A 56,713-nucleotide genomic window follows, 5' to 3' on the forward strand; every position below is an offset into this window, starting at 1 on the left:
CGTACCGACACTCACCCAGCACGGGCTGCCGAAGGCCTTGCACAACTGGATTGCCGCTGAACCCACACCACTGGCGCCTGCGTGCAGCAGCACTTTTTCACCCGGCTTGAGCCCCGCCAACTGAAAAAGATTGAGCCAGGCCGTTGCGTACACCTCGGGGATAGCCGCCGCTTCGTGCAGTGATACACCGTCAGGAACAGGCAATGCATGGCGACCATCAACCACCACTTCCTCAGCCATGCCGCCGCCGGCGAGCAATGCACAAACCCGGTCTCCCACTTGCCAGTCACTGCCTGCGCCGACTTCGGTGATCACTCCAGAGCACTCCAGCCCAAGCGCGACGCTGGCTCCAGGTGGTGGCGGATACAGCCCGGCACGCTGCAGCAAATCAGCTCGATTGAGCCCCGCAGCCGCCACTTTTATGCGAATTTCACCCACATCGCATGATGGGGATGTGATGTCTAACCACTCAGTGCTGCCTTCAACGCCTTGCAATGCCTTCACGCTGCCTCCATAGTGCAATTGAACCGAGCCCGGCACGACTGTCGGGCTTTTGCATTGCGCCGTTGGAACTCGGCGCCCTTAAAGATGGCCTAATATGCTTTATCAACAGCCCCTACGTCGAATCAGCATGAAGCGTTCATTTATCAGCGCCACCCTCGCCCTTGCCCTCGGATTGAGTGCATTGCCTTTGGCAGCAAAGACCACCAGCGATCACAGCTGGGACTATTTGACGCCTGATCGCGAACAAGTCATTGCCAGCCTCAACGTAGTGGAGCTGCTCAAGCGCCACCACTACAGCAAGCCTCCGCTTGATGATGCCCGTTCGGAAATCATCTATGAGGGCTACTTGAAGATGCTCGATCCTCAGCGCAGTTATTTCACTGCCGCCGATATCGCCGAGTTCGACAAGTGGAAAGACCAGTTCGATGACTTTCTCAAAAGCGGCAACCTTGAGCCCGGCTTTGTCATGTACAAACGCCATCTCGATCGCTTGAAAAGCCGTCTCAACGCTGCCTTGACCATGCTTGAGAAAGGCGTCGACAAGATCGACTACAGCGTCGATGAAACGCTCACTCTCGATCGAGAGAAATCACCCTGGGTCAAAGACGAAGCAGCGCTTCAAGATCTTTGGCGGCGCCAGGTCAAGGACGAAGTACTGCGCCAGAAGATTGCAGGAAAAGACACCAAGACCATCCAGGAAACCCTGGTCAAGCGCTACAAGCGTCAGTTGCTTCGCCTCGATCAAACCCGCAGCGAAGATATCTTCCAGACCTACATCAATGCCTTTGCGATGTCATACGATCCGCACACCTCTTATCTGTCACCGGATAACGCGGAAAACTTCGACATCAACATGAGCTTGTCGCTCGAAGGCATTGGCGCAGTTCTGCAAAGCGACAACGACAATGTCAAAGTCGTGCGCCTGGTTCCAGCTGGCCCGGCGGAAAAGAGCAAGCAAATTAAGCCTGCTGACAAAATCATTGGCGTCGCCCAGGGCGATGACGAAATGGTTGATGTCATCGGCTGGCGTCTGGACGAAGTGGTCAAGCTGATTCGTGGCCCCAAAGGCTCGAAGGTTCGCCTTGAGGTGATTCCAGCAAGCAATGCACCCAACGACCAAACAAGCAAGATCGTCACTATTACCCGCGAAGCGGTGAAGCTTGAAGATCAAGCGGTGCAAAAAAAGATTCTCAAGCTCAAGCACGACGGTCGTGACTACAAGCTCGGGGTCATTGAAATTCCGGCCTTCTATCTGGATTTCAAAGCATTCCGTGCTGGCGACCCGAACTACAAGAGCACCACGCGTGACGTTAAGCGCGTGCTGACAGAGCTGAACAAAGAAAAAGTAGATGGCGTGGTCATCGACCTGCGCAACAACGGCGGCGGCTCTCTGCAAGAAGCCACCGAGCTGACTGGCCTGTTTATCGACCAAGGCCCAACAGTCTTGGTGCGCAACAGCGATGGCCGGGTTGATGTGCTTAACGATGAAAATCCAGGAATCTTCTACAAAGGCCCAATGGTGCTGCTGGTCAACCGCCTGTCCGCCTCGGCATCGGAGATTTTTGCAGGGGCCATGCAGGACTATCATCGTGCTCTGATCATCGGTGGCCAGACCTTCGGCAAAGGCACGGTGCAAACCATCCAGCCGCTGAACCACGGCGAGCTAAAGCTGACCCTGGCCAAGTTCTACCGGGTTTCGGGGCAAAGCACCCAAAATCAGGGCGTACTGCCTGATATCGCCTATCCCGATGTGATGGACACCAAGGAAATTGGCGAAAGCGCACTGCCAGAAGCCATGCCTTGGGACACCATCAGCCCGGCTATCAAGCCCGAGCGTGACCCGTTCAAACCTTACCTGGTGCGCCTCAAGGAGCACTATGAAGCGCGTACAGCGAACAACCCGGACTTCACCTTCTCTCGTGAACGCTTGGCGCTTGCGCAAAAGCTGATGAAAGAAACCAAAGTCAGCCTCAATGAAGTTACGCGCCGGGCACAGCACAAGCAGATCGAGGGTGAGCAATTGGCCATCGAAAACAAGCTGCGCAAGGCTAAAGGCGAAGAGCCGCTAACCAAGCTCAAGGAAGTCGATGAAGACAGCGTTGCGGTCGAGGACAAGAAAACCAAGCCCGAAGATGATGCCTTCCTCAGCGAAGCCGGGCAGATCCTGCTCGACTACCTGAACCTGACTTCAGCGCTGGTTAAAAAGTGATGCACACCAGCTCAAGCTCGGAACCGGGCTTGAGCTGGCTCGCGCTTGAGGTTGAGCCGAGCTGTCATTAAAGAGTCACTAATTTGTCGCAAAATCAAGGGCTGATATCACTATCAGCCCTTTGTTTTTTCTGACACCGAGACTCTAAATGACCGTCACCGAGCAGTTGAGCACGCTGGACCACATCCTCGCTCACGGCGACTTGCATAGCCTCTTTCAGCCTATCGTCTCGTTATCTGAGCGACGCATCGTCGGTTATGAGGCCCTGACTCGTGGCCCCTCCAACAGTGCCCTGCACTCGCCGATCAACTTGTTCAGCGTGGCGCGTCAAGCTGGCCGCCTCAGTGAACTGGAAATGGCTTGCCGCAAAAGCGCCTGCCAGCACTTCAGTCAACAAAAGCTCGAGGGCAAGCTGTTCCTCAACGTTTCCCCCGACTCGTTGCTCGAAGCCAACCACCGCCCTGGTCGCACACTGCAGTTGCTGCAAGCCTTTGGCATATCGCCCAACAATGTGGTGATAGAACTCACCGAACAAACCCCTACCGAAGACTTTGCCCTGCTCGATAACGCCTTGCATCACTATCGCGCCATGGGCTTCTCAATTGCGCTGGATGACCTTGGCGCGGGCTATTCAAGTCTGCGACTGTGGTCCGAGTTAAGACCCGACTATGTGAAGATTGACCGCCACTTCATCGATGGCATACATCTCGACTCGGTCAAGCGTGAGTTTGTCGGCTCCATCCTCAAGATGGCCCAAGCATCACGCGCCACCGTGATTGCCGAAGGTATCGAGCTTGAGGAGGAACTGGCAGTACTTTCCGAAATGGGTGTCGACCTGCTCCAAGGTTATCTACTGTGTCGACCACAAGAACAACCGCCGCGTGACGCACGCATATTGCTGCCGCAATTGCACAGCTCACCGGCCACGCTCAGCGAAGATGACAGCGACCTCTGCGCCCTGCTTAACGAACAACCTGCGGTGACTATCGATACCTCTACATCCGCGGTACTCGAAGCTTTTCGCCTGCAAGCCAACCTTAACTCCCTCGCGGTTCTTGATGAACACAAGCAGCCCGTTGGCATTGTCCATCGCCACGCGTTTGCCGATGCCCTGCTCAAACCCTTTGCCGCCGAATTGTTTGCCCGCAAGCCCATCAGCCGGTTGATGAGCACCGATTTTCTCAGTGTTGAAGTGAGCCAATCCTTGCAAAAGGTCAGCCGCCTGCTGACCAGCCGTGCACGGCAGCGTATTGAAGAAGACTTCATCATTACCCTCAACGGCCGCTACCAAGGGCTTGGCCGGGTGATCGATGTGCTCAAGCTGATTACCGAATTGAAAATCCAGCAAGCCAAGCATGCCAACCCGCTAACCATGCTACCCGGCAACGTCCCTATTCAGCAGTGCCTCACACGCCTGCTGCAACAAGCCAGACCTGCTGTGGTGTGCTATGTGGATATTGATAACTTCAAACCTTTCAACGACCTGTACGGTTACGCCAAGGGCGACGAAGTGCTGCTGTATCTCGCGCAATGCCTAAGTGAATGCGTCGACCCAACCCGCGATTTTGTTGGGCATATTGGCGGTGATGACTTTCTTTTGGTATTGAGTTCAGAGCAGTGGCGCAAACAACTGAGCAGGGTGTTTGAAACCTTCCAGAATCAGTGCCGGCGCTTTTACCGCGAAGAAGATCTGAATGCCGGTTGCTTCGTCTCCCATGACCGCCACGGCACGCGCCAGGAGTTTGCCTTGCTCTCGATCTCCATAGGCATAGTCCAGGTGACACCGCAATACGCTGCCGACCTGGATGCAAGTCAGTTGGCAGCCCTGGCCTCAGAAGCCAAGCATCACGCCAAGGCCATTCCCGGCTATAGCTTTCATGTGATTGAGGCACAAAAAATATCGGCCTGAGGCGCAGGCAACCGATGGTGCTGCGACACAGGCCCGGCTTGCGCTAAGATTGTCCTGCCGACTAGCATGATCGGCGGCACCAGAAATACTCTCTACCAAGGCCGGTAACTTGCGCACATCTTTTATCAGCGCATTAATGCGCAAAATCGCACGCCCCATCACAGATCCTTATCGACGTTACCGCAATGCCCGACTGATTCACTCAGCGCGTATTTCGGTGGGCCTGCTCGCATCGATTCTGTTAACCACGGGTTTCAATCTGCCCCACGGTGAGTGGGCCTCAGTGACCATGCTGGTGGTCATTGGCGGCCTCCAGCACCATGGCAATATCCGCAGAAAGGCTGCCGAACGGGCCGTCGGCACACTGATTGGCGCAGGCCTTGGCTTGCTCTTGGTGATCCAGCATAACTACATGGAGCTAGCCGGACTCACCTATGTCTTGATGTCCATTTGCTGCGGCTTCTTTGCCTATCATGCAATTGGCAAAGGCGGCTATACAGCCCTGCTGGCAGCAATCACTTTGTTTGTGGTCGCAGGCCACGGCGAAAACCCGGTCAGCGATGGTATCTGGCGCGGGGTCAATATTCTCATCGGCATCGCCTTGGCCCTGATATTCTCATTCGCCCTGCCGCTGTATGCCTTCTACTCGTGGCGCTATAACTTATCGGGCGCCCTGCGCGATTGCGCCACTATTCATCGGCGCATCATCACCGGCTTGCCAGTGACCGACGATGAGCACCAAAAGCTGATCAGCCGCTTGAACAAACGCATGGTTGAACAACGCTCGCTGATGCCATCTGCATCAAAGGAGATGCATGTCTCCATGACGCGCCTGGATGCAATCCAGCGCAGCCTGCGCATGTGCATCAGTACCCTGGAAATTCTCGCTCATACGCGCCCTGAGGCTGGCGACAGCAAAGGTTTGGAGTTACTGCAGTCGACCTTGGCGCCTGAAAACAAGCGCATCCGGGTGTTGTTGCTCGGCATGGCACGTGCCCTGCGTCTGGGCTCGGCAAAAATGCTAAATGAAGCTGATCACAAGCCCGAAAAGATGCTCGCACTGGAAGCTGCCGCCGCATCGGGCATGGGCGGTTATGTGCTGCTGACATTTGAGTTGTCCGCCACCCTAGAAACCTTGCGCCAACAACTTGCGAACAGTTCCAAGCGCTGGAAAGCTCACTAACAAAGCCAGCGATCATGCCCTCAAGCTCGGAGTCGCTACATCAGCGCACTCAACGGGCAATTAGCGGCTATAGGCCCAACGATTCTGCGCGCATCGCAAAGTGCTCTGCTTGCACCGGGTCTGCGGCTAGACCCGGTGCCCCATCACGGTAGAGTTCAGACAAGCGCTGGGCTGCAAGCGGATGGCCTGCGGCCGCAGCCAAGGCCCACCAATGGGCCGTCTGGCTGGCATCCGGAGCTTGGCGAGTATCGCCCTTTAGGCTCAGCAGCCCCATTTGATAGGCCGCCTTGGCATCGCCTGCCGTCGCAGCCAATCGCAACAGACGCACGCCCTCTTCCCGTGCGCCCAAGCCCTGGCCGCGAAACAACAGGATGTGCCCATAGAAACTTTGCGCCTGCACGTCACCCAAGTTGGCCATCCGTGCAAACTGACCTTCGAGCCATTGCCAGCCGCGCGGCTGCTTGACCAACCATGGCCAGTGGAACAAGCGGCGGGCTAGCCAGTAACTTAACCGAGCACGCAGTTTATGCAGCATTTAATGCTCCGGCGGGTAATCAAACTCAAAGACCCGTGCCACTTCAGCGGCATGCCATGAAGCTGCCGCCACACCATCGGTCGGCCCACTGAAACGGCCAAGACGTGTAACGCAGTCAAAGTAACCGGTACGCGGAAGGCGGCTGGCACCTTGGCTGATCACCAGTGAACTGCGTAGCGGGCGATCCGCTTGTGCATCCAAGGCCGCCAGGTGCTCAAGTGCAGCAGTCAGGGTTTGCATTGCGGGCGCAGGCAGTGCCAAACGCTCGATCAATGCACGGTAGGTCAGGAGGTGACGCTGCCGTCGGGCATCGTCGAGAGCAGTCAATAACGCATCATAGTGTTGACGAGTAATTCGAACACTCAAGAGTTCGCCTCCCAACCCTCAATGCCAAGGTTCCAGGCCAAGGCGCGCTGAATCGCCGCATCAGGCTCACGCTCGCCGCTTTCGATCATTTTCAGGTAATGGGGACTGATGCCAACGGCGCGCGCCAGGGTGTCAATGTCCATGCCCTTGGCTTCGCGCAGACTGCTTAGCTGGCTCAGTGCGGAAACATCATTGGATACAGGTTCAGCAACAACCTGAAGACTCCCGGCAGCTTGCAACAACGCCTGATAATGCGCCCATGGAATCACCGCATATTCAGGCTCACCGTCACGCGAGATAACTTGCACACTCATGTTCAACTCTCCACCCTGCTACTTCTACTAACGCAAAGCCGACGCTCACGAAAAGTGCAGTGTTTGATAAATATTTGCATCCGCTTATCAACATCTTAGCAGCCCGTACAACTAATAAGCGTGAACGGAGGCCTGCTTGGCGTCATTGAACAACTTTGCGGGTCGACAATTTAGCCGGGGGACTGGTTTTCCGGGCGCAATGAGCTCAGGGTTTGAGCTCTTCCATCTCCAGCGGTGGCGTCTCAGGCAAGTGCTCAATGCGCTTGAGCTTTTCCGCAGGCTGTTGCGACTGCCATAGACGAAACATGCGCAACTCGTCCGACCATTTGCGCAGAACCCAGGCGAGCACGGCTATGTCGTCGACAAAACCGATGCCGAGGATCCAATCGGGTAACGCATCGAGGGGTGTTACGAAGTATAACAACGCCCCCACGAACGCCAGTAACGCTTCGCTACTTACCGCGCGGTACTCGCCACGCCACCAAGCGATGCACAGGCTTTGCAACAGTGTTAGGTCTTGTTTCAAACCGCTCAGCGCCGGGCCTTTCTTGGCGATCTTGCGGGTTGTTGCTGCCAACAAAGCTGGCAACCTACCATTGCTCAAAAAATTTTGCGCAAGCTTCAGATAACGGGAAAAATTTCGAGGTTCTTTCATCGTGCCTCCCTCGCCAGCCCGCGTCTTTCAAGGGCTGGCATGGGTTATCCACCAAAGCTGTGGATAACCTTGTGAACAAATACTGGATTAGCTTACCAAACGCCCGGCTCATGCGGCTTCTCTACAGATCGGGCATTTTTTGCCCAGCAAATAAAACCTTTATTTATCAATAAGTTATATAAATCAAAAGGTTTTTTAAGGCAGGCTGAAATCAGTAAAAATGAAGGCCTCAGCAAATGTGCATAACCGTAACATTCACTAGCCGTTCTCTTCACATTAAGACCGAATAGTCGTTTTTTGGTTCTATTTATGACCCGCACAAACGACAACGCCCCGTCGAAACGGGGCGTTGTTGAAGCCAGAATAGCTTACTCGGCTTTTTGTGCGTCTTCAGCCGATGCTTCAGGAGCGGCGGCCTCAGCTTTCGGATCCTTGATGCCAATCAACTCCAGATCGAAAACCAACACAGAGTTGGCTGGGATCGCAGGGCTTGGGCTTTGCGCGCCGTAGGCCAGGTCGCTAGGGATGTACAGTTTGATCTTCTCGCCAACGTGCATCAGTTGCAGGCCTTCAACCCAACCTGGGATCACACCGTTAACGGGCAAATCAATCGGGCTACCACGCTCAATCGAGCTGTCAAAGACAGTGCCGTCAGTCAGCTTGCCTTCGTAGTGAACAGTAACGATATCGGTTGGCTTAGGTTGCGCACCGTCAGCCTTCTTGACGATTTCGTACTGCAAACCGGAATCAGTGGTCACGACGCCGTCGCGCTTGCCGTTCTCTTCCAGGAATTTCTTGCCCGCTGCTTTCGATTCATCGCTCAGCTTGGCCAGGCGCTCTTCAGAACGTTTTTGCAGGGAAGCAAAGGCTTCAACCAGCTCTTCGTCTTTCAGGCGCTGCTCTTTCTTACCAATTGCATCTTCAATGCCTTGGGCAACTGCTTTCGAATCAAGGTCGTCCATGCCTTCTTGAGCCAGGCTTCTGCCCATGTTCAGGCCGATACCGTAAGAGGCTTTCTGCGCTGGGGTTTTCAGTTCCACGCTGTTGGTTTGAGAATCACAACCAGCGAGCACCAGCCCAACCAGGGCTACCGCAGCTGCTAAACGATGCTGTTTCATGCTTATTCCTTGTTCGGTGCACGCCCGTAGGGCATTCGAGTGAAAGCGCGAGCTTAGCAGGCCGCAACGATCACTGGCTACCAGCTTAGGATTAAGAAAATGCTTATAAGTTCAGCTATTTAGGTCAAACTTCGACGAAAACAATTGATTTGCAGAGAAAGGGATAAATCTAGGGGATATGATGCAAGAGGGGGAGATGCTTGAAGCGGGGAAAAAATGGCGCAGCGGACGGGACTCGAACCCGCGACCCCCGGCGTGACAGGCCGGTATTCTAACCAACTGAACTACCGCTGCGCGTAACTTCAAAAAGCGAGTTTGGTGGGTGATGACGGGATCGAACCGCCGACCCTCTGCTTGTAAGGCAGATGCTCTCCCAGCTGAGCTAATCACCCTTCACTCTCGAAGTGGGGCGCATTCTAGAGAGCCAATCGCACCTTGGCAACCCCCTTTGAGAAATAAATTTTATTTATCCAGCAAAGGCTTAGATAAAGTCTGAAAAACTACCCTGGCAGGCACTCCTGCGTTAAAACGTTGCCCAAGCGATGGCTTAACTGCCTAATTTTTAAATTTGCACTATCGCCACTTACCCGCTTTCCAGGCGATTCCTTCACTCAGGGTTGGCCTGGGACGATTAGGCGGGAATAATGGCGGCTTTGCGTTAATGGAGAGTCACCCTGCTATGTGGTTTCGTAACCTGCTGGTTTATCGCCTCACCCAAGATGTGCCCTTTGATGCAGATGCGCTGGAAGCCGCACTTGCTGCCAAACCGGCGCGCCCATGCGCTAGTCAGGAACTGACCACTTACGGTTTTGTCGCCCCCTTCGGCAAAGGTGCTGACGCCCCCCTGGTTCACAGTAGCCAAGGATTCCTGCTGATTGCCGCACGCAAGGAAGAGCGCATTCTGCCGGGTAGCGTGGTGCGTGACGCAGTCAAAGAAAAGGTCGATGAGATCGAAGCTGAGCAAATGCGCAAGGTCTACAAGAAGGAGCGCGACCAAATCAAGGACGAAATCGTCCAGGCCTTCCTGCCCCGCGCCTTTATTCGCAAATCTGCAACCTTTGCCGCCATTGCCCCGGCCCAAGGCTTGATCCTGGTTGATGCATCCAGCCCGAAGCGTGCCGAAGACCTGCTTTCGACCCTGCGTGAAGCCATTGGCTCACTGCCGGTACGCCCGCTGACGGTGAAGATCGCTCCGACTGCAACCATGACCGAATGGGTGAAGACCCAGAAAAGCGCCGACGACTTCTACGTGCTTGATGAGTGCGAACTGCGTGACACCCATGAAGATGGCGGCGTGGTACGGGTCAAGCGTCAGGACCTGACCAGCGATGAAATCCAGCTGCACATGGAGTCAGGCAAGCAAGTCACCCAACTGTCCTTGGCATGGCAAGAGAAACTGTCGTTCGTGCTTGATGACAAGCTGACCGTAAAGCGCCTGCGTTTTGAAGACCTGCTGCAAGAACAAGCAGAGCAGGACGGTGGTGATGACAACCTTGGCCAACTCGACGCCAGCTTCACCCTGATGATGCTGACCTTCGTTGAGTTCCTGCCAGCGCTGTTTGAAGCCCTCGGCGGCGAAGACACCCCACAAGGTCTCTAAAGCCGGTACGTTCCAGGGTGCGCTCAAGTGGCTCGCCCTGGCGCTCGCAACACCGCAACACTGTACATGCAAGTCCCTAATGAATAAGAGCGGCGCATGCCTTGCGCATCGGCCACCACCTCTGCCTTTTAATGGATCAACAACATGCGTGCATTGATTAGCCTAAGCCGTTTTGTCGGCAATACCTTTGCCTTGTGGGTGCTGTTATTTGCGGTTTTGGCTTTTTTCCTGCCAAGCGTTTTTCTACCGCTCACCGCTTGGATCGTGCCGCTGCTTGGCTTGATCATGTTCGGCATGGGCCTGACCCTCAAGACCGAAGATTTCCGTGAAGTCGCCCAACGCCCAGGCCGGGTTTTCGCCGGGGTTATCGCTCAATTCGTGATCATGCCGTGCCTGGCATGGTTACTTTGCAAGCTGCTGAATTTGCCGGCCGAAATTGCCGTCGGAGTGATTCTGGTTGGCTGCTGCCCAGGTGGCACGGCGTCAAATGTCATGACCTGGTTCGCCCGCGGCGATGTTGCGCTGTCGGTGGCGATCACCTCGGTTACGACCCTGCTCGCCCCACTGGTAACACCCGCGTTGATATGGCTGCTTGCTTCGCAATGGCTGCCGGTGTCCTTTATGGCGATGTTTATCTCGATCCTGAAAATGGTCCTGCTGCCAATCATTCTCGGCCTGGTCGTCCAGCGCCTGCTAGGCGAGCGGGTAAAACTGGCGGTCGATGTATTGCCGCTGATCTCGGTGGTCAGCATCGTTGCCATTGTCGCGGCGGTTGTTGCCGCCAGCCAGGCCAAGATTGCTGAGTCTGGCCTGCTGATCATGGCGGTGGTGATTCTGCATAACGGTATCGGTTTGGCACTCGGTTACTTCGCAGGACGGATAATGGGCATGCCCCTGGCGCAACGTAAAACCATGTCTATTGAAGTCGGCATGCAAAATTCCGGACTGGGTGCTGCATTGGCCAGCGCGCATTTCTCACCCTTGGCCGCCGTACCCAGCGCTCTATTCAGCGTTTGGCACAATCTGTCGGGCCCACTGGTCGCCAGTATTTATCGACGCATGAAAGATGACGCGCCTGAGAAAAGCCAATAAATCAGAAATATTTGGATATTGCGGCGACTTGCCTCGCCGCAGGACTCGGTTAAACTAGGCCCGTTTTGAGGACGACCTCAGACTGCATATCCATCTAGCGGGGACGACCCCAACGACGCAAATTAATCGTCTGGAGGTCTGTATGTCCTGGATCATTCTGTTTTTCGCCGGCTTATTCGAAGTTGGCTGGGCTGTCGGTCTTAAATACACCGACGGCTTTACCCGCCCCCTCCCTACCGCGCTGACCATTGGTGCCATGGCAATAAGCTTGGTGCTGCTCGGCATCGCCATGAAAGACCTGCCACTGGGCACCGCTTATGCGATCTGGACCGGTATTGGCGCCGTTGGCACCGTGATTGCCGGAATCATCCTGTTCGGCGAATCGATGGCGCCGATGCGCATACTCAGCGTGGTCTTGATTGTTAGCGGGCTGCTGGGGTTGAAACTCAGCCACTAACCCAATAGCGCTCTGCCAGCGCCGCCTATCAGCGCGCTGGCAGACAGCTCATCAACTCAACGAATATCGCCACGCAGCCCAGCCACCTGCTCCTGCAAGTAAGCGCGATTGGCCTCTTGTGCAGCAATCGGCGAGCCCGCCACCAAGCAAATACGTGACCACAGGCGCTTTAAAAAGCCCTTGTTCGGGTCGCGACTGAAGAAGCTGCCCCACAACCCCTGCAATGCAATCGGAATCACCGGCACCGGGGTTTGCTCAAGAATGCGATCAACACCACCCTTGAATTCATTAATCTCACCGTCAGTGGTCAACTTGCCCTCGGGGAAGATGCACACCACTTCACCCTTGCGCAGGTACTCGGCGATTTGCTTAAACGCAGCATCGTAGACCAGCAGGTCTTCATTGCGCCCGGCAATCGGCACCGTACCCGCCGTGCGGAAGATAAAGTTAAGCACCGGCAGGTTATAGATTTTGTAGTACATCACGAAGCGTACCGGCCGCCGGATCGCGCCGCCAATCAGCAAGGCATCAACAAACGAAACATGATTGCAGACCAACAGTGCCGCGCCTTCATCAGGTATCACTTGCAGATTTTTGTGCTCAACGCGGTACATCGAATGGCTCAGCAGCCAGATCATAAAGCGCATGCTGAACTCGGGCACAATCTTGAAGATGTAGCTGTTGACGGCAATGTTCATCAGCGAAATAACCAGGAACAACTGCGGAATCGACAGCTTGGCCAGGGTCAGAAAGGCAATCGAAATGATCGCTGAGATCACCATAAACAACGCATTAAGGATGTTGTTGGCCGCAATCACCCGCGCCCGCTCACTCTCGACGCTACGCGACTGAATCAATGCGTACAAAGGCACAATGTAGAAACCACCAAACAGGCCAATGCCCATGATCGACGCCATGATCGCCCACGCCTGGCCATGACTCAGGACACCGAGCCAGTCATGGGGCTGAGCGGCTTGCGGAAAGTCACCGGACACCCACCAGAGCAGAATGCCAAACAGGGTCAGGCCGATGGAGCCAAACGGCACCAGGCCGATCTCGACCTTTTCTCCCGACATCTTTTCGCAGAGCATCGAGCCCAGACCAATACCCAGCGAGAACACCGTGAGAATCAGGGTTACCACGCTCTCGTCGCCATACAGCCAGTCTTTGGCGTACGCCGGGATTTGCGTCAGGTACACCGCGCCGAGAAACCAGAACCAGGAGTTACCCAACAAGGAGCGTGAAACGGCTGGCGTTTGGCCCAAGCCAATTTTCATGGTGGTCCAGGACTGGCGGAAGATATTCCAGTCCATCTTCAGGTCAGGCAAGGCCGCAGGCCCGGAGGGAATCTTGCAACTGGTCAGGTAACCCAGCACCGCAACGCTCACCACCGCTCCGGCGACAATATTCGCGTAGCTGCTACTCGCCATGATCACACCTGCGCCGATGGTGCCAGCCAGGATCGCCAGAAAGGTGCCCATCTCAACCAGTGCGTTGCCGCCTATCAGCTCACGCTCTTGCAAGTGCTGGGGCAAGATTGAATATTTGACCGGGCCAAACAGCGCCGATTGAGTGCCCATGGCAAACAGCACCAACAGCATCAGCGGCAGACTCCCCAACAAAACCCCAGCAGCACCGGCGAGCATGATGATGATTTCAGCGAACTTGATCTTGCGAATCAGCCAGTCCTTATCGAACTTCTCACCGAATTGCCCGCCCAGCGCGGAGAACAGAAAGAACGGCAGGATAAATAGCAACGCACAGAGATTGACCAATAAATCACGGTCGGCGTCGACGGTGAGCTTGAACAGAATGGCTAGGATCAGTGATTGCTTGAAAATGTTGTCGTTAAAAGCGCCGAGCAACTGGGTCAAGAAAAACGGCAAGAACCGCTTGGTGCCGAGTAACGCAAACTGCGATTGTTGGGTCATCTTCCATGTACCTGTGGCGGATTCGTTATGCATTTGACTGCAACCCATCCATCGAAAGCCACACCCAAAGCAGTTTTTTGCAGAGGATTAACGAAAAAAGCGCCCTCGGGCACTCTTTCATTAAGCCCCCACCCGGTGGAAGACGCATCGCCCTTCCACCAACATTGACGTCGACTTCATACCTTATGGTGGACAAGCTTCGCGTTGTCACACCCTACTTCCGGGAGAATCATGGGTTTCCACTAGATCGGCAACTGCCCCATTGCCCAGCGCAGCAGGAAAAACACCAGCAAGCCACCGCCGATTGTCGCCAGTAAATGCCGGGTGAACGCCGCAATCGCAATGGTAATCAGGCCCGCCACCAGGTAGGCGTTATCCAGCGCCAGCTGCCAATTCTGGCCATCGGGCAGCAGCATGCCGGGCACCACGATCGCCGTCAGCACTGCAGTCGGCACGTAATGCAGCCCTTGGCGCACCAGCGGCGGAAAGCTCAGGTTTGGCAAGGCGAACAAACTATAGCGAATGCCGAAGGTAATGACCGTCATACCGAAGATCAGCAACCAATTGTCCATCATGCTAGCTCCTCTACAGGCAGTTCACCGCGCCGTTCCAAAACCACGCCGACAAGGATCCCGCTGAATGCCGCCGCCATAAGCCCCAGCTTGTAAGGCAACTCATGACAGGCCAGGGCTACGGCAGCGGCAACCAGGGCTGCTGCGACTTGCGGGCGATTGCGCAGCATCGGCACAACAATGCCGATAAAGGTTGCGAGCATGGCAAAATCCAACCCCCACTCGGCCAGATTTGGCACCGACTGACCAAAAACCAAGCCAATGACTGTGCACAGCAACCAGTTGCTGTACATCGCCAGTGCAGCGCCGAGGAAATACCAGTGCTTGTTCAGCGACTCGTCACCGAGCGCATAGCGGTGCTGCACCACAGCGAAGGCTTCATCTGTCAGCCAGAACGCCAGACTCATGCGCCAGCGCGTGGGCAGGTGTCGCACAAACGGCTGCAAACTGGCGCTGTACAAAGCATGGCGCAGGTTGACCACAAAGGTGGTCAGCAATAGAACGGTGATACCGACACCGCTGCTGAGCAGACTGATCGCAATAAACTGCGCGGAACCGGCGAAAACAAAAACCGACATGGCCAGTGTTTGCCATGGGCTCAGCCCAGCCGCAACCGCCAGGCTGCCATAGATGATGCCAAATGGCATGGCGCCCAACAGCATGGGCAGCATGTCACGGACACCTTGAGAAAATTCCTGCACGCGGGTCATAACGCATCTCCTTGACCCGCAAGCCTATCGCAACCTGCGCCTGGCAGCTTGAACGATATTGCTCAACTGCGCGCCTGCGCCGAAATCGCTATTGCAGGCTTGGCAGACCCGAGCTGGCTGCCCGGTAAGCACCAGGAGATACGCCGAATACCTGTTTGAACTGACGGCTCAAATGACTCTGGTCAGCAAAGCCAAGCTGCATCGCCACGTGCAACGGCATGCAGCCCTGCTTGAGCAAGGCACGGGCTTGGCTCAAACGCCGCTGCTTCAACCAGGCGTGGGGAGGCAAGCCAGTTGCCCGGCGAAATACCCGAGCGAAATGAAACGGTGATAGGTTCACCGCCATCGCCAATGCTTCGAGCGAAGGCGGCGCGGCCATTTGACTGCTGAGTAACTCCTTGGCCAGCTCCACCGCTCGGGTTTCACGCCCGGGAGCGCGAGGCTCGGCGATCTTGGCGTAACGCTGAAACAGCAGCAAGACCGCTTCGCGCCATACAACTTGCTGCTGCAAGGCATCGGCGCCGCCTTCCAGCAGAAGATGCAGCTGGGTAAATGCACTGTGCAGTTGTGGGTCATGCAGCACGCTAACGGCGAAGCCAGGCATGCCGCCACCGGCGAGATCCAACTCTTGTAACACCCCGAGCACTTGGCGGTTATCCGGATAAAAGCCCCGGTAGCGCCAGCCGTCATCATGGGCCTTGGAGCCGGTATGGACTTCATCCGGATTGATCAACACCATGCTGCCTTGCGGCGCCAGATGGTCACTGCCACGGTGCCTGAATCGTTGTGCGCCGTTTTGGATAACAGTGAACACAAAGCCTTCATGGACATGCGGGGCAAATCGCTGTTGCACATAACGGGCATGCAGCAGTTCGACATCGGCCAAGCCCTTGGCCTGCCAAAAACGGGCTTGTTCACTTGCCTCGCTCATGGCTTTACAACGCGCCGAACCGCGCCTCCAACTGCTGCTTGATGATGGGCCATTGCTGATCCGTGATGCTGTATAACACGGTGTCATCAAGGCGCCCATCCGCCAAGCGACGATGATTGCGCAGCAGGCCTTCGCGCTCAGCGCCGAGTTTCTCAATCGCCGCTTGCGAACGCAGGTTGCTCGCAGCGGTTTTAAGCTGCACACGGACCATTCGCCAGCTTTCAAAGGCATGGCGCAGCATCAGGTACTTGATCATGGTATTGAGCCCGGTGCCGTGTTGCGCCCGATCAAGCCATGTCCAGCCAATTTCGGCGGCAGGCAGCTTGGGCATGAAATCGGCAAAGCGTGTGGTTCCAACCAATTGATCACTCAGACGGATAACAAATGGCAGCGCCTTATCCTCACGCTGATCCGCTAACCCCTGGCGATACCAGTCAAGCCGCTGCGCGCCATCGACATAGAGCAGTTCGTTACGATTGGCCTCGGCCAGCGCAACCAAGGCCGGGATGTCCGCATCAAGCATCGGCTCAATGCGTAGGGCGCCACGCTGTAGGGTTATTAATTGCGGTCTGAACATAAGGCTCCTCTACATGCGTGTACGCTAACAAATCAACTTAACAGGGTGATAACCACTTCACAATTAACAACCGTAGAATTATTCGCTGCCGCAGCCCTGCGACCAAGGTCGCAACTGACGTTTGCAGACTTTGCTGCGACACTGTCGAGAGTGACGCTCAAGCATTTGAAAGCAGCTGCGGTATTGCAGCCTGTTACTGTTGGCAAGCGCGCAAATATCATAGCCGTCGGTTGTTGAAGTTAAGACCGAACCGTTCGTAATTAGTTTGTTGTTGGAGTCTGCATGTCGCTGTCCGGCGGGCTGATCGCTGCTGTTGCCCTCACTTATATGGCCATTCTGTTCGCCATCGCATTTTATGGCGACAGGCGTCGTAAACCCCTGTCGCCCAAAGTTCGCGCCTGGGTCTACAGCTTATCGCTGACCGTTTACTGCACCAGCTGGACATTCTTTGGCGCCGTGGGCCAGTCGGCTGAACAACTCTGGTCATTCCTGCCTATTTATATCGGCCCGATTCTCTTGCTGCTGTTCGCACCCTGGGTGCTGCAGAAAATGGTGCTGATCAGCAAACAGGAAAACATCACCTCGATTGCTGACTTTATTGCCGCGCGCTACGGCAAATCCCAAGGCCTTGCCATAGCCGTAGCCCTGATCTGCTTGGTTGGTGTGCTGCCTTATATTGCCTTGCAGCTCAAAGGCATTGTGCTCGGGGTGAACCTGCTGGTTGGCTCCGTGCCTGATTCCACCGGCACCCGCGCCCAAGACACGGCGCTGATCGTGTCGCTGGTATTGGCCCTGTTCACCATTTTGTTCGGTACGCGCAACCTGGATGCCACCGAGCACCACCGCGGCATGGTGCTGGCTATTGCCTTTGAATCACTGGTAAAGCTGCTGGCGTTTCTCTCGGTGGGCGCTTTTGTCACCTTTGGTTTGTTCGACGGCTTCGCCGATGTCTTCACCCAAGCAAAAAACTCCACTGAGCTCACGGATTTCTGGCAAGTTGCAGTGAACTGGCCGGCAATGCTGGTGCAAACCTGCCTGGCGATGATTGCCATCGTCTGCCTGCCACGGCAGTTCCACGTCACAGTGGTTGAGAATATCGAGCCGCAAGACCTGCGCCTGGCGCGCTGGGTATTCCCGCTCTACCTGATGCTTGCCGCGATGTTTGTGGTGCCTATCGCGCTCGCCGGGCAAATGCTCCTGACCCAAGGCGTGACCCCCGACTCGTTTGTGATCAGCCTGCCCTTGGCCGAGGCTCATCCAGCGCTGGCCATGCTCGCGTTCATTGGCGGCGCCTCGGCGGCAACCGGCATGGTCATTGTTGCCTCCGTGGCACTGTCGACTATGATTTCCAATGACATGCTCTTACCTTGGCTCTTGCACCGCAATAGCACTGAGCGACCTTATGAAGCATTCCGCCACTGGATGCTGACGGCACGCCGCGTGAGTATTGTGCTGATCCTGTTGCTTGCCTATGTCTGCTATCGCCTGCTCGGCTCCAACGCCAGCCTTGCAACCATCGGCCAGGTCTCTTTCGCCGCTATCGGTCAACTGGCACCGGCCATGTTCGGGGCTTTAGTGTGGAAGCAAGCCAATCGCCGTGGCGTGTTCGCCGGGCTCATTGTCGGCGCGCTGATTTGGTTCTACACCTTGGTGATCCCGTTGATTATCGGCAGCCTGGGTTGGTCCATAGAGCGCGTTCCCGGCCTGAACTCGCTGCTCTATGCGCCGATCGGCTTCGAAGTAGATGCACTCACTCGTGGCGTGGTGCTGTCGCTGGCCGGCAATACGCTGCTGTTCGCCTGGGTCTCGTACTTTTCCCGCACCCGCGTATCTGAACACTGGCAAGCCGGGCGCTTTATTGGCCATGACCTGGGCAGCAAGCTCGGCGCCCGCAATAGCCTAGCCGTGCAAGTGAACGACTTACTGATACTGGCCAGCCGCTTTGTTGGCGAGGAGCGCGCCAAACAGAGCTTTATGCGCTTTGCCGCGCGCCAAGACCTGGAGTTCAACCCCAATCATCAAGCCAACAGCGAGTGGATCGCCCATACCGAACGCCTGCTGGCCGGTGTGCTCGGCGCCTCATCGACGCGCGCCGTGGTCAAAGCAGCCATTGAAGGCCGCGACATGCAGGTTGAAGACGTCGTACGCATCGTCGACGAAGCCTCTGAAGTGCTGCAATTCAATCGGGCGCTGCTGCAAGGCGCGATAGAAAACATCACCCAAGGCATCAGCGTGGTCGATCAATCGCTGCGACTGGTGGCCTGGAATCACCGCTACATCGAAATGTTCGAATACCCGGAAGATTTGATTTACGTTGGCCGCCCCATCGCCGACATCATTCGCCACAACGCCGAACGCGGCCTGTTTCGCGAAGGCGGCGTCGAAGCCAATATCAGCAAGCGCCTGTACTGGATGCGCCAAGGAACACCCCACACCTCTGAGCGCATGTTCCCCAACGGCCGGGTGATTGAGCTGATCGGCAACCCCATGCCCGGTGGCGGTTTCGTCATGAGTTTCACTGACATTACCGAATTCCGCCAAGCCGAGCAGGCCCTTAAAGAAGCCAACGAAGGCCTTGAACAGCGGGTCAGCGAGCGCACCCACGAGCTGTCGCAACTGAATGTCGCGCTAACCGAGGCCAAGGGCAATGCCGAAGCCGCCAATCAGTCGAAAACCCGCTTCCTTGCTGCCGTAAGCCATGACTTGATGCAGCCCCTGAATGCCGCGCGCCTGTTCTCCGCAGCCCTGTCGCATCAGGACGATGCACTCCCCCATGAAGCCCAGGAACTGGTGCGCCATCTCGACACATCGCTGCGTTCTGCTGAAGAGTTGATCACCGACCTGCTGGATATCTCGCGACTGGAAAGCGGTCGCATCACACCCGACTGCAATCCCTTCGCGCTAAGCACGCTGTTTGACACCCTTGGCGCTGAATTCAAGGTTTTGGCCGCCGAGCAAGGCATTGATTTCCGCCTGCGCGGCAGCCGCCAGCGTATCGACAGTGATATCCGCCTGTTGCGCCGTGTGCTACAGAACTTCCTGACCAACGCCTTCCGCTACGCCCAAGGCCGCGTGATTCTGGGCGTACGCCATGTCCCTGGCCATTTGCGCCTTGAGGTGTGGGATCGCGGCCCCGGCATTCCCGAGAACAAGCGCAAAGAAATCTTTGAAGAATTCAAGCGCCTGGACAGCCACCAGACCCGCGCCGAAAAAGGCCTCGGCCTGGGTTTGGCGATCGCGGACGGCCTGTGTCGAGTGCTCAATCACTCACTGGAAGTGCGCTCATGGCCAGGCAAAGGCAGCGTGTTCAGCGTCACCGTGCCGCTGGCCAAGACCTCGCTGCACAAGCCAACCAGCAATGCTGTTGAACAGAGCAATGCCCAGCTGCCAGGTTCCCAGGTGCTCTGTATCGACAACGAAGACAGCATTCTGACGGGTATGCACAGCTTGCTGTCACGCTGGGGCTGCCAGGTTTGGACAGCGCGCAATCGCCTGGAATGCGAGCACCTGCTCAGCGAAGATGTGCGTCCGCAGCTTGCCTTGATCGATTTTCATCTGGATGAAGGCGACACCGGCACCGAACTGATGGCCTGGCTACGCACCCGTCTCGGCGAGCCTGTACCTGGCGTGGTGATTAGCGCGGACGGCCGCCCTGAGCTTATCGCCGCAGTGCATGCGGCGGGGCTTGATTACCTGTCCAAGCCGGTCAAGCCTGCGGCGTTGCGCGCCCTGCTCAGTCGTCATCTAACCCTGCGCTGAACATGTCAAAGCTGGCTGGAAAACACCAACCGGCTAGACTTTAAGCAGGCGCTCGCGCAGCTTCTGCACTTCGTCACGCATTTGCGCTGCGGCCTCGAACTCCAGGTCCCGTGCCAACTGGTACATTTTTTCTTCAAGCTGGCGAATGCGCTTGCTGATTTCACTCGGCGAGCGCAGCTCATTTTCATAGCGGGCCTGCTCCTCAGCGGCCTTGGCCATACCCTTGCGTTTGTTGCTACGCGAGCCCGGCACCACAGCGCCTTCAAGTATATCCTGAACATCCTTGAATACACCCTTGGGCACAATGCCGTTGGCCTCGTTGTAGGCGATCTGCTTGTTACGCCGCCGCTCGGTCTCGCCAATCGCCCGCTCCATGGAGCCAGTCATGCGGTCCGCATACAGAATCGCCCGGCCATTGAGGTTACGTGCCGCCCGGCCAATGGTCTGGATCAATGAACGCTCGGAACGCAGGAAGCCTTCTTTGTCAGCATCGAGAATCGCCACCAGTGAAACCTCGGGCATATCCAGGCCTTCACGCAGCAAGTTGATGCCGACCAACACGTCGAAGGCGCCAATGCGCAAATCGCGGATAATCTCGACGCGCTCAACGGTGTCGATATCCGAATGCAGGTAACGCACCCGCACACCGTGATCGGCCAGATAATCGGTCAGATCCTCAGCCATGCGCTTGGTCAGCGTGGTGACCAGCACGCGCTCCTCGATCGCCACGCGCTTGTGGATTTCAGACAACAAATCATCAACCTGGGTCAGCGCCGGACGCACTTCGATTTGCGGGTCAACCAGACCGGTTGGGCGCACCACCTGCTCGATGACTCGCCCGGCATGCTCGGCTTCGTATGGGCCGGGGGTTGCCGAGACAAATATGGTCTGCGGACTGGCGTTTTCCCACTCTTCAAAACGCATTGGCCGGTTATCCAGAGCCGATGGCAAGCGAAAACCATACTCGACCAGGGTTTCCTTGCGTGAGCGGTCGCCCTTATACATGGCTCCGACCTGAGGCACGCTGACGTGGGACTCGTCGATCACCAACAAGGCTTGATCAGGTAGATAGTCGTACAGCGTCGGCGGCGCCTCGCCGGAGTCGCGACCAGACAGATAGCGCGAGTAGTTCTCGATGCCGTTGCAATAACCCAGCTCGATAATCATTTCCAGGTCGAAGCGAGTACGCTGCTCAAGACGCTGGGCCTCGACCAACTTGTTCGCGCCACGCAGGTATTCAAGGCGTTCGGCCAGCTCGACCTTGATCTTCTCCACCGCTTCGAGCAGGGTTTCACGGGGCGTCACGTAGTGACTTTTTGGATAAAAGGTAAAGCGCGGCAGCTTGCGGATGACCTCGCCGGTCAACGGGTCGAAGGCTGAAATGCTTTCGACTTCATCGTCAAATAGTTCGATGCGAATCGCTTCAAGGTCGGATTCCGCCGGGAAGATATCAATCACATCGCCACGAACGCGGAAGGTCGCGCGGGCAAAATCCATGTCATTGCGAGTGTATTGCAGGTCAGCCAGGCGCCGCAGCAATGCCCGCTGATCCATCTTGTCGCCCCGGTCGACGTGCAGCACCATCTTCAGGTACAGCTCGGGACTGCCCAAGCCGTAAATACAAGACACAGTCGTCACGATGATTGCGTCGGGCCGCTCCAGCAGTGCCTTGGTCGCTGAAAGACGCATTTGCTCGATGTGGTCGTTGATCGAGGCGTCTTTTTCAATAAAGGTGTCAGACGAAGGCACATAGGCCTCCGGCTGATAATAGTCGTAGTAGGAAACAAAATACTCGACCGCATTATTGGGAAAGAAGGTCTTGAACTCGCCATAGAGCTGGGCGGCCAGGGTTTTATTGGGCGCCAGCACCAGAGTCGGCCGGTTGATCTGGGCGATCACATTGGCAATGCTGAATGTCTTGCCCGACCCCGTCACACCCAGCAAGGTCTGGTGCGAAAGCCCAGCTTCGAGCCCTTCTACCATCTGCCGGATTGCCTCAGGCTGATCACCAGCAGGCTGAAAACGGGTAACCAGTTCAAAATCGGACATAACTAACCTCAACAAACGATGTGACGCGACCCGATAGAGTACGTCATAAAAAGCGTGCTTGCGCTGTCGCAGCACGCGATCTAGCCCGCTATACTAACGGGCCACTGACGCATCCCCTAATGTTGGACATTAAGGGATGCCTGCCCCCACCTCTCTCATAACAGAGCTGCCACACTCATGAGTCTGTTCACCGCCGTCGAAATGGCTCCGCGCGATCCGATCCTGGGCCTCAACGAAGCATTCAACGCTGATACCCGTGCCCATAAGGTTAACCTTGGCGTTGGCGTATACACCAACGAAGAAGGCCGAATTCCTCTTCTACGCGCAGTGGCCGAGGCAGAAAAAGCACGTATTGAAGCCCATGCCCCGCGCGGCTACCTGCCAATTGAAGGCATTGCCGCCTACGACCAAGCGGTCCAGACCCTGTTGTTTGGCAGCAATTCCCGCTTAGTGAGTGAAGGCCGGGTCATCACCACCCAAGCGCTGGGCGGCACCGGCGCGCTCAAAGTCGGCGCAGACTTCATCAAGCGCCTGCTGCCCGATGCCTGCGTGGCCATCAGCGATCCTAGCTGGGAGAACCATCGCGCACTGTTTGAGGCTGCAGGCTTCCCGGTTCGCAACTACCGCTACTACGATGCTTTCAGCAACGGTGTAAATCGCGGCGGCATGCTCGAAGACTTGAAAAACCTGCCGACCCGCTCGGTTGTTGTGCTGCATGCCTGCTGCCACAACCCGACGGGCGTCGACCTGAACATTGAGGACTGGCAAGCGATCCTGGAGATTATCCGTGAGCGTGAACACGTGCCATTCCTCGATATTGCCTATCAAGGTTTTGGCGACGGTATCGAAGAAGACGCTGCAGCCGTTCGCTTGTTTGCACAATCTGGGCTGACCTTCTTTGTTTCAAGCTCGTTCTCGAAATCGTTCTCGCTGTACGGTGAGCGAGTTGGCGCGCTGTCTATTGTCACCGGCTCAACGGATGAAACCAGCCGCGTACTGTCGCAGGTTAAACGGGTGATCCGCACCAACTACTCGAACCCGCCAACCCATGGCGCCAGCGTTGTCGCCACTGTACTCAATACACCTGAACTGCGTGCAATGTGGGAAGCCGAGCTGGGTGAAATGCGTGACCGCATTCGCAACATGCGCCTGTCCATGGTCGAGCAATTGGCGGCGCTGGGTGCTAAACGTGACTTTAGCTTCGTTGCCCAACAACGCGGCATGTTCTCCTACTCCGGCTTGACCACCGAGCAAGTCGAACGCTTGAAGAGCGAATTCGGTATCTATGCCGTAGGCACAGGCCGCATCTGCGTGGCGGCTCTTAACGTGCGAAATCTGCCGGCAGTGACCGAAGCCATCGCCAAAGTCCTTTAAATATTTAAAAAGGGGTCGTCAGAGGCTTGACTTCCCCTTAATAATCAGTAGGATACGCGTCGTTGTTCCGCGATAGCTCAGTTGGTAGAGCAAATGACTGTTAATCATTGGGTCCCTGGTTCGAGTCCAGGTCGTGGAGCCACTTGTCGGGGTATAGCGCAGTCCGGTAGCGCGCCTGCTTTGGGAGCAGGATGTCGGGAGTTCGAATCCCCCTACCCCGACCATTATTTGGGTCGTTAGCTCAGTTGGTAGAGCAGTTGGCTTTTAACCAATTGGTCGTAGGTTCGAATCCCACACGACCCACCATTTTCGCTCTTGCTGTTGATAAGAGTTGAATCTTAGGAACAGCGTCATTCACTCTGTTCCAATTAAAAAAAGCGCCGATATGGCGCTTTTTTTATGCCTGCCACTTGAACAGCAAGCAAGTAATGCCCGGCATTACTTAACACTGAGCTTGCTGCGATTGCGCTCAAGGATAGCGGCACCAATCCCCTTGACCTCAAGCAGCTCATCGACAGAAGCAAAGGCCCCAACGCTTTCACGATAGGCAACGATGGCCTTGGCCTTCATCTCACCCACGCCGGTCAAGCCTTGCTGCAAGGTGGCTGCATCTGCAGTGTTCAAATTGATGGTCGTTTGCGCCTCAGTTTGCTCAACAGCAAGCTGATCTTTTGCTACAGGCTCCGCAGCGCTAAGGGTAAATGGGACAACAGTGCACGCTAAAGCCAGCAGCGCTGGCAAGATGTAAATACGCATATTGAATTATCCTATTCAGGTTCCCGGACTTCCTGCCCGAACTGCACGCATGTGCAATAACCTGACCCTAACGCTGCGATTCTGATATTCGAACCAAACCAAAGGACAAACGTCATAGTAGCGTTGCCAAGCAGTGCACTTGAGTCATTGCATTTGCTTATGCCGTAGCCATCGCGTATCCGTTACCATTGCCAGCGTCTTCCCTCTGTGCGCCCTACTATGCCTGCTATCCAACGCTTTTCATTGCCTGCCTACCTACTTAGCGCCGTGCTGGGGTTAGTCCTGTTAACCGGGCTTTGGTATGGACTTGGCAAACCCGTGCATCTACCCGATGTTGCCAGCGCCTCGCACAAGATGCAGTGCGCGTCATACACCCCTTTCGGCAAAGACCAATCCCCCTTCCAGAAACCCTTGCGCATCAGTAATGAACGCATGGACATCGATCTCGGGATTCTCGCCAAACGCTTTGATTGCCTGCGCACCTACTCGGTGACGGGCCTTGAAGCGCTGCCCGACTTGGCCAGAAAGCACGGCCTGACCCTGATGATCGGTGCCTGGGTCAGCCGTAGTCCGATTGAAACTCAAATCGAGATCAAAGGTGCAATCAAGGCTGCCAACGCCAATCCTGACATTGTCAAAGCGGTGATAGTCGGCAACGAAACCTTGCTGCGCAAGGAAGTCACCTCCAAACAATTGGTCAAACTGATTAGCCAGGTTAAATCCCAAATCAAGCAACCGGTGACCTATGCCGATGTCTGGGAGTTTTGGTTAAAGCATCCTGAAATCGCGCCTGCGGTGGATTTTCTGACAATCCACCTTCTGCCTTACTGGGAAGACGATCCAGCGGGTATCGACACAGCACTGTCCCAGGTCGCCAAGGTGCGTAACCTGTTCACCGAAAAATTCGCACCCAAAGATATCCTGATCGGCGAGACCGGCTGGCCAAGCGAGGGACGCCAACGTGAAACTGCACTGCCAAGCCGGGTAAACCAGGCCAAGTTCATGCGCGGCTTCGTCACCATGGCGGAAGAAAATGGCTGGCATTACAACTTGATTGAAGCCTTTGACCAGCCCTGGAAGCGCGCCAGCGAAGGCGCTGTCGGTGGCTACTGGGGCTTGTACGACGCAGACCGCAATGACAAGTCGGTGCTCGCCGGCAGCGTCTCAAACCTACCAGACTGGCCCTTCTGGCTAGGGGGCAGCGCATTGCTCTACGGTGCAATACTGTTACTGACATGGCGCCCGCAATCCATGCGCTACAGCCTTCTTCAGCCGCTGCTGGTCGCAGTCGGGGTTGGCTGCATGGGCCTATGGGCGGAGTTAAGCCTGATCACCAGCCGCTACATTGGCGAATGGTTGTGGGCTGGCGCACTTCTGGTTCTGAACATGGTTGTCCTGATGCACATCAGCCTGGCCCTGAGCGAGAACAAAGATTGGCGCAGGACAGTGTTCAGCTGGCTCGATAGCCGGCGGCATTGGTGGTTGATTGCCAGCGGCTTTGCGGGTGCGGTGATGATGCTGGCACTGGTCACCGATGCACGCTACCGCAGCTTCCCAAGCGCCGCACTGCTGTTGCCAGCAGTGGTTTATCTATGGCGCCCGGTTGCTGGTTTTCGCCGTGAGACCCTTGCATTGCTGTTACTGATAGCAGCTGGAATCCCACTGCAGCTCTTTGAAGAAACCCTGGGCAATGTTCAGGCAATCGGCTGGGCCTTGGTCAGCGCACTGTTGGGTGCAGCGTTGTGGCGCAGCCTGCAGCAACGCCAGGCCCAGCCCAGCTAGACCTCAGGAGTTGGGAGTCGCAGCCAGTGATGACTGCGGCGCCCGCACCAATCGCAACAACGCCAAGACCACGGCAAAAACTGAAATACTTGCGCTATACAACACCAAGCCCGCCAGGCCCAACAGCAACCCAGGCACGGCCAACCACCAACCAAGTCGCCCGGGCAGCAAAAAGCCAAGGCCAGCAAATACAATTGCGGCCCAGGCAATGATTCGCAGATGAATCATCCAGCCCAGTGTTGAGCGTAGGCTGCATGCATATAGTTCGGGGGTATCCGCACAGACGCCCACCCACTCATCACCTTCCATCAGACCATAACGCAAGCCATAACAGGCAGCCAGGCTCAGCAATACCAGAACTACAAAAATGGCGATGGACCAGGGGCGAGGCATGGGTAACTCCAATTAGATAGGCGGCGCCCAGAATAATCGTACGGCCAATGGATGCAAGTAATGTTGATCATCGCCAACCATATCGGCATGCTTGGCAGGCTGAGTAAAAAGGAAATTTTATGAGTCGTATCAATGTTCGCCCAGCCACACCTGCAGACATGCCTTTGATTTTGGCGCTTGTCGCCGAATTGGCTGTGTATGAAAAGCTCCAGGATCAGATCACTTCTGACCCTCAAGAGTTCGCCAACCATCTTTTTGGTCCACGTCCGTACGCAGAAGTCCTGATTGGCGAACTCGACGGCCAAGCCAATGGATTTGCCTTGTTTTTCCATAATTTCTCGACATTCCTCGGGAAACCAGGCATTTATCTCGAAGACTTGTACGTGCGTACCGAAACCCGGGGTTCAGGGCTCGGCAAGGCCTTGTTGAGCACACTGGCAAAACTGGCAGTCTCTCGCGGCTGTGGACGTCTAGAATGGTCTGTACTCGACTGGAATGAGCCGGCAATTGGTTTCTATAAACAACTCGGCGCCTACCCCCTGGAAGATTGGACACAATTTCGCCTAACCGGCGATGCTCTTCAGGGTCTGGCAAAAGTTACAGACGGACTTGCACTTGCTTAACTTTCAATTGTCATAAATCAATACTTCAATATTACGTCATCTTCTAAAGGGACTTTACCCATGTCGCTTACCCGCCGCCTTGCTGCGCTTGTCTGCGGCCTAACCCTCAGTGCACCACTGTGGGCGGCAGACGTAGACATCGAAAGCTATGGCTACCCGATTACCAACCCGTTTGAGGCGACTATCGCCACAACGCCGCCAAACCTGCGCCCGACTTTGCCGGACGACAGTGATATCGACCAGAGCGACTACAAGATATTGCTGCACCCGGAACGTGAGTACGAGTTGCCGGATAACCTGTGGGCGGTTACCAAGATGAAATACCGTCTGGCCGAGCAAGACGGTGAAGCGCCATTGATCTTCATTATTGCGGGTACCGGCGCCCAATACTCCAGCAGCACGCCTGAATACCTGAAGAAGCTGTTCTATGGCGCCGGTTACCATGTCGTTCAACTCTCATCACCGACCAGCTATGACTTCATGGCATCAGCCTCGCGCCATGCCACGCCAGGGCTGTCGGAAGACGATGCCGATGACCTGTACCGCGCCATGCAGGCGGTTCGCGCCCAGCACCCAGACTTGAAGGTCAGCGACTACTACCTGACCGGCTACAGCCTCGGCGCGCTTAACGCCGCCTTCGTCAGCAAGCTCGACGAGGAACGACGCAGCTTCAATTTCAAGCGTGTATTACTGCTCAATCCACCGGTGAACCTCTACACCTCGATCAGCAACCTCAACAAACTGGTGCAGACCAAAGTGGAGGGGATCAATACCAACAGCAACTTCTTCGACCTGATCCTTGGCAAGCTGGCGCGCTATTTTGAGCAGAAAGGCTACATCGACATCAACGAGGCCATGCTCTATGAATTCCAAATGTCCAAGGAGCATTTGACCGACGAACAGATGGCCATGTTGATTGGCACTGTGTTCCGCTTTTCCTCGTCGGACATCGCCTATACCTCCGACCTGCTTAACCGCCGCGGCTTGATAACACCACCCGGCACAGTGATCGAAGCCAATACAGATATGACGCCGTATCTGCGCCGTGCCTTGCAGTGTGATTTCGAGTGCTACATGCGCGAACAACTGATCCCCATGTGGCGCGCCCGCTACGACGGCGGCAGCCTCAGTCAACTGGTTAACAAGGTCAGCCTCTATGCATTGGAGGACTACTTGAAGACCAGCAAAAAGATTGCGGTCATGCATAACGCCGACGACATCATTCTTGGCCCAGGCGATCTTGGTTTCTTGCGCCGCACCATGGGCGACCGCTTGACCGTATACCCGCTTGGCGGACACTGCGGCAACCTAAATTACCGCGTCAACAGCGACGCCATGCTGGAGTTCTTCCGTGGTTAAGAAAATCCTCCTGCTCGCCCTGTTGCTCAGTGCAAAAACTGCGTGGGCCGAAACAACACCACCAATCGGTGAAGATGGCTTCAAGAACCCGCTGGATCGACTCGAGTTCAACCCAGGGCTTGATCAGCATGTGTTCGAACAGTCGAGTTTCCAGGCGCTGGATGTCTACGACCCCTGGGAGTCTGTCAACCGGCGCATCTATCACTTCAACTACCGCTTTGATGAATGGGTATTTATCCCGGTCGTCGATGGCTATCGCTGGATCACACCTGACTTTGTTGAAAGCGGGGTCAGCAACTTCTTTGCCAACATCGGTGATATCAGCAACCTGGCCAACAGCCTGCTGCAACTGAAAGGCAAACGCTCGATGGATATCACCGCGCGCTTGCTGCTCAACACCACCATTGGCGTGCTGGGTGTATGGGACCCAGCAACCAAAATGGGTATTCCCAAGCAACGTGAGGATTTCGGCCAAACACTGGGTTACTACGGCGTACCTGCCGGTCCTTATTTGATGGTACCTATTCTGGGGCCTTCAACGCTGCGCGATGGCACAGGACTGGTTGCCGACTTCGAAGGCCTGGCAACCCTCGATTTCCTCGACTTCTTTGCATTCAGCTTTGAATCCCCGCAACTGGAAGTCAGCACACTCTGGGCAATCGATACGCGCTCTACAGTCAACTTCCGCTACGGCCAGCTCAACTCGCCGTTCGAGTACGAGAAGATCCGTTACTTCTACACAGAAGCGCGAAAGCTGCAGATTAACGAATAGCGTTAATCCTGCAAAAATGAAAACGCCCAGCTCGAACTGGGCGTTTTTTTATGCCTCGAAAATCTGCCCTGCCGAACACAAAACCAATCGGTTTTATCGATTAGTTACTCAAATATTTAGCACCCATCTATCTAATAAGATCCAATACCATAGCGCCATCAACATCATGTCAGCTAACGAGGTGCCTGATGAAAACCATGCGCAAAATACTCTCCGTACAACCGGGCCAAGCCGCATCCGACGGCGCCGGGGTCAAGCTGAATCGGGTTATTGGTGGCACAGGACTGGAGCGCTTTGATCCTTTCCTGATGCTTGATGAGTTCGCCACAGAAAACCCAGACGACTACATCGCCGGCTTCCCGCCCCACCCTCATCGCGGCTTTGAAACCATTACCTATATGATTGAAGGGCGCATGCGCCATGAAGATCACATGGGCAATGTCGGCCTGCTTGAAAGCGGCAGCGTGCAATGGATGACCGCCGCCCGCGGGGTAATCCACAGTGAAATGCCAGAACAGCAAGATGGCGCCATGCGCGGATTCCAGTTGTGGCTCAACCTGCCAGCCAAAAGCAAGCTCAATGATCCGGACTACCGCGATATAGCGACCAGCGAAATCCCTCGTGTGAGCACCACGCGAGGCGTCGAGGCAGTGGTAATTGCCGGTCGGTTCAACGATGGTCAACTGATCCAGGACGGCGCCGTGCAGCGCCCGGACACAGAGCCCCAGCTGTTTGACCTGCACCTAGCGCCAGGCAGCCAGGTGCAGCCCAGGTTGCCCGACGGCCACCGCGTGATGCTCTATGTCTACGAAGGCAGCCTGCAGCTACCCGAAATCAATCCTGACACCATCCAAAACGGGCGTCTGGTGCGATTGTCGGACCAAGGCGAATTGCACCTGGCCAGCGCCACGGGAGCAAAGGTCTTGTTGATTGCGGGCAAACCCATTGGCGAACCCATCGTTCAATACGGCCCCTTCGTGATGAACAGCCGCGAGGAGATCGAGCAAGCATTACGCGATTTTCGTGACGGGGTATTGGCCTGAGGCGGCCAGCACACAGCTTGTCCGCCTAGATTTACAGCTAAACAGCCCACAATGGCGGATAGAAAGCCTTATCCGCCTTACTTGGCGTAGTAGTGATACAAGCCCGGCGGCACTTCACTGCTGTCGGCGTCTTGCCAAGGCCCATTGGCACTGAGTCCCCAGCTCCAACCGTTGCTCCAGCGATAATAGGTGCGCTCGCGGTAGTAAAGGTTACGAGCCCCTTCAACCGAATACACACCCAATGCCGGGACCCAGTGGCTTTGCGCCCCAGGTGGCGGCGCATACCGGGGATGCGACGGCTTGACCGGCAAATCCGTTACCTGAGTGCCCGGGCCATGGCTAGAGCAACCTGAGAGTAGCAACAACGCGGCCAACCCCGTGTAGCCCAACCAGTTTTTCATTGACCTGAAGCCTCTGCACTGTCAATCGTAAGTTGCTGCAGCTCATCGCTATTGGTGGCGACAGCTTTTGGCTGCGCAACCCATTCGCCTTGGGTTGCATTGCCGCTACGCGAGATCCGCGCCACCAATTGAACCTGGTCAAAACCGGAGATCTTCAGTTGCGGCATCATTGCATCAGCGTCAGACAGGCTGACCTCGACCGGCAGGTCCGCAACGGTCAAGCGCTTGACTGCCAGCGGCATTGGAGGACCAGACAACGCACGAGCAAAAATAAATACGCTATCGCCCGGCTGAACTTTGTCTTTCAGCGCAGCAGCTAACTCAACCTTGACCTTGAGCTTATGTTCGGAAGTGGCAGCCGTGCCTGGAGCTGGCGCTTCAGGACGGGTCGCATCAGGATCAAGCTCGCCACGCGCACGCTCGATACCGCCCTGAATGGCCTGGCGTGACGGATCGTTCTCAGGCAATACAGCGACCAGCTTTTCCCAGTTATCAATCGCATCCTGGAAGCGGCCTTGCTCGAATGCCGCAATGCCCAGCAAGCCCAGACTGGTGACTTCTTCCGGATCAGCCTTCAGCGCTTCATCGGTAAGGCTTTGCAATTGCGGCGACCACTGCTTGTCGCCAGCAAAGTAGATCGCCTGTGCCCACTGGCCGAGCAAGGCAGGATCACGCCCAGCCAGGCCAACAGCCTTCTCAAATGCCTTCGCTGCCTCGGCTGCGCGTTCCTGAGCCATATAGGTACGCCCCAGGAAATACCAGGCTTCAGCCGAGTCAGGATTTTCTTTGACAGCGGTTTCAAGGCGCGCGGTCATGGCCTCGATGGTTTGCGGTTGGTCGGCAAAAGCGAGGGTTTGCTCGACCTGGTCAATGGCACCCCAGTGCATGTAGAGGCCGTAGCCGAACAGCGGCATCAGCAATGCCACAATCAACGGCACCTTGCGTCCCAGAACACTGGCCTTGGCAGTGAGGCCCTCGGTATCAGACAACAGCTCGCGAGACGCCTCGTCGCGCCCCACTTGCATTTGCTCGGCGGTCAATACACCGGCGGCGAGCTGGGCCTCCAACTCCTTGATGCGTTCCTGATAGAGCGTCACGTTTAACGCGGTACGGTCTTCTTCAGCCTGAAACTTACGAGCACGCACAACAGGAATCAGCAGAAACCCCAAGGCGGCCAGGATTAACAGACCAGCACACAGCCAAAATTCAATCATCAGTCTTTCTTATCCAAAGGCGCTTGATTTAGTACGGCAGCCAGACGTTGCTGCTCATCCGTTGACAGACCTTCATATCGCTCGGCCTTGCGCCGACGCTTACGCAGCACGATCACAGCCAACAGCACAAAACCACCGATCAACAAGGCAGCCGGGCCGTACCACAGCACCAAAGTACGTGCGGTGACCGGTGGCTTGTACAGCACAAAGTTGCCGTAGCGGGCGACCAGGTAATCAATGATTTGCTGATCGCTCTCGCCGCCTTCGATCTTCTTGTAGATCTCGGCGCGCAAGTCCAGCGCGATCGGCGCGTTGGAGTCGGCAATGTTCTGGTTCTGGCACTTGGGGCAGCGCAACTCTTCAGTCAGGTTGCGATAGCGCTCGCGCTCGACCTCGGTCTTGAATTCGTAGGTATCAATGGCGGCATGGGCTGCGCCAGCCAAGGCAAAACCCAACAGCAGCGCGGCACAGCCTCGACGCCAGGTTAAGCGTTTCATGGCTTAGCCTCGTCGATCATGGCCTGGTACAACGGCGCCAGTTGGTCACGCCAGACGTTGTCATCAATGACGCCAACGAACTTGTGGCGGATGATGCCGTCCTTATCGATCAGGAAGGTTTCCGGCGCTCCGTAGACCCCAAGGTCAACCCCCAGCGAGCCCTTGGCGTCACTGATATTGAGTTGATAAGGGTTGTGGAATTCTTTCAGCCACTTCTGCGCTTCAGCATTTTCGTCTTTGTAGTTGATGCCATAGATATTCACGCCCAGCTTGGCGATTTTGTTCAGCACCGGGTGCTCGACCCGGCACGAAATGCACCAGGTCGCCCAGACGTTAACCAAGGCTGGCTTGCCCTTGATATCGGCCAGGGTGATGGTCTTATCCTCATCCACCGCTGGCAGAGAGAATGCAGGAAACGGCTTGTCGATCAGCGCCGAAGGCAGCTCGGATGGATCGAGAAACATACCGCGATAGAGCACTACGGCAATTGCCAGAAACAGCGCCAGCGGCAACAGCAGGATCAGTCGTTTCATGCAGCAGCTCCTTCCAGTTTCAGTGCATCACGCACCCGCGTGCGCACTTTCACCCGGTAGCGTTTATCCAGTGCCGCCAGCAGACCACCAAGCCCCATCAGCAACGCACCCAGCCAGATCCAACGCACGAATGGCTTGATGTGCACGCGCACAGCCCAGGCGCCGTCTTCCAACGGTTCACCCAGGGCCACAAACACGTCACGGGTGAAGCCTGCATCAATAGCAGCCTCGGTCATCATCGACTGCTGCACCTTGTAAAAGCGCTTTTCCGGGTGCAACACGGCGATTTGCTGTCCGTCTTGCAGTACTCGCATGGTGCCGCGGTCGGCGCTGAAGTTAGGCCCTTCACGGTGCTTCGAGCCTTCAAAGACAAACTGGTAGGCGCCCACTTCAACCTGGTCGCCCGGCGCCATGCGCATGTCACGCTCAAGATTGCCGACGCTTGTCAGGACCACGCCCAAGGCACAAACAGCCATGCCAAAGTGCGCCAGCTGCATGCCCCAATAGCTGCGGGTCAGATCGCGCATGCCTTTGAACAAGCCCTTGTTGCGGGTCTTGTCGAAAATGTCGCGCACGCCGGCCAACACCACCCAAGCGGCCAGCATGCACACAGCCATGACGCCCCAGTTGAAGTCACCAAAGGCAAATGCTGCGATCACCCCAACCGCGACGCTACCCAGCAACACGGGCATAAGCATGCTCACCAGCCATTTGACCGGCGTGCTTTTCCAACGCACCAGCACGCCGACGGCAATGACGGCCATAAGCAGCCCCATCAGCGGTACAAACAGCGCATTGAAGTAAGGAGGCCCCACCGACAGCTTGGCCCCGGTCAACGCATCAAGCACCAAGGGGTACAGGGTGCCAAGCAGGATCATCGAAGCGGCCACCACCAGCACCAGGTTATTGACCAGCAACAAGGTTTCACGCGACCACAGGGCAAAGCCAACCTGGCTCTTAACCACCGGTGCCCGTACCGCAAACAACGCCAGCGAACCACCTACAACCAGCAGCAAGAACGCCAGGATAAACACACCGCGCTCGGGATCACTGGCGAATGCGTGTACCGATGTCAATACGCCCGAACGAACCAGGAAGGTGCCGAGCAAGCTCAGGGAAAATGCAGCAATCGCCAGCAACACGGTCCAGCTCTTGAATACGCCACGTTTTTCAGTGACTGCCAGCGAGTGAATCAGTGCAGTGCCCACCAGCCAAGGCATGAACGAAGCATTTTCTACTGGGTCCCAGAACCACCAGCCGCCCCAGCCAAGCTCGTAATAGGCCCACCACGAGCCTAGGGCGATACCAATACCAAGAAAGGCCCAGGCAACAATGGTCCAAGGCCGCGACCAACGCGCCCAGGCAGCGTCCAGCTTGCCACCAAGCAACGCGGCAATGGCGAAAGAGAATGCTACGGAAAAGCCGACATAGCCCATGTAGAGCATTGGCGGATGGATGATCAGGCCGAAGTCTTGCAGCAAGGGGTTAAGGTCGCGACCATCGGCCGGCATATTTGGCAGCAAACGGGCAAAAGGGTTTGAAGTAATAATCAGAAACAGCAAGAAGCCAACGCTGATGATGCCCATCACGCCAAGCACACGGGCCAACATTTCTTCTGGCAACTGGCGCGAGAAAATCGAAACGGCAAAGGTCCAGCCGCCCAGAATCAATGCCCAAAGCAACAGCGAGCCTTCGTGCGCGCCCCAAACAGCGCTGAACTTGTAATACCAAGGCAAGGCACTGTTGGAGTTACTGGCAACGTAACGCACCGAGAAATCGTCGACCATAAAGGCGTAGGTCAAACAGGCAAAGGAAAACAACAGAAACGCAAACTGTCCCCAGGCAGCAGGCTGCGCCAGGCTCATCCACTGGCGATCGCCGCGCCAGGCGCCAATCATTGGTAAAGTGGCCTGCACAAGGGCCATACACAACGCCAAAATCATCGCCAAATGGCCGAGTTCTGGAACCATCAACATGGCACTCATGCGCCGCCCTCCTTCGCATCAGGCTTGAGCTTGCCGCTTTCTTTAAGCGCTTTGGTGACCTCGGGCGGCATGTAATTCTCGTCGTGCTTGGCCAGGACTTGATCGGCGATCAGCACGCCATCGGCATTGAGCTTGCCAAGCGCGACGATGCCCTGCCCTTCACGAAACAGATCAGGCAGGATGCCGCGATAGCGAATCGGCACGCTATTGGCAAAGTCAGTGACGAGGAACTCGACTTCCAGTGAATCCGCCGAACGCTTGACCGAGCCTTCGGTGACCATTCCGCCCGCACGAATTCGCGCGTCTTGCGGCGCCTCGCCATTGGCGATTTGCGTCGGGGTATAGAACAGGTTGATATTCTCCTGCAGGGCGGACAATGCAAGGCCCACAGCGATTGCCACACCGGCAACCAAGGCAAGAATGATATACAAGCGTTTTTTACGAACCGCGTTCACGAATTGCTCTCCCGGCGCAAACGGCGCGCCTCGTCTTGCAGGTAGCGCCGTTTGGCGAGAATTGGCATGGCAATGTTCAAACCGAGCACCCCAAGGGTGATGCCATAGGCCGCCCATACATAGGCACCGTGGCCGCCCATGGCGATAAAATCACTCAATGATGCGAAACTCATGGACGCGCCTCCACCAGCTTGCTGACTTCAGCTTTTGCCCAGGCGCTGCGTGATTCACGCTTGAGCACCTCAAGTCGCATGCGCATCAGCACCAGCACGATAAACAAGCAATAGAAACCCAGCACCGAGAGCAGCAGCGGCAGCCACATTTCAGCGCTCATGCTGGCTTTACCCGTAATCTTGAAGGTCGCGGGCTGGTGCAAGGTGCTCCACCACTCGACCGACTTCTGGATGATCGGGATATTCACGGCGCCGACCAAAGAAAGCACTGCGCAGGCCTTGGCTGCACTGTCACGATTGCTGATCGCCTGGCCCAGTGCAATCACACCAAAATACAGAAACAGCAAGATCAACATCGACGTCAGGCGTGCATCCCACACCCAATAGGTGCCCCAGGTTGGCTTGCCCCAGATTGCACCGGTCACCAGTGCGATAAAACACAACCATGCACCCACCGGCGCGGCTTGCTGCAGGGCAACATCGGCGATCTTCATCTTCCAGATCAAGCCAACAGCGCCCGCAAGTGCCATCGTCAGGTAGCAAGCCTGGGCAAGGAATGCCGCCGGTACGTGGATGTAAATAATTCGATAGCTATCGCCTTGATAACGTTCAGGTGGAGCAAAAACCAAGCCCCAAACCAGTCCCGAAACCATCAACAGCGCCGCAGCTGCAATCAGCCACGGCAGCCAACGACCACTGATCTCATAAAACCACTTGGGCGAACCCAGCTTGTGAAACCATGTCCAGTTCATCAGGTTACTCATCAGTTCTGCAGTCAACCACTGCATGCCAAGCACGGTGGTCACTTATCTTTATAGTTACAACGCCTATTCAGCGACGCTTATCCGAAGACCCGCGGCGATGGCAAAAGGACTGAATGTCACCGCCAAGGCTGTCAGACACGCCATCCACAGCAAGTGTCCCACCGCTGGCAAGCCCTGCAAACTCGCCTGCAAGGCCCCACTGCCGAGAATCAGCACCGGGATATACAGCGGCAAAATCAACAACGCCAGGAGCAAACCACCGCGCTTGAGGCCAACAGTCAATGCCGCGCCTACCGCACCCAATAAGCTCAAGATTGGCGTGCCAAGCAACAACGAAATCAGTAAAACAGGTAAGCAGTGAGTCGGCAGCCCCAACATAAGTGCCAGCACTGGAGACAGAATGACCAGCGCCAAGCCTGAAAAAGCCCAGTGTGCCAGCACCTTGGCTAAAACCAGAAGAGCCAGGGGGTGCGACGAAAGGACCCACTGCTCAAGCGAGCCATCTTCAAAATCACTGCGGAAAAGCCCGTCCAGCGAGAGCAGGACTGCCAAAAGGGCCGCTACCCAGACCAACCCCGGTGAAAGGGTTTGCAACAATTGAGCCTCGGGACCGACCGCCAAAGGGAACAAGGCAATGACAATCGCGAAGAAAACCAGGGGATTGGCCAGTTCAGCCGGACGCCGGAACAGCAAACGTGCTTCGCGCGCCACCAGCAGGGTGAATACGTTACTCATAGACGGCGCGTTCCTAGATCAAGCACACGATAGCCCTGTGGCTTGACCGATAGGCTGTGGTGGGTGGTCATCACGACCAGGCCGCCCTTCTCGCAATGCGCGGCCAGATGCGCTTCGAGCTGGGCGACGGCAGCAATATCAAGTGCGGTAAAAGGTTCATCGAGAATCCAAAGCTCTGGCCCAGGCAAGTACAAGCGGGCCAAGCCAACGCGACGTTGCTGTCCGGCTGAAAGCGAATGACAGGGCACATCCTCATAACCTTGCAGGCCGACGGCAGCAAGCGCCTGCCAGATGTGTTCGCGCGGCGCCGGTTGCTGCAAGGCACAAAGCCAAGAGAGGTTTTCCTCGGGCGTAAGCAAACCTTTTATCCCGGCCGCGTGGCCGATCCAGAGCAACTTGCCGGGCTCGGCGCGCTGTTTGTCCAATGCCCGGCCATACAGCCGGACTTCGCCTGCAGTAGGCTGCATCAGCCCTGCTAAAAGGCGCAACAGACTGGTTTTACCACTGCCGTTGGGGCCAGCAACCTGAAGCATTTCGCCGGGAACCAGAGACAGTTCAAGATGCTCAAAAAGCATGCGCCAATCACGCTCACAGGCGAGCGACTTGGCTTCAAGAATTGGGCTGATCACAGCATTTTTACCTAATAAATGATTCAAGATGGCAGCATTTCAGCCGCTATATAGTCAAACAAGCGTCTGCATGGAACCCATGTAAAGCCATGCATTTGGGCTACGCAACGTAAAAGGTGCGAAAAGCAACTAGGATCATGTTCAACTTTATAGTTGTACATAAGCATTCGATTCGCCTGGCTCAGCCCTCAAGGTCAAAGGCTGTGACCCGTTTTTACCAAGTGATGCCTAACGCAGTACTTTTGCAGGGGTTCCAATCAAGCGGCGGCATTATACATGCCTGGCCCACCTCCCCGCAGTTGGCTTTTCGACAGGGTGTAACGCGTTCATGAGTGAAATAAGCAGCAGCCGGCCATTACCCCCCACGCCCGCCAGTAACCGCCCAAACTCGGTGGCTAGCGACATGGCGGTGAAACTGCTGCAACCGCTTGAAGGATTGCTGGCCAAAGGCGAAAGCGCCACCGCCGAAGTAGTGAGCCTCAAACAGGTCGCCCAGAGCTTCCAGCTATTACTCAGGCTAACCTTGGACAGCGGCCGTCAAACCACACTCGAAGCCAGCAGTAATCGCCCCATTGCCCAAGGCACAGCCCTGAACATTACTGCATTAACCGACAGCAAGTTGCTGGTGGCGCTGCAGCCCGGTGGCGACAAACCACTCAACAGCCTGGACCTCAAGCAGATACCGGTCGGCACGCTGATTCAAGGCAAGGTGCTCAGCAGCGAACAACTCGCGCAGGGCAAGGCCCAAGTCATCTACAAAGTCCTGGTCAGCCTGCTCAACACCTCATTGGCAGGCAGCAAGCTGTCAATCGAGACGCCTTTGTCGCTACAACCGGGAAGCCTGCTCAGCGCCCAGGTGCAGGGCAATCAGGCACTCAACTTATTGCCATTGAGTGGTCGCCTGGATCAACTCGCCCTGACGCAACAACTGCAAAGCCAACACAGCAACCAAGGCTCGTTGCAGGGCTTATTCAAATCCTTGCAAGGCCTGAGTGAGCGCAGCGATATCCCGAGCAGCGTGCGTAACAGTATCGACAAATTGATAGGCTCATTGCCTGATGGCCAGCAACTGAGTGACGCCAAAGGATTGGGCAGGGCATTGGAAAACAGCGGCGCATTCCTTGAAAGCAAACTACTAAGCCCACAGGCCGGTGCCTTGCCAACAGACCTTAAGGCCAACCTGCTCAAGCTGATCAGCCAACTGCAACTCAATCTACCTGTGCAGGGCGTATTACCGGGGACCGCCGCCAGCGCAGCCATGGCCCAATCTCTACCGGCCCTGGCGCGCAACCTGCTGGGCAGCATCAATCAAAATAGCAGCAAGCAGCAGGCACTGAGTTTCCCTCTGCCTACAAGACTTTTGCAGGCCCTTAGCGAAGATGGCGACCTTGAGGCCCTGCTCAAGCTCGCAGCTGCCGCAGTATCACGCTTGCAGACTCACCAACTGTCCAGCCTGGCTCAAACCCAGGTAGGACCAGACGGTAATATCCTCACCACCTGGCAATTGGAACTGCCAATGCGCAACCAGCAGGAACTGGTGCCGGTGCAGTTGAAAATCCAGCGTGACGAACCACAAAAATCCGCCGCCCAAGAGCAAAAAGAAATGCTGTGGCGTATCGACCTGGCCTTCGACCTGGAGCCGCTTGGACCTGTGCAGGTGCAGACCCAGTTGGTCCGTGGCTCCTTGTCGAGCACGCTCTGGGCCGAGCAGCCCAGCACCGCCAGGCTGATCGACAGCGAGTTGACTAATCTACGCCAGCGCCTGCTTGACGCCGGGCTACAGGTCAGCGCCCTGTCCTGCGCCCAAGGCATACCACCGCAAGGCCCCAAAACTGCGTTGCAACAACGTTGGGTGGACGAAACCGCATGAGCAAACACAGCACGCCTCGCCAAGCAATCGCCCTGAACTACGACGGCCAGCAGGCCCCCACGCTCAGCGCCAAGGGCGACGATGAACTGGCCGAAGCGATCCTGGCGATAGCCCGTGAATACGAAGTGCCCATTTATGAAAATGCCGAGCTGGTGCGCCTACTCGCTCGCCTGGAACTTGGTGACAGCATTCCTGAAGAGCTGTACCGCTGCATCGCCGAGATCATTGCCTTTGCCTGGCACCTCAAGGGGAAATGCCCGACAGGCTTCAATGCAGGCCTGTCGGATAGTCCTCAAGATCTTTAATCGGTCAAGCGCTTGAATCCGTCCGACACGGCATACAGCTGCGAGTCATTGCTCTCGCCCTGGTCCAGTGGGAAATCGAGCAGCTGCCAGGCAAAGTAGCCGCTGCGAAAGAAATACACCTGGCTGTAGCCCCAGCTTACGGCCTTACGCACAGCTTCGGCGCTGCGGAGGCTGAAATCATTGTCGCAATAAACGACCAAGGGCGTGTCGCGGGCAATGGCAGCAGTCGCCAGGTGGGCAAACCGGGTGTCGACGTCCAGGTGCGTGGCGCCCTGCACATGCCCCCAAGACCACTCGCGCTGGGGTCTCACGTCGACAAACATCGCACCTTGCTCATAGAGGATTCGGGCCTGCAAGACATTAATGGTGCTCGCCCCCGCTACGGTTTCTGGCACTTGCTGGGCCATCACCGGAAAACCCATGCTCAACACCATCAATACTGCCAGTAACCTAGTCATAATAGCCCCCTGTTACTACTCGCTTACTAACAGCTTAGGCAGCCTGAGCTGAAGGCTAGGAACGTTTTAACTGGCAATGCATCGCGCTAAGAACCAGCGAAACTAAACAAAAGAAGGGGAATTTAACTGTAAAGGTGGCGTTGTTATTGCTTTCTCAGGCTTGAAAACAGGAGAACCACTGAGTCAGACAAAGGTTTATAACTGGCCCGGCTTGGCCTGATGCAGCTTGCTGACCAGTTCAGCCTCAGCCTTGCTCAGGCCGCAAGACTGGGTGAGATCATCGACACTGGCTCCCAGCCCCACCAGGCGAGCCGCTTGGGTGAAGGATAAATTAGCCGGATCGCGTTGCTCCATCTGGCTAACCTTGTCAGGCAGCGGCGCCACTGTCTGGCGCAACTCATGCAACTCCTCGCCCATGCGGATACTGCCAGTGAGATAAGTGTCCAGGCGTTTGCTTAGCTCCTTGATCCGCTGGTCACGCGCCGCATCGCGCTCCAGTTGAAGTGCAACACTGCCCTTGAGCTGGGAATGCAGCCACACACAAGCTCCGATCAATGCAACGCTGATCAGGGCCAGTACCACCAGTGCGGCTTCAAGCATCATTCAAATTGACTCCAGCTCCGACCATTCTTCTTCAGTCATCATCTTGTCCAGCTCGACCAGGATCAGCAACTCACCATTCTTGTTGCATACGCCCTGAATAAACTTGGCGGACTCATCATTACCCACATTGGGCGCCGTCTCGACCTCAGACTGGCGCAGATAAACAACTTCGGCAACACTGTCGACCAGAATACCAACCACCTGCTTGTCCGCTTCGATAATCACCACGCGGGTGTTATCGGTAATGTCAGCAGGCGCCAGGCCAAAGCGCTGACGGGTGTCGATCACCGTTACCACGTTACCACGCAGGTTGATAATACCTAATACGTAAGAAGGCGCGCCCGGGACAGGTGCAATCTCTGAATAGCGCAGAACTTCCTGCACCTGCATGACATTGATACCGTAACTTTCGTTATCCAGGCGGAATGTTACCCATTGCAGGATTGGATCCTCAGCACCTTGAGCAGAGCTTTTATTCATATTCCTAGCCTCTTGGAATGATCGGTTTCGAGCCGTTGCCCGATTGAAAGTAAATCTGGGATCTTCTAAAAAAAGTAACGAGCGCAGTCGTTTTTCATAGATTCCTTAGTGCACTTGGCCATTGACCAACCGCTTTGCTGCGCCGCTGGTGATCAGTTCAGCCAAGGCCGAGACATCCAGCAACGCACACATATGTTCTATCACCGTGCCTGCCAGCCATGGCCGCTGCGAACGCTGGCTGCGCCATTTGACTTCAGTCGGATCAAGGCGAATCGAGCGGCTCACCTGATGCACCGCCAGCCCCCATTCGTAACCCTGGACCGAAATTACAAATTGCAGGCCTTGGCGAAAATCATCGCGATAACGATCCGGCATCACCCAGCGTGCAGTGTCGAGCACCTTAAGATTGCCCGCCTGGCAAGGCAGAATACCGAGAAACCAGTCCGGCTGGCCGAACAATGGCGTCAGGTCTTGGCCTTCAAGTGGATAAATCGAACCAAGGCACACCAGTGGCACAGCCAGGGTCAAACCGGCGACGTCGAACAGCAAGCATTCAAAGGGTTCCTGTGCCCACTGCGGACGCCCATCTTCAGCCAGCGTAGGCGCAAATGGCGCACTGTCCGATGGACTGTTCAGGTCAACAATAGGCTCGACAATCGACACCGGCGATTCCGGGGTCAAAGCCTCCGGCAACTCAAGCAGTGCAACGGGTGCTAAAGGTTCAGGCGCCACAGTTGGCGCTTCAATAACAGGCTCCGCCACGGGTTGCGACGCTGGCGCCAATGTCAGCAGCGGTTGCGCAGTGGCGTCACGCGCCTGCTCTTCGCGCACGGCCGCTTCGAACTCATCCAGGCTTACGCTCGCCGCCAATTCCAGCGACGCGTCCTGAAGCAAGCTGTCCAGATAGGACTGCAGCGCCAGTTGTGGGCCTGTGGTGGTAGCAGGCGCGCTCATAGTGAATATCCGCAAAAAGAGTCTGTAGCCTTTATCGGCAGCGATCCGGGCAGACTTGAGCAGCGGTTTGCAAAAAATAGCGGCATATCACGCCACCTGCGCAGACAACTGGTGTGCGAGCAAATGCTTGAGCAAGGCTCGGTAGGCCAAGGTGCCGCGACTCTTGGCGTCAAACTGCGAAGGTGTCTGCCCTGCCCGGCTGGCATCACGCAGGCGGGTATCGACAGGAATATAAGCCTGCCACAAATTATCCGGGTAAGTGTTTCGCAACAGGCGCAAGGTCGACATCGACGCCTGCGTACGACGGTCAAACAGCGTGGGCACGATGGTGTAAGGCAATGCCTGCTTCCGTGAACGATTGATCATCGCCAGGGTGCTGACCATGCGCTCAAGGCCTTTGACGGCAAGAAACTCAGTTTGCACCGGAATCACCAGTTGCTGGCTGGCGGCCAGGGCATTGACCATCAATACGCCGAGCAACGGCGGACTGTCGATAATGGCGTAGTCAAATTCACCCCACAGCTGGGCCAGCGCCTTGGAGACGACCAGCCCCAACCCATTCTGGCCAGGCGACTGCCGCTCAAGCGTGGCCAATGCAGTGCTGGAAGGCAGCAAGGCGATCTGCTCATGGCTGGTGGGCAGTAGCAACTGTTTAGGCAAACCTTCAGGCACCACGCCCTGATGCAAGAACAAATCGAATGCACTGTGCGCCAAGCTATCTGGATCGTGCCCAAAATAGCTTGTCATTGAGCCATGGGGGTCGAGGTCGACCACAATCACACGCTTACCGGCATCGGCCAAAAGACCTGCCAGTGCGATGGATGAAGTGGTCTTACCGACACCACCTTTTTGATTGGCTACTGCCCAAACTCTCATTCTGCTCTTCCGCCCACCACAGGGATTGCCTGCGCGGGACCTAGTGTCGCCCGATCAATTTGGCGACGATGATTTGACGGCACCGCCCTGCGACGCCTGAACCATGGGTGATGGTGCAGGTTGCGTGCCAGCGTTGCGCAACGCATTGTCAGGCTGTGCCCGGGAACTGCCAACGCCACTGATACTGCGGCGCACATCGAGGTTACGCGAGATTACCAAAACCACCCGACGGTTTCGCGCCCGACCTTCGCTGGTCGCGTTATCGGCCACCGGTTGAAACTCGCCATACCCTACCGAAGCCATGCGCGAAGGGCTGACGCCATCAAGCGCCAGCATCCGCACAATACTTGCAGCCCGCGCGGCGGAAAGCTCCCAATTACTTGGGAACTGCGCAGTATGAATCGGCTGGTTATCGGTAAAACCCTCAACATGAACCGGGTTGCCGTAAGGTGCCAAAATCTTGGCTACCTTCTCGACAATATCAAAGGCTGCATCGCTGGGCAGCGCATCGCCGCTGGAGAACAACAAGCTTGAACTCAGTTCGATTTCGATCCACAACTCATTGCCGCGCACCTTCAACTGATCACTGGCAATCAGATCGCCAAAAGCAGCCGTGATGCTCTCGGAAATGCTTTGCAGAGAGTCTTGCGGTGCTTGTGTCACGTCTTCATCGACCAAGGAACGATCCGGCTCAGTGGTTCTCGGCCGCTCCTCACCCACCGGAATTGGCTTGATTGAGCGATCCGGCTGGTTGAACACACCAGTCAGGGTTTCCGAAAGTATCTTGTACTTGCCTTCGTTGACCGATGAGATCGAATACATCACCACAAAAAACGCGAACAGCAAGGTGATGAAGTCGGCATAGGAGACTAGCCAGCGCTCATGGTTTTCGTGTTCTTCCTGATGGCGACGGCGAGCCATATCTCACTCCATTAATCCATGAAACCTTGCAGTTTCAATTCAATGGAACGCGGATTCTCACCTTCGGCAATCGACAATATGCCTTCGAGGATCATTTCGCGATAACGCGTCTGGCGCTGGGCGATGGCTTTGAGCTTGTTACCAATGGGCAGCAGCAGCAAGTTGGCAAAGCTGACGCCATAGATGGTCGCAACAAAGGCAACGGCAATACCGCTGCCCAGCATGCTAGGGTCGGCCAGGTTGCCCATGACATGGATCAACCCCATGACCGCACCAATAATGCCGATGGTCGGGGCATAACCGCCCATGCTCTCGAATACCTTGGCCGCTTGGATGTCGTGGCTTTCCTTGGTGTATAGATCTACCTCAAGCACACTGCGAATCGACTCTGGCTCGGCGCCATCGACCAGCAACTGCAAGCCTTTGCGCGCATAGGGATCGCTCTCAAGGTCGGCCACTGACTCAAGTCCGAGCAAACCTTCCTTACGCGCCACCAGGCTCCAGTTGACGATGCGATCAATACCACCTGCCAAATCGATGCGCGGCGGGAAGATGATCCAGCGGACAATCACCAGCGAGCGCTTGAAGACGCTCATCGGCGCCTGCAAAAAAGCAGCGCCCAAGGTACCACCAATCACGATAAGCGCAGCCGGGCCATTGAGCAGCGCGGCGGCATGGCCTCCCTCAAGGTAGTTGCCGCCCAAAATAGCGACAAACGCCAGGATGATGCCAATCAGGCTCAGGACATCCATTAGATGCAAACCTGGGTAATGTGGCGGCCGATGTCATCCAGCGGGTACACAGCATCGGTCAGGTTGGCTTTGACCACCGCCATTGGCATGCCATAAATCACACAGCTGGCTTCATCCTGCGCCCACACTTGGCTGCCATTCTGCTTGAGCAGGCGTGCGCCTTCGCGGCCGTCTGCGCCCATGCCGGTGAGCACCACCGCCAGCACTTTGTCATGATAGGTACGTGCCGCGGAACCAAAGGTAATGTCGACACAAGGCTTGTAGTTAAGCCGCTCATCACCGGGTAGAATCCGCACCGAGCCCCGTGCATCAATCATCATTTGCTTGCCGCCGGGCGCCAGCAAAGCCAAGCCCGGACGCAACAAATCGCCATCCTCAGCTTCTTTAACGCTGATCCGGCACAGCTTGTCCAAGCGTTCAGCGAAAGCCTTGGTGAACGCCGCCGGCATATGTTGAATCAGGACAATCGGTGCCGGAAAATTGGCAGGCAACTGGCTGAGCACGCGCTGCAATGCCACAGGCCCGCCGGTTGATGTGCCTATCGCTACGAGTTTGTAAGCCCGATGCTTCGGCGCCGCACTGCTGACATGACCCGCTGCATGCGCAGTTGCAGGTTTTGCTGTTTCTACAGGCGCTCGTGCAGTTGTTGACAGCGGCGTTGTGGTTCGCCTGGGCAAAGGGGTTGCGGCAGATGTAGAGGTCGCGGCGGGCGCCGGTGCAGCCGCAGGCACCGAGCTGAGGCTGCGCCTGTTACTGCGTGCAATGCTGTGGACTTTCTCGCAGAGCAGCTGGCGAACTTTGTCCGGATTACGCGAGATATCCTCAAAATTCTTCGGCAGGAAATCAACCGCCCCCGCGTCCAGCGCATCGAGCGTAACGCGAGCGCCTTCATGAGTCAGCGAGGAAAACATCAGTACCGGTGTTGGGCAGCGCTGCATGATGTTACGCACTGCCGTGATGCCATCCATCATCGGCATCTCATAATCCATGGTGATCACATCAGGCTTGAGATTTTGCGCCTGATCGATCGCCTCACGGCCGTTGGTTGCCGTGCCGATGACTTGGATATTCGGATCTGAGGAAAGGATTTCAGAGACTCGACGGCGAAAAAAACCGGAGTCATCCACTACCAATACTTTTACAGCCATTAGAGCTCCTTTTCCGCGCAGACAAAGCTGCGCGGGCGACAGTCACATGCGGCGTGCGTAATGTTTGAGCATGCTCGGCACATCGAGAATCAGCGCAATACGCCCGTCCCCCGTGATGGTCGCACCCGACATGCCGGGCGTGCCTTGAAGCATCTTGCCAAGCGGCTTGATCACCACTTCCTCCTGCCCCACCAACTGATCGACGACAAAGCCAATGCGCTGGCTGCCGACAGTCAAAATCACCACATGACCTTCATGCTGTTCCTCATGCGCTGCGCCTTTTACCAGCCAACGCTTGAGGTAGAACAATGGCAAAGCCTTCTCTCGCACCACGACCACTTCCTGGCCATCAACAATGTTGGTGCGCGACAAGTCGAGGTGGAAAATTTCGTTAACGTTGACCAGCGGGAAAGCAAACGCCTGGTCAGCCAGCATCACCATCAAGGTCGGCATGATGGCCAGGGTCAATGGCACTTTAATCACGATCTTCGAGCCTTGGCCCTTGACCGAGAACACGTTGACCGTACCGTTGAGCTGAGAGATCTTGGTCTTCACCACATCCATGCCGACACCCCGACCGGACACGTCGGATATCTCGGTTTTGGTCGAGAAGCCGGGCGCGAAGATCAGGTTGTAGCATTCAAATTCGTTGAGACGATCTGCTGCGTCTTTTTCCAACAACCCCTTCTCGACGGCCTTGGCACGCAATACGTCGGCATCCATGCCCTTGCCGTCGTCGGTGATCATCAACAGGATATGATCGCCTTCTTGCTCGGCCGACAACACCACCTTGCCGCCGCGCGACTTGCCTGCCGCTTCACGTTCAGCGGGCGACTCAATGCCGTGGTCAACCGCATTGCGCACCAAGTGCACCAGCGGATCGGCCAGGGCCTCGACCAGGTTTTTATCCAGGTCGGTTTCTTCGCCAATCAGCTCCAGGCTGATCTCTTTTTTCAGGTTACGGGCCAGGTCACGAACCAGGCGTGGAAAGCGGCCAAATACCTTCTTGATTGGCTGCATGCGGGTTTTCATCACTGCGGTCTGCAAATCTGCAGTGACCACATCAAGATTCGATACCGCCTTGCCCATGGCTTCATCGTTGCTGCTTGCACCCAAGCGAACCAGGCGATTACGCACCAGTACCAACTCACCAACCATGTTCATGATTTCATCAAGGCGCGCGGTATCAACCCGAACCGTGGTTTCAGCTTCGCTGGCTGGAGCCGCTTTTTCAGGAGCTGGTGCAGGTGCCGAGGCTTTGGCCGGTGCGGCTTTGGCGACAGCCGCAGCGACCTGGACAGGTTGCACATCAGAACCGGCAACGTTGGCCACCGGCTCGCTAAACTTGCCCTTGCCGTGCAACTCGTCAAGCAAGGCTTCAAATTCGTCGTCGCTGATTTCATCACCGGCAACCGCTGGCGCAGAAGCGCTTTCAACCGGCACTGAAGCAGCCGCAGGCTCAACCGCCTTGGGCGCTACAAACTGGCCTTTGCCATGCAACTGATCGAGCAAGGCTTCAAACTCATCATCGCTGATCTCGTCACTGGTCGATTCGCCAGCCGGAGCTTCAGGAGCTGCCTCAACTTTGGCTGGGCTAGCTGAAACCTCGCCCGCGGCGAACTGGCCCTTGCCGTGCAATTGATCAAGTAGCGACTCAAACTCATCGTCAGTGATTTCATCACTGGCCGCCGGGGCATCGACCTGTTGCGGAGTTTCGCCAAGGGCGTCGAGCAACTGTTCAAATTCGCTGTCGGTAATATCGTTGGAAGTTGCGGCAGTCGATGCTGCGGCAGTCGACACTGAGGCAGTCGGTGCAATGACCGGTTCGGCAACTGGCGCTGGGCTAGCGGCACCTGCTGCAGGCGTTGGCTCAGCCAACTGGGCCAACGCGGCCAATAGCTCCGGGGTCGCGGCAGTGGGCGTGACACCTTCACGTACTTCACTGAACATGCCATTGACGGCGTCCAGCGCTTCAAGCACGACGTCCATCAACTCCGAATCGACCCGGCGCTCACCTTTGCGCAATATATCGAAGACGTTTTCCGCAATATGGCAGCACTCCACCAGCTCATTAAGCTGGAGAAAACCGGCACCGCCTTTAACTGTGTGAAATCCCCGAAAAATCGCATTGAGCAGATTCATATCATCCGGGCGGCTCTCAAGCTCAACCAACTGCTCGGACAATTGTTCGAGTATCTCGCCGGCCTCTACCAGGAAGTCCTGGAGAATTTCTTCATCGGCGCCGAAGCTCATATGGACGTGCTCCTAAAATCCCAGACTGGACAACAGATCATCGACGTCATCCTGACTTGCAGCGACGTCATCAAGCTTATCGGCATGAATCTGCGGACCTTCACCCTGAGATGGATTTTTTTCTTGTTGTTTTTCTGCACGCAATGCTTCCTGGTCATGTTCGATGCCTGCATAGCGATCAACCTGAGTGGCCATGAGCATCAACTTGAGCAGATTGCTTTCAACTTCAGTGACCAGCTGGGTGACGCGCTTTATCACCTGGCCAGTCAAGTCTTGGTAGTCTTGCGCCAAGAGGATGTCGTTCAAGTGCCCTGACAACTTGCCACTGTCTCGTTCGCTGTTGACCAGGAACAACTCGACCCGCTTGGCCAGCTCACGAAAATCCTCGGCGCCCATCTCGCGGCGCATGAAACGCCCCCAATCGGCACTCAGGCTTTGCGCTTCGGTTCGGATATCATTAACCAGCGGCGCGCTTTGCTCGACCAGATCCATGGTGCGATTGGCCGCATCTTCGGTCATCGTCACCACGTAATTGAGGCGTTCGGTTGCGTCGGTAATCTGCGAGACTTCAGTCGCATGCGGTAGGCGCGGGTCAAGCTGGAAGTTGACTATTGCGCTGTGCAACTCGCGCGTCAGCTTGCCGACTTCGTGATAAAGACCACGGTCGCGCACTTTGTTCAGTTCATTGATAACCTGGACCGCATCACCAAAATTGCCGCGTTCAAGGCTTTCGAGCAATTGGTGGGCATTACTTTTCAGGGTCGATTCAAAGTCACCCACTTGGGAATCATCGTGTTCCATAACAACCTCAGCGCAGACATCAGCCGTTTACACGCTCAAATATCTTTTCTATTTTTTCTTTAAGCACTTGAGCAGTGAAGGGCTTCACCACGTAGCCATTCACACCGGCTTGCGCAGCCTCGATGATCTGGTCACGTTTGGCTTCAGCGGTCACCATAAGTACTGGCAGTTGTTTCAACCGTTCATCCGCACGCACTGCGCGCAACAACTCGATACCGGTCATTCCCGGCATGTTCCAGTCAGTCACCAGAAAATCGAAACTGCCGCTTTGCAGCATTGGCAGTGCGGTTGTGCCGTCATCGGCTTCAGCAGTGTTGGTAAACCCCAGGTCACGCAGGAGGTTTTTAATAATGCGGCGCATCGTTGAAAAGTCATCAACGATGAGGATTTTCATGTTCTTGTCCAAGTCGACCTCCGTACCTTCCCCAGTGCATTCAGCAGCCTGAATGCACCCTATAATCGTGAAACCGGCCTGGCTAGGCACATGCGTGCCTCGCTATACAAGGTTTTCAGTATCCAACTATTATCCGGCTCGCCACTCACCCAGGCGCGCGCGCAAACGTGCGGCGCATTGGCTGTGCAATTGACTTACCCGAGACTCACTCACGCCCAGCACTTCACCGATTTCCTTGAGGTTGAGTTCTTCGTCGTAATACAACGAAAGAACCAATTGCTCGCGCTCTGGCAAGTTGCCAATTGCATCGGCAAGTGCTTTTTGAAAGCGCTCTTCCTCAAACTCGCGTGAAGGCCCTGACTGACCGTTACTTACATCTTCATGCAGGCCGCTATTTTCTCCGTCCTCAAGCAGGTCGTCAAAACTGAATAGGCGGCTGCCCAAAGTGTCGCCAAGAATGCCGTAGTAATCTTCGAGACTCAATTGGAGTTCGGCCGCAACTTCGTGATCTTTAGCGTCACGACCTGTTTTTGCTTCAATTAATCGAATTGCATCACTGACCATGCGGCTATTGCGATGCACCGAACGCGGTGCCCAATCACCTTTGCGCACTTCATCGAGCATTGAGCCGCGGATACGAATACCGGCAAAAGTCTCAAAACTTGCACCTTTGGAGCCGTCGTATTTTTTTGAAGCTTCAAGCAAGCCGATCATCCCGGCTTGAATCAAATCATCGACCTGGACATTCGCGGGCAAGCGCGCCAAAAGGTGATAGGCAATCCGCTTGACCAGTGGCGCATACCGTTCAATCAGCTGATGTTGCAAGTCTTTACCTTGCGCTTTGCTATACATTCGAAGTCCAGACGCCGCTGTCATGCCGGCGTGTCAGTAGCAGGTTGTTGCACCAGACGCTCGACAAAAAACTCCAGATGCCCGCGCGGATTGGCAGGTAAAGGCCAGGTGCAGACCTTCTGGGCTATTGCTCGAAACGCCATGGAGCATTTTGAACGTGGAAATGCTTCAAAAACTGCACGTTGCTTCTGCACGGCTTTGCGTACCGACTCGTCATAAGGAACGGTGCCGACGTATTGCAGTGCAACATCGAGGAAACGGTCTGTGACCTTGCTCAGTTTAGCGAACAGGTTTCGCCCCTCTTGCGGGGTGTGCGCCATATTGGCCAGCACCCGGAAGCGATTCATGCCGTAATCGCGATTGAGCAGTTTGATCAGGGCGTAGGCATCGGTGATTGACGTTGGCTCATCACAAACCACCACCAGCACTTCTTGCGCCGCGCGAACGAAGCTGACAACCGAGTCGCCGATTCCGGCAGCGGTGTCGACAATCAACACGTCGATATTTTCACTGATGTCGCTAAACGCCTGGATCAAACCGGCATGCTGCATGGGTGATAACTGGACCATGCTTTGCGTGCCTGACGCAGCAGGCACAATGCGAATACCGCATGGCCCCTGGATAACCACGTCGCGCATGTCGCATTCGCCACTGATGACATCTGCCAGCGTACGCTTCGGTGTAAGCCCCAGCAGTACATCGATGTTCGCCAGCCCCAAGTCAGCATCCATCAGCATTACGCGCTTGCCTTCCTCGGCCAGCGCCATTGCCAGGTTGACGGATACGTTGGTTTTACCGACGCCGCCCTTACCACCAGTAACTGCAATTACTTGCACTGGGTGCATAGCCATTTAATTACGCTCCTTGTTCACGTTGGTCAGAAGCATCTTGTCCATTGAGCTTCGACTAAGATGAACACAACAAGCTTGCATGCAAGCTGTATCAAAGATCATGTGGTGACGCATCAACTCGCCTGTTTTGCCGGTTGCTGGTAAAGGCCCGCAAAGACTTCAGCCATGGTGTCTTCACAGGGTTCCTCTTGAGCTTGAAGGCCAACTGCGCGGCTGACCAACTGATGGCTGCGCGGCAGCTGTAAATCATCAGGAATGCGGGGGCCATCAGTCACGTAGGCAACTGGCAGGCGCTGACTCATCGCCAACCCCAGAACCTCACCCATACTTGCTGCTTCATCCAGTTTAGTCAGAATACAACCCATAAGCCCACAGCGCTTGTAACTATGATAAGCCGATTTCAGTACCTGATTCTGACTGGTCGCGGCCATTACCAGGTAGTTTTTCGCATTAATCGAGCGGCTCGACAAGGCTTCAAGCTGCATCCGCAGCGCCGGGTCATTTGCCGGCAAGCCTGCAGTATCAATCAAAACCACGCGTTTGCGCATCAAGGGCGTGATGACCTGGGTCAGCGATTGGCTGGGATCAACCAGAGTCACCGGCACATTAAGGATGCGGCCCAGGGTTTTCAACTGTTCCTGAGCGCCGATGCGATAGCTATCCAGGCTGACCAACGCAATATTCTGTGCGCCAAACTTCAGCACGTAGCGTGCGGCCAGCTTGGCAATGGTCGTGGTCTTGCCCATGCCTGCTGGCCCGACCAAGGCTATAACACCGCCCTGTTCAAGAGGCTCTTGCTTGGGGATCTGAATGGCGTGAGCCATATGCGCCAACAACATGCGCCAGGCCTGGCGAGGCTCGGCAATCTCGCTGACGCGCTCCAGCAAGGGCCGGGCGACGTCTGCCGGCAAGCCCATGCGCTGCAGGCGACGCCATAGATTGGCTTGTTGAGGCCGACGGGTTTGCATCTGGCCCCAGGCGATAGAACCGAGCTGGACTTCGATCAGCTCACGCAGACCAGACAACTCTGAACGCATGGCATCGATAGTGTTTTGATCAACCGCCGCAGCCGCCGCTTTGGAAGACGCACGCACGGCAGCATCCAGCGGGCTTTCAACCTGCGCCGACAACTCAGCAAATAGCTGCAAATCCTTGGCCACCTCAGGCTCAACGCGCAGGCTCAATTCAGCATGGGCCGCAGCAATTTTCGACTGTGTTTTGCGCAACTCGGTTTCCAGGGCAGGATTCGGTTGGCGCACCGGGGCCGCAGGAACCTGGTAATCCAGCGCAGCGGTCAACTCGACACCGCCTGCAACGCGGCGATTACCGATGATCGACGCATCAGCGCCCAGTTCTTCACGAACCAGCTTCATGGCTTGACGCATATCGGCAGCAAAAAAGCGTTTAACCTGCATACCTGTGACCTCGGTTTTGCGGCGGCTGGACAACATCTGTGCGATTCAGCACCGCTTAATTCTGACCCACCGTCGCAACGATGGTGACCTGCTTGTTATCGGGTATTTCCTGGTAAGCCAACACATGGGCATTGGCTACCGCCATTCGCGCAAAGCGCGAGAGCATCGCCCGAACCGGCCCGGCAACCAGAAGTATCACTGGCTTGCCAAGCATTTCCTGACGCTGCGCTGCATCGATCAAGGAACGTTGCAGCTTTTCAGCCATGCCCGGCTCCAGCAAGATGCCTTCTTCGGAACCTTGACCGGCCTTCTGTACGCTATTTAGCAATATCTGTTCCAACCTTGGCTCCAAGGTAATCACAGGCAGCTCGGGCTCTAGTCCCACAATGCTTTGCACAATTGCGCGGGATAGCGAAACGCGAACTGCTGCAACCATAGCGGCGGGATCTTGACTCTTTGGCGCGACATTGGCGATGGCCTCGGCGATGGTCCGAATGTCACGCACCGGCACCTGTTCCTGCAACAGTGCCTGCAGCACTTTAAGCAGGGTCGACAGCGACACCAACCCTGGTACCAACTCCTCGGCCAGCTTGGGCGAACTCTTGGCCAGTAGCTGCATAAGCTGCTGGACTTCTTCATGACCCAGCAATTCATGGGCGTGCTTGTGCAGCACCTGATTGAGATGGGTCGCAACAACCGTACTGGCGTCGACCACGGTGTAACCCAGCGACTGCGCCTGGTCACGCTGATTGACATCAATCCACACGGCTTCAAGGCCGAACGCCGGATCTTTGGCGGCAACCCCGTTGAGCGTGCCAAATACCTGCCCCGGGTTAATCGCCAACTCACGGTCCGGATAGACTTCCGCCTCCGCCACGCTCACGCCCATCAAGGTCAGGCGATAAGCATTTGGCTGCAGATCAAGGTTGTCGCGAATGTGCACCGAAGGCATCAAGAACCCCATCTCCTGCGACAGCTTTTTACGCACGCCCTTGATCCGCGCAAGCAATTGACCACCCTGATTGCGATCAACCAGCGGAATCAGCCGATACCCGACCTCCAGGCCGACCATATCGACTGGCATCACATCATCCCAACCCAGTTCCTTGACGTCCTGGGCACGCTGGGCTGGCAATTGTTCTTGCTGGCGCTGGACTTCCTTAACTTCCTCTTCCTTGACCTTGCGCTGCTTGTTGGCGATCCAGTACGCCGCACCGGCAGCCACCAGGCCCAGGCTGATAAAGGAGAAATGCGGCATCCCCGGCACCAACCCCATGGCAATCATGATGGCTGCAGCCACGGCCAATGCGCGCGGCGAGGCAAACATCTGGCGGTTGACCTGCGCGCCCATGTCTTCCGAGCTGGACACCCGGGTCACCATGATTGCTGCCGCCGTCGACAGCAACAGCGACGGAATCTGCGCAACCAGACCGTCACCAATGGTCAGCAAGGTGTAGACCTTGCCAGCATCGGCAAAACTCAAACTGTGCTGGAAGATACCAATGGCGATGCCGCCAATCAGGTTGATAAATAGAATCAGCAGACCGGCAATGGCATCACCACGCACGAATTTGCTGGCACCGTCCATCGAACCGTAGAAATCCGCTTCCTGGGACACTTCGGAGCGGCGCTTTTTGGCCTCTGCTTGCTCAATAAGACCGGCGTTGAGATCGGCGTCGATCGCCATTTGCTTACCGGGCATCGCGTCGAGGGTAAAACGCGCGCTCACTTCGGAAATACGCCCAGCACCCTTGGTAACCACCACAAAGTTGATGATCATCAAGATGGCGAAGACCACGATACCCACAACGTAGTTACCGCCAATCACCACCTCGCCAAAGGCCTGGATCACCTGCCCCGCTGCGGCATGGCCATCATGACCGTGGAGCAGCACCACTCGCGTGGAAGCGACGTTAAGCGCCAGACGCAGCAAGGTTGCCGCCAGCAAGATGGTCGGGAATACCGCGAAATCCAGCGGACGCAAGGCGTAGATACTGACCAGCAGCACCACGATCGACAAGGCAATGCTGAAGGTAAACAGCACGTCGAGCAGAAACGGAGGGATCGGCAACATGACCATGCCAAGCATGACCAGCAGCAACAGCGGGATGCCCAAGTTGCCCTGGCGCAACCCCGAAAGATTACTGCGCACGTTACCGATAATCTGTGAATGATCTACCGCCACTTCTCTACCCCAGCAGGTTCAATCTTTTGACGCGAAAGCGTCTTTCACTGGGGTTTTGCAAGATCCCGTCCAACTTTGCCTTGCGCCTGAAAATTCCCTGCAATAGATGCTTTACGCCAGTCGCAAGTGAGGCCGGCACCTGAGGTTAATCATCACGGCGCAAATCAGGTGGGATTGGTAAATCCTTGAGGGTATCCGGGCGCTTGCCTTTGCCAGCTTGGTACTGGCGTAACTGATAGACATAGGCCAACACCTGGGCCACCGCCAGATACAAGCCAGCCGGAATTTCCTGATCAAGCTCTGTCGAGTAGAACACCGCCCGCGCCAGCGCTGGGGACTCCAGCAGCATGACATCGTGTTCTTGGGCGATCTCGCGAATCTTCAGTGCCGTAAAATCGCTCCCCTTGGCCAGCATCACCGGGGCGTTGCCCTTGGTCGGATCGTACTTTAGCGCCACGGCAAAGTGCGTCGGGTTGGTGATGACCACGTCGGCCTGGGGCACGGCCTGCATCATCCGACGCTCGGTCATCTCGCGCTGCAATTGGCGAATGCGCTGCTTGACCTCAGGCTTGCCTTCGCTGTCCTTGTACTCGTCGCGCACCTCTTGCTTGGTCATCATCAGCTTTTGCTTGTTGTCCCAGATCTGGAACGGCACATCGACTGCGGCAATCAGAATCAGGCCACAGGCAATCCACAACGCGCTCCAGCCCACCACTTGCGAGGCATGCATGATGGCGTTTTCCAGCGGCTCATGGGAAATGGCCAACAAGGCATCGCGATCCGCCGACAGCACCAGCAAGGCAATAATCAGGATAACGGCAAACTTGGCCAGCGCCTTGACCAGCTCGACCAGGGCCTTGGTCGAGAACATTCGCTTGAGCCCTGCCGCCGGGTTCATGCGGCTGAACTTGGGCGCCATCGCCTGCGCCGAAAACAACCAGCCCCCCAAGGCGATTGGACCAAGGATTGAAGCGATCAGCAGCGCCATGAACAATGGCACCAGTGCCTCAAACGCGACTTGCCCGGCGGCCATCAGCCAGATACCCATGTTGCGTTCATCCAGTATCACTTCGCGGGGCAGTGAAAAACTACCACGCATGACATTAAGCATGGCATTGCCCAGCGCGCCACCGCTGGCCAGCAAGCCACCGGTACCAGCCAGCATGATGGCCAAGGTGTTGAGTTCACGCGAACGTGCTATCTGACCTTTTTCACGGGACTCACGCAGGCGTTTCTCCGTGGGTTCCTCGCTTTTGTCGGCGCCGCTTTCAGATTCAGCCATGGAATGACCTCACCTCGACTGTGCCATTTCACGCAAGAACAGTAACGCCTCGCGTGCGAAGACGTCGTATTGCGCCAGAATATCGGCCAGGCCGATCCAGATAATCACCAAGCCCAGCACCACCGTCAGCGGAAAACCGATGGTGAAAATATTGAACTGCGGTGAGGCCCGGGTCATGACCCCGAACGCCAGGTTAATCACCAGCAAGGCGGTAATCGCCGGCAACACCAGGATCAGTGCCGCGCCAAATACCCAACCAAGCTTGGTCGCGATATCCCAATACTGGTTAGTCAAAAAGCCGCCGCCGACAGGCAAGGTGACAAAACTTTCGGCCAGCACCTCGAACACCACCAG

At 56.1% G+C, this 56,713-nt stretch carries 56 protein-coding genes and 5 tRNA genes (2 of these 61 running past the window's edge); 18 read left to right on the plus strand and 43 right to left on the minus strand.

Annotation, left to right across the window (positions count from 1 at the left end; translation table 11 throughout):
- On the minus strand, positions 1 to 504 hold the 5' portion of the coding sequence (locus AACY26_RS08540) for a zinc-binding dehydrogenase (RefSeq protein WP_339512948.1). The gene continues 462 nt to the left of window position 1, outside the view; 504 of the gene's 966 nt are visible here — the first part of the coding sequence; its start codon is at positions 502 to 504; the stop codon falls past the left edge of the window.
- Positions 505 to 631: 127 nt separating this feature from the next.
- On the opposite strand from AACY26_RS08540, the gene AACY26_RS08545 reads away from it, so the two are divergent.
- The 3 genes from AACY26_RS08545 (at position 632) to AACY26_RS08555 (ending at position 5,805) form a co-directional block, all read left to right on the plus strand.
- Positions 632 to 2,713, plus strand: a complete 2,082-nt coding sequence (locus tag AACY26_RS08545; protein WP_339512950.1) for a carboxy terminal-processing peptidase — start codon at positions 632 to 634, stop codon at positions 2,711 to 2,713.
- Positions 2,714 to 2,861: 148 nt separating this feature from the next.
- Complete coding sequence (locus AACY26_RS08550) at positions 2,862 to 4,622, plus strand: bifunctional diguanylate cyclase/phosphodiesterase (RefSeq protein ID WP_339512952.1); 1,761 nt, start codon at positions 2,862 to 2,864, stop codon at positions 4,620 to 4,622.
- 136 nt (positions 4,623 to 4,758) lie between these two features.
- Positions 4,759 to 5,805 carry an FUSC family protein gene (locus tag AACY26_RS08555; protein ID WP_339512954.1) on the plus strand — a complete coding sequence of 349 codons (1,047 nt, stop codon included), beginning with the start codon at positions 4,759 to 4,761 and terminating at the stop codon, positions 5,803 to 5,805.
- Positions 5,806 to 5,872: 67 nt separating this feature from the next.
- Here the strand turns inward: AACY26_RS08555 and AACY26_RS08560 are convergent, their stop codons facing one another.
- From AACY26_RS08560 to AACY26_RS08590, 7 genes are all read right to left on the minus strand, one after another.
- Positions 5,873 to 6,340, minus strand: coding sequence for a sel1 repeat family protein (locus AACY26_RS08560; RefSeq protein ID WP_339512956.1), 468 nt, complete (start codon positions 6,338 to 6,340; stop codon positions 5,873 to 5,875).
- Complete coding sequence (locus AACY26_RS08565; RefSeq protein ID WP_010484977.1) at positions 6,341 to 6,706, minus strand: hypothetical protein; 366 nt, start codon at positions 6,704 to 6,706, stop codon at positions 6,341 to 6,343.
- Positions 6,703 to 7,020, minus strand: coding sequence for a helix-turn-helix domain-containing protein (locus AACY26_RS08570; RefSeq protein ID WP_339512959.1), 318 nt, complete (start codon positions 7,018 to 7,020; stop codon positions 6,703 to 6,705). The genes AACY26_RS08565 and AACY26_RS08570 overlap by 4 nt, the downstream gene beginning before the upstream one ends.
- Positions 7,021 to 7,225: 205 nt before the next feature.
- Positions 7,226 to 7,675 (minus strand): YkvA family protein, encoded by a 450-nt coding sequence (locus AACY26_RS08575; protein WP_339512960.1) that lies wholly within the window; start codon positions 7,673 to 7,675, stop codon positions 7,226 to 7,228.
- 368 nt (positions 7,676 to 8,043) lie between these two features.
- Positions 8,044 to 8,793 carry an FKBP-type peptidyl-prolyl cis-trans isomerase gene (locus tag AACY26_RS08580; RefSeq protein ID WP_339512961.1) on the minus strand — a complete coding sequence of 250 codons (750 nt, stop codon included), beginning with the start codon at positions 8,791 to 8,793 and terminating at the stop codon, positions 8,044 to 8,046.
- A gap of 217 nt (positions 8,794 to 9,010) precedes the next feature.
- Positions 9,011 to 9,087, minus strand: a tRNA-Asp gene (locus AACY26_RS08585).
- Between the two features lie 22 nt (positions 9,088 to 9,109).
- A tRNA-Val gene (locus tag AACY26_RS08590) sits at positions 9,110 to 9,185 on the minus strand.
- Between the two features lie 287 nt (positions 9,186 to 9,472).
- Between AACY26_RS08590 and rdgC the strand changes: the two genes are divergently transcribed.
- The 3 genes from rdgC to sugE all read left to right on the plus strand — a co-directional run bounded on the left by rdgC (position 9,473) and on the right by sugE (position 11,942).
- Positions 9,473 to 10,393, plus strand: a complete 921-nt coding sequence (rdgC, locus tag AACY26_RS08595) for a recombination-associated protein RdgC (RefSeq protein WP_010484973.1) — start codon at positions 9,473 to 9,475, stop codon at positions 10,391 to 10,393.
- Positions 10,394 to 10,537: 144 nt separating this feature from the next.
- Positions 10,538 to 11,485 carry a bile acid:sodium symporter family protein gene (locus AACY26_RS08600; protein WP_339512965.1) on the plus strand — a complete coding sequence of 316 codons (948 nt, stop codon included), beginning with the start codon at positions 10,538 to 10,540 and terminating at the stop codon, positions 11,483 to 11,485.
- A gap of 142 nt (positions 11,486 to 11,627) precedes the next feature.
- Positions 11,628 to 11,942, plus strand: a complete 315-nt coding sequence (sugE, locus tag AACY26_RS08605) for a quaternary ammonium compound efflux SMR transporter SugE (protein WP_339512967.1) — start codon at positions 11,628 to 11,630, stop codon at positions 11,940 to 11,942.
- A 56-nt stretch (positions 11,943 to 11,998) separates the two neighbouring features.
- Here sugE and AACY26_RS08610 read toward each other — a convergent pair whose 3' ends face one another.
- The 5 genes from AACY26_RS08610 to AACY26_RS08630 all read right to left on the minus strand — a co-directional run bounded on the left by AACY26_RS08610 (position 11,999) and on the right by AACY26_RS08630 (position 16,663).
- The gene (locus AACY26_RS08610; RefSeq protein WP_339512968.1) at positions 11,999 to 13,873 is read right to left on the minus strand and encodes an MFS transporter; all 1,875 of its coding nucleotides are present in this window, start codon (positions 13,871 to 13,873) and stop codon (positions 11,999 to 12,001) included.
- Between the two features lie 242 nt (positions 13,874 to 14,115).
- Positions 14,116 to 14,445 (minus strand): AzlD domain-containing protein, encoded by a 330-nt coding sequence (locus AACY26_RS08615; protein ID WP_339513127.1) that lies wholly within the window; start codon positions 14,443 to 14,445, stop codon positions 14,116 to 14,118.
- Positions 14,445 to 15,155 (minus strand): AzlC family ABC transporter permease, encoded by a 711-nt coding sequence (locus AACY26_RS08620; RefSeq protein WP_339512970.1) that lies wholly within the window; start codon positions 15,153 to 15,155, stop codon positions 14,445 to 14,447. Before AACY26_RS08620 ends, AACY26_RS08615 begins: the two co-directional genes overlap by 1 nt.
- A gap of 88 nt (positions 15,156 to 15,243) precedes the next feature.
- Positions 15,244 to 16,086 (minus strand): helix-turn-helix transcriptional regulator, encoded by an 843-nt coding sequence (locus AACY26_RS08625; RefSeq protein ID WP_339512972.1) that lies wholly within the window; start codon positions 16,084 to 16,086, stop codon positions 15,244 to 15,246.
- A 4-nt stretch (positions 16,087 to 16,090) separates the two neighbouring features.
- On the minus strand, positions 16,091 to 16,663 hold the full coding sequence (locus tag AACY26_RS08630) for a GNAT family N-acetyltransferase (RefSeq protein WP_339512974.1): 573 nt from the start codon (positions 16,661 to 16,663) through the stop codon (positions 16,091 to 16,093).
- Positions 16,664 to 16,945: 282 nt separating this feature from the next.
- Here AACY26_RS08630 and AACY26_RS08635 point away from each other — a divergent pair, with 282 nt between their 5' ends.
- Positions 16,946 to 20,422, plus strand: coding sequence for a hybrid sensor histidine kinase/response regulator (locus AACY26_RS08635; protein ID WP_339512976.1), 3,477 nt, complete (start codon positions 16,946 to 16,948; stop codon positions 20,420 to 20,422).
- Between the two features lie 33 nt (positions 20,423 to 20,455).
- On the opposite strand, the gene uvrB is transcribed toward AACY26_RS08635, so the two are convergent.
- A complete protein-coding gene (uvrB, locus tag AACY26_RS08640; RefSeq protein WP_339512978.1) occupies positions 20,456 to 22,471 on the minus strand; it encodes an excinuclease ABC subunit UvrB in 2,016 nt (671 codons plus the stop codon).
- 177 nt (positions 22,472 to 22,648) lie between these two features.
- On the opposite strand from uvrB, the gene AACY26_RS08645 reads away from it, so the two are divergent.
- The 4 genes from AACY26_RS08645 (at position 22,649) to AACY26_RS08660 (ending at position 24,151) form a co-directional block, all read left to right on the plus strand.
- Positions 22,649 to 23,845 (plus strand): amino acid aminotransferase, encoded by a 1,197-nt coding sequence (locus tag AACY26_RS08645; RefSeq protein WP_339512980.1) that lies wholly within the window; start codon positions 22,649 to 22,651, stop codon positions 23,843 to 23,845.
- Positions 23,846 to 23,911: 66 nt separating this feature from the next.
- A tRNA-Asn gene (locus AACY26_RS08650) sits at positions 23,912 to 23,987 on the plus strand.
- 5 nt (positions 23,988 to 23,992) lie between these two features.
- A tRNA-Pro gene (locus AACY26_RS08655) sits at positions 23,993 to 24,069 on the plus strand.
- 6 nt (positions 24,070 to 24,075) lie between these two features.
- A tRNA-Lys gene (locus tag AACY26_RS08660) sits at positions 24,076 to 24,151 on the plus strand.
- Between the two features lie 132 nt (positions 24,152 to 24,283).
- Here AACY26_RS08660 and AACY26_RS08665 read toward each other — a convergent pair.
- Positions 24,284 to 24,601 (minus strand): ComEA family DNA-binding protein, encoded by a 318-nt coding sequence (locus AACY26_RS08665; RefSeq protein WP_339512982.1) that lies wholly within the window; start codon positions 24,599 to 24,601, stop codon positions 24,284 to 24,286.
- Between the two features lie 219 nt (positions 24,602 to 24,820).
- On the opposite strand from AACY26_RS08665, the gene AACY26_RS08670 reads away from it, so the two are divergent.
- On the plus strand, positions 24,821 to 26,383 hold the full coding sequence (locus AACY26_RS08670; protein WP_339512984.1) for a glycoside hydrolase family 17 protein: 1,563 nt from the start codon (positions 24,821 to 24,823) through the stop codon (positions 26,381 to 26,383).
- Positions 26,384 to 26,386: 3 nt separating this feature from the next.
- Here AACY26_RS08670 and AACY26_RS08675 read toward each other — a convergent pair whose 3' ends face one another.
- Entirely contained in the window at positions 26,387 to 26,776 is a 390-nt protein-coding gene (locus AACY26_RS08675; protein ID WP_339512986.1) for a hypothetical protein, read from the minus strand.
- Between the two features lie 119 nt (positions 26,777 to 26,895).
- On the opposite strand from AACY26_RS08675, the gene AACY26_RS08680 reads away from it, so the two are divergent.
- The 4 genes from AACY26_RS08680 (at position 26,896) to AACY26_RS08695 (ending at position 30,573) form a co-directional block, all read left to right on the plus strand.
- Positions 26,896 to 27,399 (plus strand): GNAT family N-acetyltransferase, encoded by a 504-nt coding sequence (locus AACY26_RS08680; protein ID WP_339512988.1) that lies wholly within the window; start codon positions 26,896 to 26,898, stop codon positions 27,397 to 27,399.
- Positions 27,400 to 27,459: 60 nt separating this feature from the next.
- Complete coding sequence (locus tag AACY26_RS08685; RefSeq protein WP_339512990.1) at positions 27,460 to 28,758, plus strand: serine/threonine protein kinase; 1,299 nt, start codon at positions 27,460 to 27,462, stop codon at positions 28,756 to 28,758.
- On the plus strand, positions 28,751 to 29,530 hold the full coding sequence (locus tag AACY26_RS08690; RefSeq protein ID WP_339512992.1) for an MlaA family lipoprotein: 780 nt from the start codon (positions 28,751 to 28,753) through the stop codon (positions 29,528 to 29,530). The genes AACY26_RS08685 and AACY26_RS08690 overlap by 8 nt, the downstream gene beginning before the upstream one ends.
- Before the next feature lie 188 nt (positions 29,531 to 29,718).
- The gene (locus AACY26_RS08695) at positions 29,719 to 30,573 is read left to right on the plus strand and encodes a pirin family protein (protein ID WP_339512994.1); all 855 of its coding nucleotides are present in this window, start codon (positions 29,719 to 29,721) and stop codon (positions 30,571 to 30,573) included.
- Positions 30,574 to 30,650: 77 nt separating this feature from the next.
- On the opposite strand, the gene AACY26_RS08700 is transcribed toward AACY26_RS08695, so the two are convergent.
- From AACY26_RS08700 to ccmA, 10 genes are all read right to left on the minus strand, one after another.
- Positions 30,651 to 30,974 (minus strand): hypothetical protein, encoded by a 324-nt coding sequence (locus tag AACY26_RS08700; RefSeq protein ID WP_339512996.1) that lies wholly within the window; start codon positions 30,972 to 30,974, stop codon positions 30,651 to 30,653.
- Positions 30,971 to 32,188 carry a c-type cytochrome biogenesis protein CcmI gene (gene ccmI / locus AACY26_RS08705; RefSeq protein ID WP_339512998.1) on the minus strand — a complete coding sequence of 406 codons (1,218 nt, stop codon included), beginning with the start codon at positions 32,186 to 32,188 and terminating at the stop codon, positions 30,971 to 30,973. Before ccmI ends, AACY26_RS08700 begins: the two co-directional genes overlap by 4 nt.
- Positions 32,188 to 32,685, minus strand: a complete 498-nt coding sequence (locus tag AACY26_RS08710) for a cytochrome c-type biogenesis protein (RefSeq protein WP_339513000.1) — start codon at positions 32,683 to 32,685, stop codon at positions 32,188 to 32,190. Before AACY26_RS08710 ends, ccmI begins: the two co-directional genes overlap by 1 nt.
- The gene (locus AACY26_RS08715) at positions 32,682 to 33,218 is read right to left on the minus strand and encodes a DsbE family thiol:disulfide interchange protein (RefSeq protein WP_339513002.1); all 537 of its coding nucleotides are present in this window, start codon (positions 33,216 to 33,218) and stop codon (positions 32,682 to 32,684) included. Before AACY26_RS08715 ends, AACY26_RS08710 begins: the two co-directional genes overlap by 4 nt.
- Complete coding sequence (locus AACY26_RS08720; RefSeq protein WP_339513129.1) at positions 33,215 to 35,188, minus strand: heme lyase CcmF/NrfE family subunit; 1,974 nt, start codon at positions 35,186 to 35,188, stop codon at positions 33,215 to 33,217. The genes AACY26_RS08715 and AACY26_RS08720 overlap by 4 nt, the downstream gene beginning before the upstream one ends.
- Positions 35,189 to 35,199: 11 nt before the next feature.
- Entirely contained in the window at positions 35,200 to 35,658 is a 459-nt protein-coding gene (gene ccmE, locus AACY26_RS08725) for a cytochrome c maturation protein CcmE (protein ID WP_010482950.1), read from the minus strand.
- Positions 35,655 to 35,831 (minus strand): heme exporter protein CcmD, encoded by a 177-nt coding sequence (gene ccmD, locus AACY26_RS08730; RefSeq protein ID WP_339513005.1) that lies wholly within the window; start codon positions 35,829 to 35,831, stop codon positions 35,655 to 35,657. The genes ccmE and ccmD overlap by 4 nt, the downstream gene beginning before the upstream one ends.
- On the minus strand, positions 35,828 to 36,586 hold the full coding sequence (locus AACY26_RS08735; RefSeq protein ID WP_339513131.1) for a heme ABC transporter permease: 759 nt from the start codon (positions 36,584 to 36,586) through the stop codon (positions 35,828 to 35,830). The genes ccmD and AACY26_RS08735 overlap by 4 nt, the downstream gene beginning before the upstream one ends.
- Positions 36,587 to 36,658: 72 nt before the next feature.
- Entirely contained in the window at positions 36,659 to 37,330 is a 672-nt protein-coding gene (ccmB, locus tag AACY26_RS08740; protein ID WP_339513006.1) for a heme exporter protein CcmB, read from the minus strand.
- Positions 37,327 to 37,959 (minus strand): cytochrome c biogenesis heme-transporting ATPase CcmA, encoded by a 633-nt coding sequence (gene ccmA / locus AACY26_RS08745; protein ID WP_339513008.1) that lies wholly within the window; start codon positions 37,957 to 37,959, stop codon positions 37,327 to 37,329. Before ccmA ends, ccmB begins: the two co-directional genes overlap by 4 nt.
- A 328-nt stretch (positions 37,960 to 38,287) precedes the next feature.
- On the opposite strand from ccmA, the gene fliK reads away from it, so the two are divergent.
- Both fliK and AACY26_RS08755 read left to right on the plus strand, forming a co-directional pair.
- Complete coding sequence (fliK, locus tag AACY26_RS08750) at positions 38,288 to 39,829, plus strand: flagellar hook-length control protein FliK (protein ID WP_339513010.1); 1,542 nt, start codon at positions 38,288 to 38,290, stop codon at positions 39,827 to 39,829.
- Positions 39,826 to 40,134 (plus strand): EscU/YscU/HrcU family type III secretion system export apparatus switch protein, encoded by a 309-nt coding sequence (locus tag AACY26_RS08755; protein WP_339513012.1) that lies wholly within the window; start codon positions 39,826 to 39,828, stop codon positions 40,132 to 40,134. Before fliK ends, AACY26_RS08755 begins: the two co-directional genes overlap by 4 nt.
- On the opposite strand, the gene AACY26_RS08760 is transcribed toward AACY26_RS08755, so the two are convergent.
- The 17 genes from AACY26_RS08760 to fliR form a co-directional block, all read right to left on the minus strand.
- Positions 40,131 to 40,592: a rhodanese-like domain-containing protein gene (locus AACY26_RS08760; protein ID WP_339513014.1), complete on the minus strand. Its 462-nt coding sequence runs from the start codon at positions 40,590 to 40,592 to the stop codon at positions 40,131 to 40,133. The genes AACY26_RS08755 and AACY26_RS08760 overlap by 4 nt on opposite strands.
- Positions 40,593 to 40,787: 195 nt before the next feature.
- The gene (locus AACY26_RS08765; protein WP_339513133.1) at positions 40,788 to 41,192 is read right to left on the minus strand and encodes a DUF2802 domain-containing protein; all 405 of its coding nucleotides are present in this window, start codon (positions 41,190 to 41,192) and stop codon (positions 40,788 to 40,790) included.
- Positions 41,193 to 41,195: 3 nt separating this feature from the next.
- Positions 41,196 to 41,675 (minus strand): chemotaxis protein CheW, encoded by a 480-nt coding sequence (locus AACY26_RS08770; protein ID WP_010482934.1) that lies wholly within the window; start codon positions 41,673 to 41,675, stop codon positions 41,196 to 41,198.
- Positions 41,676 to 41,780: 105 nt separating this feature from the next.
- On the minus strand, positions 41,781 to 42,629 hold the full coding sequence (locus AACY26_RS08775; RefSeq protein ID WP_339513018.1) for a chemotaxis protein CheW: 849 nt from the start codon (positions 42,627 to 42,629) through the stop codon (positions 41,781 to 41,783).
- A gap of 87 nt (positions 42,630 to 42,716) precedes the next feature.
- Entirely contained in the window at positions 42,717 to 43,505 is a 789-nt protein-coding gene (locus AACY26_RS08780; protein WP_010482930.1) for a ParA family protein, read from the minus strand.
- Positions 43,506 to 43,559: 54 nt separating this feature from the next.
- On the minus strand, positions 43,560 to 44,426 hold the full coding sequence (motD, locus tag AACY26_RS08785; RefSeq protein ID WP_339513020.1) for a flagellar motor protein MotD: 867 nt from the start codon (positions 44,424 to 44,426) through the stop codon (positions 43,560 to 43,562).
- 11 nt (positions 44,427 to 44,437) lie between these two features.
- A complete protein-coding gene (locus AACY26_RS08790; protein ID WP_339513022.1) occupies positions 44,438 to 45,178 on the minus strand; it encodes a flagellar motor protein in 741 nt (246 codons plus the stop codon).
- Positions 45,178 to 46,326 carry a protein-glutamate methylesterase/protein-glutamine glutaminase gene (locus AACY26_RS08795; protein ID WP_339513024.1) on the minus strand — a complete coding sequence of 383 codons (1,149 nt, stop codon included), beginning with the start codon at positions 46,324 to 46,326 and terminating at the stop codon, positions 45,178 to 45,180. Before AACY26_RS08795 ends, AACY26_RS08790 begins: the two co-directional genes overlap by 1 nt.
- A 42-nt stretch (positions 46,327 to 46,368) precedes the next feature.
- Complete coding sequence (locus AACY26_RS08800; RefSeq protein ID WP_339513026.1) at positions 46,369 to 48,579, minus strand: chemotaxis protein CheA; 2,211 nt, start codon at positions 48,577 to 48,579, stop codon at positions 46,369 to 46,371.
- Between the two features lie 12 nt (positions 48,580 to 48,591).
- On the minus strand, positions 48,592 to 49,380 hold the full coding sequence (locus tag AACY26_RS08805; RefSeq protein ID WP_010482919.1) for a protein phosphatase CheZ: 789 nt from the start codon (positions 49,378 to 49,380) through the stop codon (positions 48,592 to 48,594).
- A 19-nt stretch (positions 49,381 to 49,399) separates the two neighbouring features.
- Entirely contained in the window at positions 49,400 to 49,774 is a 375-nt protein-coding gene (locus AACY26_RS08810) for a chemotaxis response regulator CheY (protein ID WP_176443248.1), read from the minus strand.
- Positions 49,775 to 49,903: 129 nt separating this feature from the next.
- On the minus strand, positions 49,904 to 50,650 hold the full coding sequence (fliA, locus tag AACY26_RS08815) for an RNA polymerase sigma factor FliA (protein WP_339513031.1): 747 nt from the start codon (positions 50,648 to 50,650) through the stop codon (positions 49,904 to 49,906).
- The gene (gene fleN / locus AACY26_RS08820; RefSeq protein ID WP_339513033.1) at positions 50,647 to 51,477 is read right to left on the minus strand and encodes a flagellar synthesis regulator FleN; all 831 of its coding nucleotides are present in this window, start codon (positions 51,475 to 51,477) and stop codon (positions 50,647 to 50,649) included. Before fleN ends, fliA begins: the two co-directional genes overlap by 4 nt.
- A gap of 113 nt (positions 51,478 to 51,590) precedes the next feature.
- Positions 51,591 to 52,892, minus strand: a complete 1,302-nt coding sequence (flhF, locus tag AACY26_RS08825; protein ID WP_339513035.1) for a flagellar biosynthesis protein FlhF — start codon at positions 52,890 to 52,892, stop codon at positions 51,591 to 51,593.
- Positions 52,893 to 52,947: 55 nt separating this feature from the next.
- Positions 52,948 to 55,077: a flagellar biosynthesis protein FlhA gene (gene flhA, locus AACY26_RS08830; protein WP_339513037.1), complete on the minus strand. Its 2,130-nt coding sequence runs from the start codon at positions 55,075 to 55,077 to the stop codon at positions 52,948 to 52,950.
- A gap of 145 nt (positions 55,078 to 55,222) precedes the next feature.
- Positions 55,223 to 56,359 (minus strand): flagellar biosynthesis protein FlhB, encoded by a 1,137-nt coding sequence (gene flhB, locus AACY26_RS08835; RefSeq protein ID WP_339513039.1) that lies wholly within the window; start codon positions 56,357 to 56,359, stop codon positions 55,223 to 55,225.
- A 9-nt stretch (positions 56,360 to 56,368) separates the two neighbouring features.
- Positions 56,369 to 56,713, minus strand: partial view of a flagellar biosynthetic protein FliR gene (fliR, locus tag AACY26_RS08840; RefSeq protein WP_339513041.1) — the end only. 432 nt of this gene lie beyond the right edge of the window; 345 of the gene's 777 nt are visible here — the last part of the coding sequence; the start codon falls outside the window, past its right edge; its stop codon occupies positions 56,369 to 56,371.

It is taken from the genome of Pseudomonas sp. RL_15y_Pfl2_60, assembly GCF_963970595.1.
Lineage (GTDB): Bacteria > Pseudomonadota > Gammaproteobacteria > Pseudomonadales > Pseudomonadaceae > Aquipseudomonas.

Coding starts and splice junctions, on each gene's coding strand:
- AACY26_RS08545 (WP_339512950.1), top strand. CDS start 632: ATGAAGCGTTCATTTATCAGCGCCACCCTCGCCCTTGCCCTCGGATTG.
- AACY26_RS08550 (WP_339512952.1), top strand. CDS start 2,862: ATGACCGTCACCGAGCAGTTGAGCACGCTGGACCACATCCTCGCTCAC.
- AACY26_RS08555 (WP_339512954.1), top strand. CDS start 4,759: ATGCGCAAAATCGCACGCCCCATCACAGATCCTTATCGACGTTACCGC.
- AACY26_RS08560 (WP_339512956.1), bottom strand. CDS start 6,340: ATGCTGCATAAACTGCGTGCTCGGTTAAGTTACTGGCTAGCCCGCCGC.
- AACY26_RS08570 (WP_339512959.1), bottom strand. CDS start 7,020: ATGAGTGTGCAAGTTATCTCGCGTGACGGTGAGCCTGAATATGCGGTG.
- AACY26_RS08575 (WP_339512960.1), bottom strand. CDS start 7,675: ATGAAAGAACCTCGAAATTTTTCCCGTTATCTGAAGCTTGCGCAAAAT.
- AACY26_RS08580 (WP_339512961.1), bottom strand. CDS start 8,793: ATGAAACAGCATCGTTTAGCAGCTGCGGTAGCCCTGGTTGGGCTGGTG.
- rdgC (WP_010484973.1), top strand. CDS start 9,473: ATGTGGTTTCGTAACCTGCTGGTTTATCGCCTCACCCAAGATGTGCCC.
- AACY26_RS08600 (WP_339512965.1), top strand. CDS start 10,538: ATGCGTGCATTGATTAGCCTAAGCCGTTTTGTCGGCAATACCTTTGCC.
- sugE (WP_339512967.1), top strand. CDS start 11,628: ATGTCCTGGATCATTCTGTTTTTCGCCGGCTTATTCGAAGTTGGCTGG.
- AACY26_RS08610 (WP_339512968.1), bottom strand. CDS start 13,873: ATGACCCAACAATCGCAGTTTGCGTTACTCGGCACCAAGCGGTTCTTG.
- AACY26_RS08615 (WP_339513127.1), bottom strand. CDS start 14,445: ATGGACAATTGGTTGCTGATCTTCGGTATGACGGTCATTACCTTCGGC.
- AACY26_RS08620 (WP_339512970.1), bottom strand. CDS start 15,155: ATGACCCGCGTGCAGGAATTTTCTCAAGGTGTCCGTGACATGCTGCCC.
- AACY26_RS08625 (WP_339512972.1), bottom strand. CDS start 16,086: ATGAGCGAGGCAAGTGAACAAGCCCGTTTTTGGCAGGCCAAGGGCTTG.
- AACY26_RS08630 (WP_339512974.1), bottom strand. CDS start 16,663: ATGTTCAGACCGCAATTAATAACCCTACAGCGTGGCGCCCTACGCATT.
- AACY26_RS08635 (WP_339512976.1), top strand. CDS start 16,946: ATGTCGCTGTCCGGCGGGCTGATCGCTGCTGTTGCCCTCACTTATATG.
- uvrB (WP_339512978.1), bottom strand. CDS start 22,471: ATGTCCGATTTTGAACTGGTTACCCGTTTTCAGCCTGCTGGTGATCAG.
- AACY26_RS08645 (WP_339512980.1), top strand. CDS start 22,649: ATGAGTCTGTTCACCGCCGTCGAAATGGCTCCGCGCGATCCGATCCTG.
- AACY26_RS08665 (WP_339512982.1), bottom strand. CDS start 24,601: ATGCGTATTTACATCTTGCCAGCGCTGCTGGCTTTAGCGTGCACTGTT.
- AACY26_RS08670 (WP_339512984.1), top strand. CDS start 24,821: ATGCCTGCTATCCAACGCTTTTCATTGCCTGCCTACCTACTTAGCGCC.
- AACY26_RS08675 (WP_339512986.1), bottom strand. CDS start 26,776: ATGCCTCGCCCCTGGTCCATCGCCATTTTTGTAGTTCTGGTATTGCTG.
- AACY26_RS08680 (WP_339512988.1), top strand. CDS start 26,896: ATGAGTCGTATCAATGTTCGCCCAGCCACACCTGCAGACATGCCTTTG.
- AACY26_RS08685 (WP_339512990.1), top strand. CDS start 27,460: ATGTCGCTTACCCGCCGCCTTGCTGCGCTTGTCTGCGGCCTAACCCTC.
- AACY26_RS08695 (WP_339512994.1), top strand. CDS start 29,719: ATGAAAACCATGCGCAAAATACTCTCCGTACAACCGGGCCAAGCCGCA.
- AACY26_RS08700 (WP_339512996.1), bottom strand. CDS start 30,974: ATGAAAAACTGGTTGGGCTACACGGGGTTGGCCGCGTTGTTGCTACTC.
- ccmI (WP_339512998.1), bottom strand. CDS start 32,188: ATGATTGAATTTTGGCTGTGTGCTGGTCTGTTAATCCTGGCCGCCTTG.
- AACY26_RS08710 (WP_339513000.1), bottom strand. CDS start 32,685: ATGAAACGCTTAACCTGGCGTCGAGGCTGTGCCGCGCTGCTGTTGGGT.
- AACY26_RS08715 (WP_339513002.1), bottom strand. CDS start 33,218: ATGAAACGACTGATCCTGCTGTTGCCGCTGGCGCTGTTTCTGGCAATT.
- AACY26_RS08720 (WP_339513129.1), bottom strand. CDS start 35,188: ATGGTTCCAGAACTCGGCCATTTGGCGATGATTTTGGCGTTGTGTATG.
- ccmD (WP_339513005.1), bottom strand. CDS start 35,831: ATGAGTTTCGCATCATTGAGTGATTTTATCGCCATGGGCGGCCACGGT.
- ccmB (WP_339513006.1), bottom strand. CDS start 37,330: ATGAGTAACGTATTCACCCTGCTGGTGGCGCGCGAAGCACGTTTGCTG.
- fliK (WP_339513010.1), top strand. CDS start 38,288: ATGAGTGAAATAAGCAGCAGCCGGCCATTACCCCCCACGCCCGCCAGT.
- AACY26_RS08755 (WP_339513012.1), top strand. CDS start 39,826: ATGAGCAAACACAGCACGCCTCGCCAAGCAATCGCCCTGAACTACGAC.
- AACY26_RS08760 (WP_339513014.1), bottom strand. CDS start 40,592: ATGACTAGGTTACTGGCAGTATTGATGGTGTTGAGCATGGGTTTTCCG.
- AACY26_RS08765 (WP_339513133.1), bottom strand. CDS start 41,192: ATGCTTGAAGCCGCACTGGTGGTACTGGCCCTGATCAGCGTTGCATTG.
- AACY26_RS08770 (WP_010482934.1), bottom strand. CDS start 41,675: ATGAATAAAAGCTCTGCTCAAGGTGCTGAGGATCCAATCCTGCAATGG.
- AACY26_RS08775 (WP_339513018.1), bottom strand. CDS start 42,629: ATGAGCGCGCCTGCTACCACCACAGGCCCACAACTGGCGCTGCAGTCC.
- AACY26_RS08780 (WP_010482930.1), bottom strand. CDS start 43,505: ATGAGAGTTTGGGCAGTAGCCAATCAAAAAGGTGGTGTCGGTAAGACC.
- motD (WP_339513020.1), bottom strand. CDS start 44,426: ATGGCTCGCCGTCGCCATCAGGAAGAACACGAAAACCATGAGCGCTGG.
- AACY26_RS08790 (WP_339513022.1), bottom strand. CDS start 45,178: ATGGATGTCCTGAGCCTGATTGGCATCATCCTGGCGTTTGTCGCTATT.
- AACY26_RS08795 (WP_339513024.1), bottom strand. CDS start 46,326: ATGGCTGTAAAAGTATTGGTAGTGGATGACTCCGGTTTTTTTCGCCGT.
- AACY26_RS08800 (WP_339513026.1), bottom strand. CDS start 48,579: ATGAGCTTCGGCGCCGATGAAGAAATTCTCCAGGACTTCCTGGTAGAG.
- AACY26_RS08805 (WP_010482919.1), bottom strand. CDS start 49,380: ATGGAACACGATGATTCCCAAGTGGGTGACTTTGAATCGACCCTGAAA.
- AACY26_RS08810 (WP_176443248.1), bottom strand. CDS start 49,774: ATGAAAATCCTCATCGTTGATGACTTTTCAACGATGCGCCGCATTATT.
- fliA (WP_339513031.1), bottom strand. CDS start 50,650: ATGACAGCGGCGTCTGGACTTCGAATGTATAGCAAAGCGCAAGGTAAA.
- fleN (WP_339513033.1), bottom strand. CDS start 51,477: ATGGCTATGCACCCAGTGCAAGTAATTGCAGTTACTGGTGGTAAGGGC.
- flhF (WP_339513035.1), bottom strand. CDS start 52,892: ATGCAGGTTAAACGCTTTTTTGCTGCCGATATGCGTCAAGCCATGAAG.
- flhB (WP_339513039.1), bottom strand. CDS start 56,359: ATGGCTGAATCTGAAAGCGGCGCCGACAAAAGCGAGGAACCCACGGAG.